Origin of the sequence: Streptomyces sp. L-9-10, assembly GCF_004151105.1 — a bacterium.
Classification (GTDB): domain Bacteria; phylum Actinomycetota; class Actinomycetes; order Streptomycetales; family Streptomycetaceae; genus Streptomyces.
On the sequence record NZ_PHRF01000165.1, the window covers coordinates 1 to 57671 of the forward strand.

Sequence of the window (57671 nt, forward strand, 5' to 3'; positions counted from 1 at the left end):
GATCGGCTCGATGACCGTTTCCGGCTGCTGACCAGCGGGAGCCGGACCGTTCTGCCGCGCCAGCAGACGCTGCGCGCGGTCGTCGACTGGTCCTGGGAGCTGCTCGACGCGTCCGAACGCGCGGTACTGCGCCGGCTGTCGGTCTTCGCGGGCGGCTGTGGACTGACGGCCGCCGAGGCGGTCTGCGCGGACAACCCGAATGACTCGGACAACCCGAACGACTCGGCCGGTACGGCCACCCCTGAAGCCCCGGACACCCCGGATGCCCAGGCCACCCCTGAAGCCCCGGTCGCCGCAGAGGTCACACACGTCGTCGCGTCCCAGGACGTCGCCCGGCTCCTCGGCTCCCTCATCGACAAGTCCCTCGTCGTCGCCGCCCCCGGGCCCGACGGCGACATGCGCTACCGGCTGCTGGAAACGGTCGCCGAGTACACCGCGGAGCGGCTCGACCAGGCAGGTGACCGGGACGCCGCCGAGCGCCGCCACCTCGTGTGCTACCGGGAGCTGGCCCGTACCACCGACCCCGTACTGCGCGGCCCCGGCCAGCACGCCGCGATCGCCCTCTTCCAGCTGGAGTACGAGAATCTGCGCACCGCGCTGCGCCGCGCCGTCGCCGCCCGCGACGAACAGGAGGCGCTCTGTCTCGTCCTCTCCCTCGGCTGGCTCTGGCAGATGCTCGATCTGCGCGCCGACGCCCGTCACTGGGCGGAGGCCGCCTCGGCTCTCGGACCCGACCCGTTCGCCCCGCCCGTGGAGCCGGCCCCCGCCCTCCCGGAGCGGTGCACGGACGCACCACCGCCCATGGCCCCCGAACTGCTCAAGGAGGCCAGGCGCCAGGTGCGGCTGATCGGGATCGTCAGCATGAATCACGACGCGGAGAACTGGGCCACGCCCGAACGGCTCGCGTGGCTGCGCAAGGTCGCCGACGCCTACCGGCCGGGGCTTCCGCAGACCTGCCGGTTCCCCGGCTCGCTGTGGGTCTTCGCGTACATGCTCAGCGGCGATCCGCAGGGGCTGAGACGGGTCGTGGACGAGACCGTACGGGCATGCGAGAGGCTGGGATACGACTGGGAGCTGGCCAGCGCGCTGCACATACGGGCCAATATCTTCTCGAACCGCGGTGACCGGGCCGGGGACGCGACCCGGGACACCGACCGCAGCCTGGAGATCTTCCAGCGGCTCGGCGACGCCTGGGGCATCGCCGAGGCGCTGTCCGCGCGGGGCGAGGCCAGGGAGAGGGCAGGGGAATACCGCCTCGCCGCCGACGACTACCGGGCCGCCATCGGCCACGCCGAAAGGCTCGGCGCGCAGAGCCAGGCCGCGCTGTTGCGTTCCCGGCTGGCGGCGACCATGTTCGAGACCGGCCAGGGCGAGGAGGGCGAGCGCATCCTCCGCGAGGTGCTGGCCGAGGGGCGCGACACCTGGCACGAGGCGCAGCCCGCGGCCCGGCTCTTTCTCGCGCTCTGGCTGGGCCGTACCGGACGCGGGGACGAGGCGCGGGAAGAACTCAACCACCTGCTCGACGTGTTCCGCTCCGAGACGCTGGCCACCTTCGAGGGGTTCGTCCAGGGGGTCTTCGCCTGGCTGGACTGCGCGGACGGCCGCTACGCCACGGCGCTGGAGGCGGCCCGCGCGGCCGTGGAGGCGGCACTCACCCCGCTTTCGCTGATGGTCGCCCCCGAGATGGCCGCGGTCCATCTGGTGACGGTCGCCTGGGCGCTGGGCGGTCTGGCCGCCGAAGCGGGCGACCGGGAGCGCGGCCGGGACGCGGCACGGCTGATCGGCGCGTACGAGGCGCTGTCGCCCGTCGGGCACCACCCCGCGTTCTCGGAGCGGTCCATCAGGAAGGGCGCGCGCGAGACGGTGATGGGTGTGCTCGGTGAGGCCGCGTTCGAGGAGGCACGCGCCGAGGGCGGCGGCCTCACTCTGGAGGAGGCCACCACCCTCGCCGGATGCTGAACCCGTCGTCCGGGACTCGTCGTCGGGGGCCCGTCGTCCGGGATCTGTCCGGTCCCGGACCCGTCGTCGGGGACCCGTCGTCCGGGACCCGTCGTCCGGGATCTGTCCGGTCCCGGACCCGTCGGGGCCCTGACGTCAGGACTTCTTCCGGAACTTGGCCACCGCGAGCGGCGCCGTCACCAGCGTGATCGCCGCCGCCCACCCCAGCGTCATCCACGCCGAGTCCGCGACAGGACCGCCGTTGATCAGGCTCCGCGCCGCGTCCGCGAGATTGGACAGCGGGTTGTAGTCGGTGAACGCCTGGAGCCAGCCGGGCATCGTGGACGGCGGGGCGAAGATCGACGAGCCGAACTGCAAGGGCATCAGAACGAGCATCGCCACGCCCTGGACGGCCTGCGCCGTCTTCATCGTGAGCCCCAGCAATATGAAGATCCACATCAGCGAGGCGCCGAACACCAGGGACAGACCGACCGCTCCGAACAGTTCGAGCACCGACGTCCTGATCTCCATGCCGAGCAGGAAGCCCATGCCGAGCAGGATCGCGGTGGCGACCAGCATCCGGCCGATCTCGACGACGATCTTGGCGATCAGCACCGAGGACCGGGCGATCGGCATCGTACGGAACCGGTCCATGACCCCCTTGCGGAAGTCGTCGTTCACGCCCGTGCCGACGGCCATCGCGATGTTCATGCCCATCATCGCCATCAGGCCGGGGATCACATAGTTCACATACTCCTCGCGGCTGCCGCCGAGGCTCGCGCCCACGGAGCCGCCGAAGACATACACGAACAGCAGCGTGAAGATGATCGGCATCAGCAGGACGTCGAACATCGACTCGGGGTCCTGCTTGATCTGGAGGGCGTTGCGGCGCACCAGCGCGCCGATGTGCCGCAGATTGGCGCGCAGTCCGATCCGGCCCTCGTCGGGGACGGCGGCGGACGACGGCACGGGTGCCTTCTCGGGCGCGGACGTGGGCAGTGTGGTCGTGCTCATGCCGCGACCTCCTCGGGTGTGGTGTCGGACACGGAGGCCGTCTTCTGGCCGGTGATGGCCAGGAACACTTCGTCCAGGCTCGGGAGATGGGTGCCGATATGGGCGATACCGAAGCCGCGTTCGCCCAGCAGGCCGACGACCGCGGTCAGTTGCTCATCGCTCAGGATCGGTACGTACAGCAGGCCCTCGTCCGGGACGGCCTGCGTGCCGGCCAGGCCGTCGAGCCCGGTCTCGGCGATCGCCCGTGCCATCGCGGGGAGCTGCGCCGGGTCCGCGGGCCGGATCTGGAGCGTACGGCCGCCGACCTTCGCCTTCAGTTCGTCCACCTTGCCGTTGGCGATGACCCGGCCGCGGTCGATGACCGTCAGCTCGCTGGCCAGCTGCTCGGCCTCTTCCATGTACTGGGTGGTGAGCAGGACGGTGGACCCCTCCGCGACCATCCGCTGCACCTCGTCCCAGACCTCGTTGCGGGTACGGGGGTCGAGCCCGGTGGTCGGCTCGTCCAGATAGAGCACGGACGGCCGGCCGATCATCGAGGCCGCCAGGTCGAGCCGGCGCCGCATACCGCCGGAGTACTGCATCGCGGCCCGCTTCGCCGCCTCGGTGAGGGAGAAGCGCTCCAGCAGCTCGTCGGCGCGGCGGCGGGCGTCCTTGCGGGACAGATCGAGCAGCCGGCCGATCATGTAGAGGTTCTCCCAGCCGGAGAGCTTCTCGTCGACCGAGGCGTACTGGCCGGTGAGACCGATGGTGCGGCGCAGCTGGCGCGGCTGGCGCAGTACGTCGTACCCGGCGACCCTCGCGGTCCCGGCGTCCGGCTGGACGAGCGTGGAGAGAATACGGACGAGCGTTGTCTTGCCGGCGCCGTTGGGCCCGAGCACACCGAGGACGGTGCCCTCGCGCACATCGAGGTCCACTCCGTCGAGAGCGCGGGTGCCCTGTGGTCCGCCGTAGTGCTTGACCAGCCCCCGTACCTCGACGGCGTTGCCCGTGCGGCTGCCGTTGGGGTTCTTGTCGATTCGAGTCATGACACCAGTGGAGCAGCCGCCACCGACAATCCACCGACAAGCCGCCGACAAGCCGTCGTCGGGAGGCTGTCGGGCCGCCTTCGTGCCGCGCCGCGCGGACAGCCGACAGCCCGCCGACGGGGGAAGATCGGCGGGCTGTCGTCCGTGCGGGCAGTGGCTTCTGGGGCGGTGGGACCCGCCTCCCGGGCCTTGCCTCCCGGGACTCGTCCCCGCCTCTCGTCCCCACGCGGCCCCACCGCGGCCCCGCCTCGCGGAGACGAGCGGAGCCGAGCCGAGCGGAGACGAGCGGAGACGGGACAGGACCTAGTGGAACGTGTGCTCCTCCTGAGGGAACGTTCCTCCGATGACCTCTTCCGCAAACTCCCTCGCCGCGTCCCCGAGCGTCTGCCGGAGATTCGCGTACTGCTTCGTGAAGCGCGGCACCTTCCCTCCGGTGAGCCCGACCATGTCGGTGTGGACGAGTACCTGCGCGTCCGTCTCGGGCCCGGCGCCGATCCCGATGGTCGGGATGTGCAGGATGCGGGTCACCTCGGCGGCCAGCTCGGCGGGGACCAGTTCGAGCACGACCGCGAACGCCCCCGCGTCCTGTACCGCCTTGGCGTCGCGGAGCAGCTGCTGCGCGGCCTCCTCGCCGCGGCCCTGCACCCGGTAGCCGAGGGTGTTGACGGACTGCGGGGTGAGTCCGATGTGTCCCATCACCGGGATGCCGGCCTGTACCAGCAGCTCGATCTGGGTGTGCGAGCGCTCGCCGCCCTCCAGCTTGACCGCGCCCACCCCCGCGTCCTTCACCAGCCGTGTGGCGCTGCGCAGGGCCTGGACCGGCCCTTCCTGGTACGAGCCGAACGGCAGGTCGCCGACGATCAGGGCGCGCTTCGTGCCCCGTACGACGGCCGCGGCGAGCATCGTCATCTCGTCCAGCGTGACGGGCACGGTCGTCTCGTACCCCAGATGGCAGTTCCCCATCGAGTCGCCGACGAGCATGACGGGGATGCCCGCCTCGTCGAACACGGAGGCCGTCATCGCGTCATAGGCGGTGAGCATGGGCCACTTCTCGCCGCGCTCCTTGGCGGCGGTGATGGCATGGACGGTGATGCGCCGGGAACTCGTGCCGCCGTACAGCGCCTTGGGGTCGGCTTCGGGGCGTCCCGCGGGTGACGTCCGCGCAGCCTCGGTCTGAACAGTCATGGCCAAAGGCCCTTTCGTCATCTCGAGGCACCCTGACGGTGTCCCCGGACCGGTTCCATGGTGGCATCCCGGTACCGGTCACGGGAAGAGGGGCCGGGAAGTGGGGGCGTGCGGCGCCTCGTGGGGCCATGCGTCCGTGGCCATGTGTCCCGTGGGCCATGCGTAAAGACTTTCCAATACGAGACGGTCTCGTATCGGAAGTGGTCTAGGGTGTGCGTCATGTCCACACCGTCCGGCGGCGCCGCCGCCGCACCCCGCATACCCGAGTCCCGTGTTCCGGAGGCGGTCCACCGCCGCCGCTGGGCCATCCTCGGCGTTCTGATGTTCAGCCTGCTCATCGTCGTGCTGGACAACTCGATCCTGAACGTGGCGGTCAAGACGATCGCCGCCCCCGAGCCCACCGGTATCGGCGCCACCCAGAGCGAGCTGGAGTGGGCGATCAACTCCTACACGCTCGTCTTCGCAGGGCTGCTCTTCACCTCCGGGCTGCTCGGTGACCGCATCGGCCGCAAGAAGGTGCTCCTCTTCGGCATCGCCGTCTTCGGCCTCGGCTCGGCGCTCGCCGCCCTGTCCGGATCGCCCGCCGAACTCATCGGCTACCGCGCCCTGATGGGCTTCGGCGCCGCCTTCGTGATGCCCGCCACCCTCGCCGTCCTGATGAATGTCTTCGAGCGCGAGGAGCAGCCCAAGGCCATCGGCATCTGGGCGGGCAGCGTGGGCCTCGGCATCGCGATCGGCCCGATCACCGGCGGTCTGCTGCTCGAACACTTCTGGTGGGGCTCCATCTTCCTGGTCAACGTCCCGGTGGCCGTCGTCGCGCTGGTCGCGATGGTGCTGCTGGTCCCGGACTCCAAGGACCCCAGGCCCGGCCGGGTCGACCCGCTGGGCGTCGTCCTCTCCATCGTCGGACTCGTCCTGCTGGTGTACGGCATCATCCGCGGCGGCGAGTTGGCCGACTTCACCGGCGCGAGCGTGCTGGCCCCGCTTCTCGGCGGCGTTGCCGTACTCGCCCTGTTCGTCTGGCACGAGAAGCGCAGCAGCCACCCGTCCATCGACATCTCGTACTTCAGGAAGCCGGCCTTCGCCGCCGCCGTCGCCGCCATCGCGCTGGTCTTCTTCGCGCTGATGGGCGTGACCTTCTTCTCGGCCTTCTACCTCCAGAGCGTGCGCGGCTACAGCGCGCTCCAGTCCGGGCTGCTGATCCTGCCGCTCGCCGCGGCGCAGATGATCTTCGCGCCGCGGGCCCGGCTGGTGGTGGACCGGTTCGGCGCCCGCGCGGTCTGCACGGTCGGCATGCTGCTCGTCGCGGCGGGACTCGCCGCGTTCGCCCTCTTCGGCACGGACACTCCGGTCTGGGTGCTGTGCCTCGTCTTCTTCGTCCAGGGCACCGGAATGGCGCACATCATGCCGCCGGTGACCGTCGCGGTCATGCAGGCGCTGCCCCGGGAGAAGGCCGGCTCCGGCTCGGCCATCAACAACACCTTCCGCCAGGTCGGCGGCGCCCTCGGGATCGCCGTACTGGGCTCGGTGCTCTCCGCGACCTACCGGGGCGGGATCGAGGGACACCTCGGCGCGGTCCCGGCCGCCGCGCGGGACGCGGCGGGGGAGTCGATCGAGGCCACCCTCGGCGTCGCGGAGAAGATGGGTCCTGCGGGCCGGCCGCTGATCAGCTCGGCCTACGACGCGTTCCTCGACGCCATGCATGTCACCGCCCTCGGCTCGGCGGCCGTCGCGCTGATCGGCGCCGTGGTGGTCGCGCTCTTCCTGCCGGGCAGGCCGGAGCCGCGGAAGCTCGCGGGGAGCGAGGAGGCGCCCGAACCCGTGACCGCCGCCCGCGGCTGACGGCGGCGCGGTGCACGCCGTGTCTGTCGTGTACGTCGTGTACGCCATGGGGTGAGACGCCGTGAGGTGAGACGCCGTGTACGAGAATTGGCGCGGCGGAAGCGCGGCGCGGCGTACGCGGCGGCCGAGGGCGGCGAGAGGCGGAGACAGGTGCGGGAGCAGGGCCACGAGAAGGAACACCGGCGCGGCAGGCCACGCAGTGAGGCGGTCGAGCGGGCGATCCTGGAGGCCGTCGTGACCCTGCTGGAGGACGGTGTGCCGCTCGGCACGCTCTCCGTCGAACGTATCGCCCGTACCGCGGGCGTCGGCAAGGCGACCATCTACCGGCGCTGGCACGGCAAGGAGGAGCTCTTCCTCGACGTCCTGCGGGAGATCGAGCCACCGGAACCCGAACTGCCCGGCACATCGGCGCTCGACGATCTCAGGGTCGTGCTGGAGGCGATGCGCCGGCGCGGGCTCGCCCAGCGGTCCTCGGCCATGCTGCACAACGTCGTCGTCGAGATGAAGAGCCAGCCCCAACTCTGGGCGGAGTACCACAGGACGGTCATCGGCCCCCGGCGCGAGATGACGACGGGCCTGATCCGGCGCGGGGTCGCCTCCGGTGAGCTACGGGACGACCTGAGCGTGGAGCTGATGCACGAACTGCTGATCGGCCCGATGCTCATGCGCACCCTGCACCGGCCCGGCGCACCCCTGGAGGAGGACCTCCCCGACCAGATCATCAGCGCCGTGCTCCAGGGGCTGCGCCCGCCCGAATAACGCCGGTGCGCGTCGGGAAACCTTCGGGAGACCGTCGGGAGATGACGCCGCCGCGCGCCGGAAAAGGCCCGGCCCGGCCGTGCGGGATCTGTCACACCCGCCCTGCTTTCGCCCTTGATCGGAACTTCCGGACGCGTACTCTTCGTCTCCGTGCCAGAACGGCTGTCCACGGACGGCGGAGAAAGTGCCCGTACATCGCCTAGGGTCGGGGGCGGGCGTGCACAGCAAGGCAGTGAGGGCAGCGCATATGACGCAGGAGTACACGGCGCATTCGGTGACGGACGGCGGGGAGGAGGACCCTCGCACCGGCTCCCGCGTCAGAACTCTGCTGAACCGATGGCGGGACGACCCGGGAATCTGGCGGCGGGGGATCGTGCTCGCGCTGCTCGCCGTGGTGGTCGCGCTGCTGATGATCTTCCATGCGCAGATGCCCAACAAGATCGGCAACCTGGGCAGTCTCATCGAGACCTTCCTGCCCTGGTTCGGGGTGTTCGTTCCGCTGATCCTCCTGCTGGCGCTGGTACGGCGCTCCGCCACCGCGCTGATCGCCGTGCTGCTGCCCGCCGTGGTGTGGGTCAATCTCTTCGGCGGGCTCCTCACCGACAAGTCGGGCGGCGGCGGTGACCTCATGGTCGCCACCCACAACGTCAACGCGGACAACCCCGATCCGGAGGGCACCGCGCGCAAGCTGGTGGAGTCCGGAGCCGATGTCGTGGCGCTGGAGGAGCTGAAGGCCAGCGCCGTGGAGACCTATGTCAAGGCGCTGGCCGGGACGTACAAGTACCACTCGGTACAGGGCACGGTCGGGCTGTGGAGCAAGCACCCGATGACCGGGGCCGAGCCCGTCGACATCAGGCTGGGCTGGGTCCGGGCCATGCGCGCCACCGTCAACACCCCCGAGGGCCGGGTCGCCGTCTATGTGGCGCATCTCCCCTCCGTACGCGTCAAGCTGAACGCGGGCTTCACCGCCAACCAGCGCGACAAGAGCGCCGACGCGCTGGGCGAGGCCATCGCCCACGAGTCGCTGAGCCGGGTGATCCTGCTCGGCGATCTGAACGGCACGATGAACGACCGGTCGCTCAACGCCGTGACCGCCCAGATGCGCTCGACCCAGGGCGCGGCCGGGCACGGGTACGGCTTCAGCTGGCCGGCGTCGTTCCCGATGGCGCGGATCGACCAGATCATGGTGAAGGGCGTCGAGCCGACCTCGTCCTGGACCCTTCCCGAGACGGACAGCGACCATCTGCCGATCGCGGCGCGGGTGAGACTGCGCTGAGCCCGAGCGCGAGGCCGCGTCGGCCGGAGCCTTGCCGGACGGAGCCTTGCCGGACGGAGCGCTGGGCGCAATCCGGAGTTCATCCGCCGGAATAGAAACCCTGAGAGACTTTGTTCCGTGGGGGTACTTAAGCCCTGCACCCCTGAAGCTCACCACGGAAGGTCTCTTGATGCCCCTCGCCCTGTTCGCCCTGGCCGTCAGCGCTTTCGGCATCGGGACGACAGAGTTCGTGATGATGGGCCTGCTGCCCAATGTCGCGGATGACCTGGGTACGTCCGTGCCGACCGCCGGATATCTGGTCTCGGCCTACGCGATCGGTGTCGTCGTCGGCGCCCCACTGCTCACCGCCCTCGGCTCCCGTATCCCGCGCAAGCGGATGCTGCTCCTGCTCATGGGGCTCTTCGTCCTCGGCAACCTCGGCTCCGCGCTCGCCCCCGGCTTCGGCTGGCTGCTGACGGGCCGCTTCCTCGCCGGGCTGCCGCACGGCGCGTTCTTCGGCGTCGGCGCGGTCGTCGCCGCCCGGCTGGTGCGCGAGGGCCGGCAGGCGCGGGCCGTCGCGACCATGTTCCTGGGCCTGACCGTCGCCAATATCGTCGGCGTCCCCGCGGCCACCCTGCTCGGCCAGAACCTCGGCTGGCGCGCCACCTTCCTGGTGGTGACCGTGATCGGCCTGATCGCGCTCGCGGCGCTCGCCCGGCTCGTCCCGCACATGCCGGTCGAGGCGCACCAGAGCGTGGGCCGGGAGATACGCGCCCTCGGCGACCGCCAGGTGCTGCTCGGCCTCGCGACCGCCGTCTTCGGCTTCGCCGGTGTCTTCGCCGTCTACTCGTACCTGGCCTCGATCACGACCGAGGTGATGGGATTCGGCGAGTCCTCCGTCACGCTGGTCCTCGCGCTCTTCGGCATCGGCATGACGCTGGGCGCGCTGGCGGCCGGGCCGCTGACCGACCGGGCGCTGCGGCCCACCCTGTACGTCTCGCTCGGCACGCTCGCCGTCGTCCTGCTCGCCTTCCGCTTCACGGCGCACATCCAGTGGGCGGCGCTGGTGACGGTCGTGGTGCTGGGCGCGGTCGGGTTCCTGACCACCACCCCGCTCCAGATGCTCGTCATGCAGAAGGCCAGGCACGCCCCCACGATCGCCTCCGCCTCGAACCACTCGGCCTTCAACCTGGCCAACGCTGGGGGCGCCTGGCTCGGCGGCGTGGCGATCGCGGCGGGCTGGGGCTGGCTGTCCCCGACCCTGGTCGGCGCGGTGCTCGCGGTCGTCGGCCTGGCGATCGCGGTGACGGCCGGACTGCTGGACCGGGGCGACAGGAGCGGCCGGGTGCCGGAGGCGTCGCGGGTCGTCGCCTCGGCCACGACGAGGACCGGGGCGACGACGGAACGTGTGGGCTGAGCCCCCGCGGCGCCCGCGTCCGGCGCGCCCCGGATTCCTACGGGCATCGCGTCCGGCGCGCCCCGGGTTCCTACGGGCCCCGCGTCCGATACGACCTGGCTCCCGCTGCTCCCGCCGCTCCCGCGCGCCCGTGTCCGCTACGGCCTGTGCTCGCGCCAGCGGTTCGTGATCGGCAGCCGCCGGTCCTTGCCGAAGCCCTTCGCCGAGATCTTGGTGCCCGGCGGGTACTGGCGCCGCTTGTACTCCGCCGTGTCCACCATCCGCAGCGTCCTGGCGACCAGTTCCGCGTCGAAGCCGGCCGCGATGATCGCGTCCACGCCCTGGTCGCGGTCGACGTACAGCTCCAGGATCCGGTCCAGTACGTCGTAGTCGGGCAGTGAGTCCGTGTCGACCTGGCCGGGGCGCAGCTCGGCGCTCGGCGGCTTGGAGATCGAGGTCTCCGGGATCGGCGGGGTCTGGCCGCGCTCCTCGGCGGCGCGGTTGCGCCAGCGGGCGAGCCGGAAGACGGAGGTCTTGTAGACGTCCTTGATCGGGCCGTACGCGCCGACGGAGTCGCCGTAGAGCGTCGAATAGCCCACGGCCAGCTCGGACTTGTTGCCCGGTGCGAGAACGATGTGCCCCTCCTGGTTGGAGAGGGCCATCAGCATCGTGCCGCGCAGCCGCGACTGGAGGTTCTCCTCCGCGAGCCCGGTCAGCCCCAGCTCGGCCATGTACGCGTCGAACATCGGCTCGATGGGCTGCGTACGGAAGTTGAGCCCGGTACGGCGGGCCAGGTCGGCCGCGTCGTCCCTGGAGTGGCCGGACGAGTACTTCGACGGCATGGAGACGCCGTACACGTTCCGCGCGCCGACCGCGTCACAGGCGATGGCGGCGACGAGCGCGGAGTCGATACCGCCGGAGAGCCCGATCAGTACGGACCGGAAGCCGTTCTTGGCGGCGTACGCGCGCAGGCCCACCACCAGCGCCGAGTACACCTCCTCGTCGTCGTCCAGGCGCTCGGCGTAGCCGCCGGTCAGCTCGGGCTCGTAGGCCGGCAGCGGGTCCTCGGAGAGGATGACCCGGTCGATCCGCAGCCCGTCGTCCACGACCCCGGTGGGTGCGTCCGGCGAGGCGGCCGGCAGATCGAGGTCCAGGACCACGCAGCCCTCGGCGAACTGCGGTGCGCGCGCCACGACTTCGCCGTTCTTGTCCACGACGATCGAGTCACCGTCGAAGACCAGCTCGTCCTGGCCGCCGATCATCGCCAGATACGCGGTGGTGCAGCCGGCCTCCTGGGCGCGCTTGCGCACCAGGTCGAGACGGCTGTCGTCCTTCTCGCGCTCGTACGGCGAGGCGTTGACCGAGAGCAGCAGCCCCGCCTCGGCGGACCGGGCCGCCGGGACCCGGCCGCCGTCCTGCCAGAGGTCCTCGCAGATCGCGAGCGCGATATCGACGCCATGGACCCGGATGACGGGCATGGTGTCGCCCGGCACGAAATACCGGAACTCGTCGAAGACGCCGTAGTTGGGCAGATGGTGCTTGGCGAAGTTGAGGACGACGGCGCCGCGGTGCAGTACGGCGGCGGCGTTGCGCGGGGCGCCCGCGGGCTGGCCGAAGCGCGGCTGGGCCGACTCGGAGCGGTCCAGATAGCCGACGACGACGGGCAGCTCGCCGAAGCCCTCCTCGTCGAGCCGTACCGCGAGCGCGCGCACGGCGGCCCGGGACGCCTCGACGAAGGACGACCGCAGGGCGAGATCCTCGACGGGGTAGCCGGTCAGCGCCATCTCGGGGAACGCGATGACGTGCGCTCCCTGTGCGGCGGCGTGCCGGGTCCAGTGCACGATCGCCTCGGCGTTCGCGGCGAGATCGCCGACGGTCGAGTCGATCTGATTCAGAGCGAGGCGTAGTTGAGGCACGGGACCCAGTGTAATCGTCTGACTGACGCGATGTCCTGGGGTGCGTGTGTGGGGCAGCCCACTCGGCGAGGTCAGCCCACTCGGCGGGGGAGGCCCAGTCGGTGGGGGAGGCGCGCGAGCCGGGGCTCAGCCGTGCGCGTAGACCTGCTCCATCCAGGAGGCGAGCTGTCCGTCGGTGAGGTGCTGGGCCAGGTCGGCCTCGCTGATCATCCCGACGAGACGCTTGTCCTCGATCACCGGCAGCCGGCGTATCTGGTTGCTCTGCATCTCGTACAGCACCTCGTCCACGTCCGCGTCCGCGTCGATCCAGCGCGGGGTGCCGTGCGCCATCTCACCGGCCGTCGTCCGCGCCGGGTCATGGCCCATCGCCACACATCCGACGACGATGTCGCGGTCCGTGAGAATGCCGGTCAGCCGGTCCTCGGCGTCGGCGATGGGGAGCGCGCCCACATCCAGCTCACGCATCAGCTGGGCGGCGCGGTCCAGTGTCTCGTGGGCCGGGATCCACTGGGCCCCGGGGTGCATGATGTCTTTGGCGGTAGTCATGGGTTCCGTCCCTCCTGAGTGCCGTCCACCCCGAGCCAGAACCATCATCGTGCACCCGTTCGAGTGGCGCGACCGCAGAACGCGACCGCGGAAACCGCAGCGACCGCCGCGACCCGCGAGAAGCCGTCGGAACCCGCGAGAGACCGCCACGGCCACGGGAGACCGCTGACGCCGCGCGCTTGACGCCGCGCGGTCCGCGACTGAGCCGGGGCCGCCGGGTCCCGGGGAGCCGGCGGCCCCGCGCGTCAGCCGCCGGTGCGCGGCTTCGCGCCGCGTGCCGCGAGCAGGTCCGCCATCAGCTTCATCTCGGACTGCTGCGCCGCGACCATCCCCTCGGCGAGGTCCTTCTCCGTACCGGGCGCGCACAGCTGTACGCAGCCCTGGGCCATCGCGACCCCGCCCTCGTGGTGGTCGGTCATCAGCTGGAGATAGAGGATCTCGGCGGCCTTGCCACGGGCCTCGCGGAGCCGGTCCAGCTCCGTCTTCGTGGCCATGCCCGGCATCAGCGAGCCGTCGCGCGCCTGATGGCCCGAGGCACCGTGATCCATCGCGCCCATGTCCATGCCGCCGTCACCGTGGTCCATGGCCTTGTCCATGGACATCCAGGCCATCGGCTCACGGCCCGACTCGACCTTCGGCAGCCCCCACATGTCCAGCCAGCCCAGCAGCATCCCGCGCTGGTTCGCCTGGGTGTTGGCGATGTCGTACGCCAGCCGGCGCACCTCCTCGTCGTCCGTGCTGTCCCGCACGATGAACGACATCTCCACCGCCTGCTGGTGGTGGACCGCCATGTCCCGGGCGAAGCCCGCGTCCGCCGAGCCGGTGGCCGGGGTACGGGGCGCGGCGGAGTCGCCGTCGCGCCCGGCCGAGGCCACCGCCGCCGTACCGGCGAAGACCAGCGCCAGGACGACGGCGGTGATCGCCGCCCACTGCGTGCGTGTCACCTTGCGCGCCGGACGGGCCGTGTCGTCGGCCGTGACCGACGGGTCGGGCGCGCTCTCCGCCGTCACTGCGCGCCCATTCCGCCCGTGCAGGCGGCGCCCGGCTCAGGGGTCTGCGTGCCCTGCACGTACTTCGTGAAGAACTGGTCCACGCGCGGGTCCGTGGCGCTGTCCACCGTGACCTGCTTGCCCCACGCGCTCAGCATGAGGGCGCCCGCCTGGTTCTTCACCGGGCTCATCAGCGTGTAAGGGGTGTTCTCCACCTTCTCGCTCAGCGCCTTCACATCGGCTTCGGCGGCCTTGTCGTTGTACGTGACCCAGACCGCGCCGTGCTCCAGCGAGTGCACCGCGTTCACGTCCGGGACCGGCTCCTTGTAGACGTCCCCGTCGCAGTTCACCCAGATCTGGTTGTGGTCACCGCCCACGGGCGGGGTCATCGGGTACGTGACCGCCTCGGCGACATGGTTGCGGCCGAGCTTCTTGGCGTCCCAGGACTTCTCGTCCTTCACGGGCGCCTTGGCCGCAGCCTGTTCCTGCTCCTTCTTGTCCGACTCCTTGTTGAGGAGGTAGGCGCCGCCGGCGATGAGGGAGACCACCACGACGGCGCTCGCCGTGATCGTGATGATGCGGCTGCGCCGCTCGCGGGCCCGCTCGGCGCGGCGCATCTCCTCTATTCGGGCCTTGCGCTCGGCGGACTGGGACTTGGAAGCCATGATGTGTGTCCTTCTGCGATGACTGATGACTGCGGAACGGAACGTGGACGACTGCGTGAGCACGGAACGTGGTTCGGGACATTCGGAACCCGGTGCGGGGGCCGGACCGGCGAGATCCGGACGACAGGCCCTACGTCCGCAGTACTTGAAGGACGTGGAGGTCCGGGGCGCGGGCGAGCGCTCCGGAGCGGGGCACCCGGCCGGTGGGGTACGGCGGTTCGAGGTGCGAGGGCTGGACATCGCCGGCGAGCGGGGTGGCCGGCGGCGGGACGGTGAGCACGGCCGGGCTCTGACGCGGGAAGAGCCCGCAGTCACCCTTGTCGTACGGGCAGGTGTAACGGGCCTCGGCCTCGGCCCGGTCGCGGACCGTGGTCCCGGTGGCCGGGCCGTACGCGGTGCCGCCCGGCACCGCCGCCGGACCGTCCGGGTGGTGGACCCCGGTCCCGTCCGGCTCGGGACCCAGACAGATGAAGAGCGCGGCGAGCAGCGTCGCCACGGCACTCAGCAGCGCCGTGGGACGCGTGACGCGTATGTGGCCCGCCCGCGATCCCCCCATGGGCGCAGATCGTAGTGCGTACACCCCCGCCGGCAGCAGTGAGGAGCCGGTTCCGGTTCTCCTCCGGGACCCCAGACGGTACGAACCGGGCACCGCCGGGGTACAAAGAGGCATGGCCGAGGACCCGCAGCCGCATCGACAACCCCGCCCCCACCCGGAGCCGCCGGCGCGCGACCCCGGGGGCGGGGCCGATGTGGACGCGGTGACGCACGCCGTGCTGACCGCCTCCCGGCTCCTGGTGAAGGTGTCGGCGCGGTCCCTGGCGGCCGTCGCGGAACCGGTCACCCTGCCGCAGTACCGGCTGCTCGCGGTCCTCGCCGCCCACGGCGACGCCAAACTGGTCGATATCGCCGAACGGCTCGGGGTGAACCCGTCGACGGCCATGCGGATGCTCGACCGGCTGATCGTCGCGGGCCTGGCGACCCGGCAGAGCAATCCGTGCAACCGCCGCGAGACGATGCTGCGGCTGACCCCCGAGGGCCGCGCGCTCGTCGACCGGGTCACCGCCGTACGCCACCGGGAGATCTCGGCGATCGTCGAGCGGCTGACCCCCGAGCAGCGTAAGGCCCTGGTCGGCGCACTCGCCGCGTTCACCGCGGCGGGCGGGGAGGCGGCGGTCCCGGGCGAGGACACGGAGCCGTACCCCCTGGGCTGGTCGGACACCCCCGCCCGGCACAGCGGTGGCTGACAGGCGCCAAAGTCGATCTTCCGCACCGATCTCCCGCACAATGGATTGCGGCCGCCTGTTTCATGGGCATCGGACGAGCAGGCACTATGGGCGGCAAGCCCGTACACACGCACGACGCGATGTGTTGGACGGGGGTTCGCAACGCGCCGGAAATCGTGTGGTGGGATGCTCGGGTGCCCCGGCGTGCCCCGCGGCATGGGAGCAGGTGGCCTGACCAGCAAGGATGGGTAGGACGGCTAATATGGACAAGCAGCAGGAATTCGTGCTCCGAACGCTCGAAGAGCGCGACATCCGCTTCGTACGCCTGTGGTTCACCGACGTGCTCGGCTTCCTGAAGTCGGTCGCCGTCGCGCCCGCCGAGCTGGAGCAGGCTTTCGACGAGGGCATGGGCTTCGACGGATCGGCGATCGAGGGCTTCGCCCGCGTGTACGAATCCGACATGATCGCCAAGCCCGACCCGGGCACGTTCCAGATACTGCCCTGGCGCGCGGAGGCTCCCGGCACGGCCCGGATGTTCTGCGACATCCTGATGCCCGACGGCTCGCCGTCCTTCGCGGATCCGCGCTATGTGCTCAAGCGGATCCTCGCCAGGACCTCGGATCTGGGCTTCACCTTCTACACCCACCCCGAGATCGAGTTCTTCCTGCTGAAGGACAAGCCGGTCGACGGCACGCGCCCCACGCCCGCCGACAGCTCCGGCTACTTCGACCACACCCCGCAGAACGTCGGCATGGACTTCCGGCGCCAGGCGATCACGATGCTCGAATCCATGGGCATCTCGGTGGAGTTCAGCCACCACGAGGGCGCCCCCGGCCAGCAGGAGATCGATCTGCGGTACGCGGACGCGCTCTCCACCGCCGACAACATCATGACGTTCCGCCTGGTCATGAAGCAGGTCGCGCTGGAGCAGGGCGTGCAGGCGACCTTCATGCCGAAGCCGTTCTCCGAATACCCGGGCTCGGGCATGCACACCCATCTCTCCCTCTTCGAGGGGGACCGGAACGCCTTCTACGAGTCGGGCGCCGAGTACCAGCTCTCCAAGGTCGGCCGGTCCTTCATCGCCGGGCTGCTGAAGCACGCGGCGGAGATCTCGGCCGTCACCAACCAGTGGGTCAACTCGTACAAGCGCATCTGGGGCGGCTCCAGCCGCACCGCGGGCTCGGGCGGCGAGGCGCCCTCGTACATCTGCTGGGGCCACAACAACCGCTCCGCGCTGATCCGCGTCCCGATGTACAAGCCGGGCAAGACCGGATCGGCACGGGTCGAGGTCCGCTCCATCGACTCGGGAGCCAACCCCTATCTGACGTACGCGGTGCTGCTCGCCGCGGGCCTCAAGGGCATCGAGGAGGGCTACGAACTCCCGGCGGGCGCCGACGACGACGTATGGGCCCTCTCGGACGCGGAGCGCCGCGCGATGGGCATCGAGCCGCTGCCGCAGAACCTGGGCGAGGCGATCTCCCTGATGGAGCGCAGCGAACTGGTCGCGGAGACGCTCGGCGAGCATGTCTTCGACTTCTTCCTGCGCAACAAGAAGCAGGAGTGGGAGGAGTACCGCTCCGAGGTGACGGCCTTCGAGCTGAAGAAGAACCTGCCGGTGCTGTAGTACGTGGTGCGGTAGCGCCTCAGGCGTGATCCGGTCCGGGCCGGCGGGGTTGTCGTACCGCCGGCCCGGACCGGTCCCCGGACCAGTCCCCGGGCCGGGCGGCGGTCAGAACCGCCAGCGCGTCTGGCTGTAGGGGGCCTTCCCGAAGCCGAAGGCCGTGCGGGGCGCGACCTCGAAGACCAGGGCCACATTGCCCTCGCCGCCCGTGAACCCGCCGTCCTGTACGTCGAAGTGCCACTCCGCACCGTATTTCGCCTCCCACAGCGTGGCGAGCACGGTCAGCCGGGACGCGTCGGTCACCCGGACCGCCGTGCCCTCGACCACCAGGTCACAGCCGCCGTGGAGGGCGTTCACACCGGTCGTGAGCACGACCTCCGGGTTCCGGGCGAGGTTCATGGCCTTCCGCTCGGCCGCGCCGGTGCAGAAGTGCAGCGCGCCGTCCGCCCAGACGGCCGGCAGCGGGGTGACATGCGGGCGGCCGTCGGGCCGTACGGTCGACAGCCAGAACAGCTCGGCCCCGGCGAGCAGGCCCTCGGCCTCCGTCCAGGCGATGGCGGCGGCCTCCGGCTCGCCGTAACGGGTGTCCAGCTCCGTGCGGGGTTGTGTGAGCGCCATGGTGCGGTCCTCTCGTGGTGTCGTACGACAGCTGTACAGAGGGACCGGCGGCGCGAGCGGGACTCATCGGTCTTCCACCGGGACCTGGGTCTAGGCTCGTTTCCTGAGCTTTGGTCGGACGGGGTCGTGGACAGGAGACGGCGAACATGGCGCTGCCGGGACGCAGGAGCAGTACTTTCACCCGCCTGCTGCGGCACGGCTTCACCGATCCCTCCGCCGCCGAGCGGCTGCTCGACGCCCCCGCGATGTCACTCGTACGGTCCGATCCGATGCTCCTCGACGCGCTCGGCGCCACCGCGGACCCCGATCTCGCGCTGCGCGGGCTCGTCAGGCTGGCGGAGGCGCAGCGGCCCGGGGAACTGCGGGTGCTGCTGGACACCGTGGTGACGGCGAAGCCGCTGCGGGACCGGCTGCTCGGGGTGCTCGGCTCGTCGGAGGCGCTCGGGGACCATCTGGTCAGGCACCCCGGGGACTGGCACGTGCTGGTCACCTACGAACTGGCCGATCTGCACCCCGGCGTCGAGGAGTTCGAGCGCGGACTCGCCGAGGCGACCGATCCGGTCTCGCTGCGGGTCGCCTACCGCCGCTGTCTGCTGGCCATAGCCGCCAGGGATGTCTGCGGGACGGCGGACTTCGCCCAGACCGCCGCCGAACTGGCCGACCTGGCGACCGCGACCCTGCGCGCCGCCCTCGCGATCGCCAAGGCGGCGGCGCCCGAGGACGCCGCGCTGTGCCGGCTCGCGGTGATCGCGATGGGCAAGTGCGGCGGCCATGAGCTGAACTACGTCTCGGACGTGGACGTGATCTTCGTCGGCGAGCCGGCCGACGGGGTGGGCGGCGCCGCCGAGGGCATCGACGAGGGCAAGGCCATCCAGGCGGCGACCCGGCTGGCGTCCCATCTGATGCGGATCTGCTCCGAGTCGACCGTCGAGGGCTCCATCTGGCCGGTCGACGCGAATCTGCGCCCCGAAGGCCGCAACGGGCCGCTCGTACGGACGCTGAGCAGCCATCTCGCGTACTACCAGCGCTGGGCCAAGACCTGGGAGTTCCAGGCGCTGCTGAAGGCCCGCCCCGTGGCGGGCGACCCGATGCTCGGCGCCCAGTACATCGAGGCGGTCTCCCCGCTGGTGTGGCAGGCGGCCGAGCGCGAGCACTTCGTCTCCGACGTGCAGAAGATGCGCCGCCGGGTTGTCGACAACATCCCGCCGGGCCAGGTGGAGCGGGAGCTGAAGCTCGGTCCCGGCGGGCTGCGGGACGTCGAGTTCGCCGTACAGCTCCTCCAACTGGTCCACGGCCGCAGCGACTCCTCGCTGCACAGCGGCTCGACCCTCGAAGCGCTGGCCGCGCTGGCGGCGGGCGGCTATGTGGGCCGGGCGGACGCGGCGCAGCTGGACGAGGCGTACCGCTTCCTGCGCGCCATGGAGCACCGCATCCAGCTCTACCGGCTGCGCCGTACGCATCTGGTGCCCGAGGACGAGGCGGATCTGCGCCGTCTCGGCCGCTCGCTCGGACTGCGCGGCGATCCCGTCGCCGAGCTGAACCGGACCTGGAGGCGGCACGCCTCGGTCGTGCGGCGGCTGCACGAGAAGCTGTTCTACCGGCCGCTGCTCGACGCGGTCGCCCAGCTCGCGCCCGGCGAGATCCGGCTCAGTCCGCGGGCGGCCCGGCAGCGGCTCGAAGCGCTCGGTTACGCCGATCCGGCCGCCGCGCTGCGGCATCTGGAGGCGCTGTCGTCCGGGGTGAGCCGCAAGGCGGCGATCCAGCGGACGCTGCTGCCGGTGCTGCTCGGCTGGTTCGCGGACTCCGCCGACCCCGACGCCGGGCTGCTCGGCTTCCGCAAGGTGTCGGACGCGCTCGGCAAGACCCCCTGGTATCTGCGGCTGCTGCGCGACGAGGGGGCCGCGGCGGAGAATCTCGCGCGGGTGCTCTCGGCCGGCCGGCTCGCGCCCGATCTGCTGCTCCGCGCGCCCGAGGCGGTGGCCATCCTCGGCGACCCCCACGGGCTCGCCCCGCGCGGCCGTGAACCGCTGGAGCAGGAGGTTCTGGCGGCGGTCGGGCGCGCGGAGACGGCGGAGGGCGCGGTCGCGACGGCCCGTGGGATGCGCAGGCGCGAGCTGTTCCGTACGACCGCGGCGGACATCATCGGCTCGTACGGTACGGAGGAAAGTCCCGCGGAGGAGGACCCGGGGGCGCTGGTCGACCGGGTGGGCAACGCGGTCACCGATCTGAACGCGGCGACCCTCGCGGGCGCCCTGCGCGCCGTCGTACGCGAGCGGTGGGGCGACACCCTGCCCACCCGCTTCGCTGTCATCGGCATGGGACGGTTCGGCGGCCACGAGCTGAGTTACGGCTCCGACGCGGATGTGCTCTTCGTCCATGAGCCGCGCGAGGGCGTCAGCGAGCACGAGGCGGCGCGCGCCGCGAACGAGGTGGTCGCCGAGATGCGGCGGCTGCTCCAAGTCCCCACCTCCGACCCGCCGCTGCTGATCGACGCGGATCTGCGGCCGGAGGGCAAGAGCGGCCCGATGGTCCGTACGCTCGCCTCCTACGCCGCGTACTACCGGCGCTGGGCGCTGGTCTGGGAGAGCCAGGCGCTGCTGCGCGCGGAGCCGATGGCGGGCGACGCCGATCTGGGCCGCCGGTTCATCGAACTCGTCGATCCGCTGCGGTATCCGGCGGAGGGCCTGGGCGAGGACGCGGTACGGGAGATCCGCAAGCTCAAGGCGCGGATGGAGACGGAACGACTGCCGCGCGGCGCCGATCCGACGCTCCACACCAAGCTGGGCCGGGGAGGGCTCTCCGATGTCGAATGGACGGTCCAGCTGCTCCAGATGCGGCACGGCTGGGTGGAGCCCGGTCTGCGCACCACCCGTACCCGGGAGGCCCTGGCGGCGGCCTGCGCGGCGGACCTGCTGCCGGCGGAGGACGCGCGGATCCTGGACGAGGCGTGGGTGCTGGCGACCCGGGTCCGAAACGGCGTGATGCTGGTCAGGGGCAGGCCGGGCGACACGTTCCCGTCGGACGGGCGGGAACTGGGCGCGATGGGCCGCTACCTGGGGTACGGACCGGGGCACGTGGGCGACATGCTGGACGACTACCGCCGTACGACGCGCAGGGCGCGCGCGGTGGTGGAGGAGCTGTTCTACGGGGCGGCCAGCTGAGCCCGTGGGCTCTTCCGGGCCCGTACCGCCGCCTCAGGCGGTACGGGGGCGGCGCTGTCGCCGTGGCCGGTCGTCGCCGACATGGCGGGGCAGCCGGTACGGCGGCGAGCCGTACCAGGCGTACGAGACCGCGATGCCGAACGCCAGGCAGAGCATGCCGCCCACCGCGTCCAGCCAGAAGTGGTTCGCGGTGGCGACGATCACGAGCAGTGTGAGCGTCGGATAGAGCAGCCCGAGGATCTTCGCCCAGGGCGCCGAGGCGAGCGCGAAGATGGTCAGCCCGCACCACAGCGACCAGCCGATATGCATCGACGGCATCGCCGCGTACTGGTTCGACATGTGCTTGAGGTCGCCGGAGGCCATCGAGCCCCAGGTCTCGTGGCGCAGCACGGTGTCGATGAAGTCCTGCCCGTTCATCAGCCGCGGCGGCGCCAGCGGATACAGGTAGTAACCGAGCAACGCGACCGCCGTGGTGGCGAACAGCACCAGCCGGGCGGCGGCGTAGCGGCCCGGATGGCGCCGGAAGAGCCAGACGAGCACCCCGATCGTGACGATGAAGTGCAGCGTCGCGTAGTAGTAGTTCATGCCGACGATCAGCCACGTCACCGAATTCATCGCGTGGTTGATGGTCTGCTCGACCGCGATGCCCAGGGACTTCTCCGTCTCCCAGATCCAGTCGGCGTTCCGCAGGGCCTTGGCCTTCTGCTCCGGGACCGCGTTGCGGATCAGGGAGTACGTCCAGTAACTCACCGCGATCAGCAGGATTTCGAACCAGATGCGCGGACGACGCGGTGCTCTGAGGCGCTGGAGCCAGGTGCGGTCCTCGGCCGTGTCCGTGGCCACCGCCGCCTCGCCGCTCGCGCCCGCGACCGCCTCCTCTTCAGGGATGGGTGACGGGTTCGCCGTACGGCCGCGCAGGCCTTCCTGTGTCTTCACGGTCGATTCACCCATAGCGAGAGAGTCTGCCAGATTCCCGTTCCCGACCGATCATCCCCCGGACGGGTTCGGGCCGCATTCGCTACACCTCAAGGACGACTCCGCGGCACGCCTCAAGCACGACTCCGCGGCCCTGATATTCCCTGAGGTCCGGGGGCCGGACCGGAGGCGGTTGAACCGCGTACCACCAGCTCCGGCATGAAGACGAATTCGCTGTGCGGGGCGGGCGTACCGCCGATCTCCTCCAGGAGCGTACGGACCGCCGCCTGGCCCATCGAGGGCACCGGCTTGCGGATCGTCGTCAGCGGCGGATCCGTGAAGGCTATGAGGGGCGAGTCGTCGAAACCCACCACCGACAGGTCCCGGGGTACGTCGAGACCGAGCCGCCGCGCCGCCCTGATCGCGCCGAGGGCCATCATGTCGCTCGCGCACACCACCGCCGTACAGCCGCGTTCGATCAGCGCGGAGGCCGCCGCCTGGCCGCCCTCCAGAGTGAACAGCGACTGCTGGATCAGTTCGTCCGCCTCTTCGGAGGAGAGCCCCAGCAACTCCTGGACGGTGGCGCGGAAGCCCTCGATCTTGCGGAGGACCGGCACGAAGCGCCGGGGGCCGACGGCGAGCCCGATCCGCTGGTGGCCGAGCGAGACGAGATGGGTGACCGCGAGCCGCATGGCCGCCCGGTCGTCGGGCGAGATGAAGGGCGCCTGGACCTTCGGCGAGAAACCGTCCACGAGGACGAACGGCACGCCCTGGGCGCGCAGCTTCTCGTAGCGCCGCATGTCGGCGGAGGTGTCGGCGTGCAGCCCGGAGACGAAGATGATGCCGGAGACGTCCCGTTCGACGAGCATCTCCGTCAGCTCGTCCTCGGTGGAGCCGCCGGGGGTCTGGGTCGCCAGCACCGGTGTGTAGCCCTGCCGGGTCAGCGCCTGGCCGATGACCTGCGCCAGGGCCGGGAAGATCGGGTTCTCCAGCTCGGGGGTGATCAGTCCGACGAGCCCGGCGCTGCGCCTGCGCAGCCGTACGGGACGTTCGTAACCGAGGACGTCGAGCGCGGCGAGTACGGACTCGCGGGTGGTCGCGGCAACCCCGGGTTTGCCGTTCAGAACACGGCTGACCGTCGCTTCGCTGACCCCCGCCTGAGTTGCGATATCGGCAAGCCGTGCGGTCATGTCAGTGGACTGTACCGGGCGTATGTCGGATTGCCCACCGTGCCCGGGGGCAGGTGGTCGCGGCAAGCCCTTGCAAGATCTTGCGAAGACTTCCCGCCGTGCTGCCAGGGGAGGCGTGCGATCCGGCCGGGACCGGCACTGACCTGCGGAGGCCACCCCTGCCAGCACATGTGGGTTCCCGTCAAGAGGTTGGCCGGCAATCGACAGGACACATGCCGGTAACGATCGGTCGTCCTTGCAGAAATATTCCGCAAGGTCTTTCGGCCATCTTGCAAGGCTGTTACGTTCACGACCGACCCGGCGCCGCGACGGAGCGGTACGGCAGTTGAAGGAGTTCGGATGCGACGTGGCATAACGGCCACCGCCCTGGCCGCGACCCTGGCCCTCGCGGCGACCGCCTGCGGCAGCGACAGTGACGCAGGCAGCGGCAAGAGCTCGGGCGGCGAGCTCTCGGGAACGGTCACCTGGTGGGACACCTCGACCGTGGGCAGCGAGGACAAGGTCTTCAAGCAGCTCGCCGAGGGCTTCGAGAAGAAGCACCCCAAGGTCGACGTCAAATATGTCAACGTGCCCTTCGGCGACGCCCAGAACAAGTTCAAGAACGCCGCGCAGTCCGGCTCCGGGGCGCCCGACGTGATCCGCTCCGAGGTCGCCTGGACCCCCGAGTTCGCCGATCTCGGCTATCTCGCGCCGCTGGACGGCACCCCGGCGCTGAAGGACGAGAAGGACTTCCTCGCGCAGGCCGCCGCCTCCACGCAGTACGACGGCAAGACCTATGCCGCGCCGCAGGTCATCGACTCCATGGGCATCTTCTACAACAAGAAGATCTTCAAGGACGCCGGCGTCGAAGTCCCCAAGACCGTCGACGAGTTGAAGACCGTATCGAAGACGATCAAGGACAAGACCGGTAAGACCGGCCTCTATCTGCGCGGCGACGACGCCTACTGGTTCCTCTCCTTCCTCTACGGCGAGGGCGGCGACATGGTCGACGCCGAGAACAAGACCGTCACCGTCGACAACCCGGCCGGCGTCAAGGCCATGACCGTCGTCAAGGACCTGGTCGACTCCGGCGCCGCCAAGACCGACGCCACCGACGGCTGGGAGAACATGCAGTCGGCCTTCAAGGACGGCGATGTCGCGATGATCATCAACGGTCCCTGGGCCGTCGCCGACACCTACGGCGGCGCGCAGTTCAAGGACAAGGCCAACCTGGGCATCGCCCCCGTACCGGCCGGCTCCGTCGCGCAGGGCTCGCCGCAGGGCGGCCACAACCTCGCCGTCTACGCGGGCTCCAAGAACCTGGACGCCTCCTACGCGTTCACCGAGTACATGACCTCCGCCGAGAGCCAGACCAAGGTCGCCGAGGAACTGAGCCTGCTCCCGACCCGTACGTCCGTCTACGCGCGGCCGGGCGTCGCGGACAACGAGATCGTCGGCTTCTTCAAGCCCGTCGTGGACAAGGCCGTCGAGCGCCCCTGGATCCCGGAGACCGGCAGCCTCTTCGCGCCGCTGGTGACCGAGTACACCAAGGTCCTCACCGGCCAGAGCGCCCCCGCCAAGGGCGCCAAGGACACCGGCGACGCCTACCGCAAGCTGCTCAAGGGCTGGAAGTAACGGGTAACGGGAAGGAAGGCGGGCCGGCTGATGGCTGTCCACACCAGCCAGTCGGTGGCGTCGGCCGCGGGCGATGACCTCGCTCGCGGCCGCGGCCGCGGCACTGGCAAGGCACCCGGCGAGGCCGGGGTGCCGACGAGACTCCGGCGCGGTGTCTCGACCCACTGGTACGCCTGGGCCATGGTCGCCCCGGTGGTGGCCGTGATCGGCGTGATCATCGGATATCCGCTGGTCCGGGGTATCTATCTGTCGCTCACCGACGCCAACGAGCGCAACGTCGAGCGCAGCATCGGCGTCAACCACCTGCCCGCCACCTACGAGTTCGTCGGCCTCGACAACTACGCCGACGCGCTGACGGGCGATCAGTTCCTGGGCACCCTCGGCTGGACCCTGGTGTGGACGGTCTCCTGCGTCAGCGTCACCTTCGCGCTCGGCCTCGGCCTCGCCAACATCCTCAACCGCCGGATCGCGGGCCGCTCCTTCTACCGGATGCTGCTGATCCTGCCCTGGGCCGTCCCCGGCTTCGTCTCCGTCTTCGCCTGGCGCTTCCTCTACAACGAGGACCGCGGCTTCCTCAACAAGCTGCTCGCGGGCGGCGGCATCGACGCCGTGCCCTGGCTCAACGACCCGACCTGGGCGAAGTTCTCGGTCATCGCCGTGAACATCTGGCTCGGCGTGCCCTTCATGATGGTCGCGCTCCTCGGCGGACTCCAGTCCATCCCGGGGGAGATGTACGAGGCGGCCGAGATGGACGGGGCCAACGCCTGGCAGCGGTTCCGCCACATCACGCTGCCGGGGCTGCGCTCGGTCAGTACGACCGTGATCCTGCTCTCCACCATCTGGACCTTCAACATGTTCCCGGTGATCTTCCTGCTGACCCGCGGCGGACCCGGTGAGGCCACCCAGATCCTGGTCACGCAGGCGTACAAGTTCTCCTTCGAGATCAGCCCCCGCGACTTCGCGCAGTCCTCCACCTGGGGCGTCCTGATCCTCGTCCTCCTGATGCTCTTCGCCGCCGTCTACCGGCGCGTCCTCCGTAAGCAGGGAGACACGTGGTGACCACCGCCGCCCCCGCCCCCGAGCGGACCGCCCCCGCCGCCGAGCGGACCGCCAACGTCCCGCGCCGCGGCCACCGCTCACCGCTGGCCTCGGTCGCGCTGCACGCGACCCTGATCGTCGCGTCCGTGATCGCCGTCTTCCCGGTGCTGTGGGTCTTCCTGACCTCGCTCAAGCCCGCGAGCTACGCCACGACCACGGACTTCTTCAAAGAGACGACGTTCGAGAACTACACCAACCTGCTGCGGGACACCCCGTTCCTCACCTGGTTCGGCAACTCGCTGCTCATCGCCGGACTCACCACCCTGCTCGGGGTGTTCGTCGCCGCCACCACCGGCTATGCCGTCAGCCGCTTCCGCTTCCCCGGCAAGCGCGGACTGATGTGGACACTGCTGGTGACCCAGATGTTCCCGGTCGCCGTCCTGATCGTGCCGATCTACAACATCATGGCGGGCCTCGGGCTGCTCAATCAGTCCGCCGGCCTGGTGATCACGTATCTCACCATCGCCGTCCCCTTCTGCGCCTGGATGATGAAGGGGTTCTTCGACACCATCCCCCGGGAGATCGACGAGTCCGGCATGGTGGACGGGCTGACCCCGTTCGGCACCTTCTACCGGCTGATCCTGCCGCTCGCCAAGCCGGGGCTCGCGGTCACCGCGTTCTACTCGTTCATCACCGCCTGGGGCGAAGTGGCCTACGCCTCCGCCTTCATGGTCGGCGACGAGAACCTCACGCTCGCGGGCGGCCTCCAGAAGTTCGTCAACCAGTACGGCGCCCAGTGGGGCCCGATGACCGCCGCGTCCGTCCTCATCGCCATCCCCGCCGCGCTGGTCTTCCTCTTCGCACAGCGCCATCTCGTCACCGGCATGTCCGCCGGCGCCGTCAAGGGCTGAGCGGCCTTGCCCTTACCACCGAGTCCGTACGACGACGGCGGCGCGCGGAACCTACCGGGCCGCGCGCCGCTCCCCACCCCCAGACACCACAGGGACGACATGACCCAGCACCTCGCTGCCCCTCTGACCGGCACGTCCGACGACGCCCCGGGCCACCCCCACGGCTGGTGGCGGGACGCGGTGATCTACCAGGTCTATCCACGCAGTTTCGCCGACGGCAACGGCGACGGAATGGGCGATCTCGACGGGGTACGCCGCCGGCTGCCGTACCTCAGGGACCTGGGCGTCGACGCCGTCTGGCTCAGCCCCTTCTACGCGTCCCCGCAGGCCGACGCGGGCTACGACGTCGCCGACTACCGGGCCATCGACCCGATGTTCGGCACCCTGCTGGACGCCGACGCGCTGATCCGTGACGCCCACGAGCTGGATCTGCGCGTCATCGTCGACCTCGTCCCCAACCACTCCTCCGACGCGCACGAGTGGTTCAAGCGCGCCCTGCGCGAGGGCCCGGGCTCCGCGCTGCGTGAGCGCTACCACTTCCGTCCCGGAAAGGGCGCGGACGGCGAACTCCCGCCCAACGACTGGGAGTCCATCTTCGGCGGCCCCGCCTGGACCAGGACCACCGACCCGGACGGCACCCCCGGCGACTGGTACCTGCATCTCTTCGCCCCCGAGCAGCCCGACTTCAACTGGGACCACCCCGCCGTCGCCGACGAGTTCCGCTCGATCCTGCGCTTCTGGCTGGACATGGGCGTCGACGGCTTCCGCGTCGACGTCGCCCACGGTCTGGTGAAGGCGGCGGGCCTGCCCGACATCGGCGACACCGGCCAGCTCAGGCTGCTCGGCAGCGCCGACGGCGGCACACCGTTCTTCGACCAGGACGGCGTGCACGAGATCTACCGGCAGTGGCGCAGGATCCTCGACGAGTACCCCGGCGACCGGATCGCCGTCGCCGAGGCATGGACCCCGACCGTCGAGCGCACCGCGAACTACGTACGCCCCGACGAACTGCACCAGGCGTTCAACTTCCAGTACCTGAGCACCTCATGGGTGGGCGCCGAGCTGCGCGAGGTCATCGACGTCTCGCTCGCCGCGATGCGCCCCGTCGGCGCCCCCGCCACCTGGGTGCTCTCCAACCACGACGTCACCCGGCACGCCACCCGCTTCGCGAGCCCGCCCGGCGGCGCCACCCAGACCCGCGAGGCCGGCGACCGTACGCTCGGACTGCGCCGGGCGCGCGCGGCGACCCTGCTGATGCTGGCCCTGCCCGGCTCCGCCTACGTCTACCAGGGCGAGGAACTCGGGCTGCCCGATGTCACCGACCTGCCCGACGACGCCCGGCAGGACCCGTCGTACTTCCGCGCGGACGGCCAGGACGGCTTCCGCGACGGCTGCCGCGTGCCCATCCCCTGGACGCGCGAGGGCAGTTCGTACGGCTTCGGCGGCGGGGACAGCTGGCTGCCGCAGCCGGAGGGCTGGGGCGCGCTCAGCGTCGAGGCGCAGACCGGCGACCCCGGCTCCACCCTGGAGCTGTACCGGGCGGCGCTGGCCGCGCGCAAGGAGCACCCGGGGCTGGGCGCGGGCGACTCGGTGGAGTGGCTGGACGCGCCCGAAGGCGTGCTGGCCTTCGCCAGGCCCGGCTTCGTCTGCACGGTCAACACCACGGACACGGCGGTACGGATCCCCGCGCAGGGCCGGGTGCTGGTGGCCAGCGGCCCGGTGGCCGTGAACGGCGCCGAGGCCGAACTGCCCGCCGACACCACGGTGTGGTGGACGGTGTGAACGACCTCCTGCCGCCGGGTGGCGACGGACGCCTCACCGCCGGTACGCCGCGGCTCGCCGACATAGCGGGCCGGGCGTCGGTGAGCGAGGCGACCGTCAGCCGGGTCCTGAACGGCAGGCCGGGCGTCGCGGCGACGACGCGTCAGCGGGTGCTCGCGGCGCTCGACACCCTCGGGCACGAGCGGGACGAGCGCTCCCGGCACGGGGAGCGCTCCGCGCGCGGCCCGAAGCAGCGCGGCGCCGGGCTGATCGGGCTGGTGACCCCCGAACTCACCAACCCGGTCTTCCCGGCCTTCGCCCAGGCCGTCGAGCAGGTCCTGGCCGGGCACGGACACACCCCGGTGCTCTGCACCCAGCTGCCCGGCGGCGCCACCGAGGACGAGCTGGTCGAACAGCTCGTGGAGCGGGGCGTCGGCGGCATCGTCTTCCTCTCCGGGCTGCACGCCGACACCTCGGCGGACCCGGCGCGCTACGCCGCGCTCGCCGCGCGCGGTGTGCCGTACGTGCTGATCAACGGCTACAACGAGCGGGTCAGCGCGCCCTTCGTCTCGGCGGACGACCACGCGGCCGTACGGATGGCCGTCGGCCACCTCGCCGAGCTGGGACACCGCAGGATCGGGCTCGCGACAGGACCGCAGCGGTACGTGCCGTCCCGGCGCAAGCGCGAGGGCTTCCTCGACGCGTCCGTCGGGCTGCTGGGCCTGGCCTGGAGCGAGGCCGAGGAACTGGTGTGCTCCACGCTGTTCGGTGTCGAGGGCGGGCAGGTCGCGGCGGGCGCGCTGCTCGGCCTCGGCTGCACCGGCATCGTCTGCGGCAGCGACCTGATGGCGCTCGGTGTGGTGCGGGCGGCGAGGGAGCGCGGGCTGGGAGTGCCGTACGACGTCTCGGTCGTGGGGTACGACGACTCGCAGCTGATCGCCTTCACCGACCCGCCGCTGACCACGGTCAGGCAGCCGGTACGGGCGATGGCCGCGGCGGCCGTCGCCGCGCTGCTGGAGGAGATGGCGGGCAGCCCCGTGCAGCGCACCGAGTACGTGTTCCAGCCCGAGCTGGTGGTACGCGGCTCCACCGCGGGAGCGCGCCCACCCCGGCACCACTGACCCTTTCCGCACCACCGCACCACCGCACCACCGCACCACCGCACCGCAGCACCACCGCACGTGCACGGAGCCGCACCACAGGTGTCACCGAGAGCCGCACCACGGGCATGACCCAGAGCCGCACCACCCGCACCACGCGCACCACCGTCACCCGCACCTCCCCCCACCAGTGTTGTTGGAGGAACCGAATGGCTCGCAGAACCCTGGCCGCCGCGCTCGCCCTCGTGGCGGGCGCCGCCGCCGCGCTCACGGTCCCCGCCGGGACCGCCCAGGCGGCGCCGCCCGGTGGCAAGGACGTCACCGCCGTACTGTTTGAGTGGCGCTTCGACTCCATAGCCAAGGCGTGCACGGACACCCTCGGCCCGGCCGGCTACGGCTACGTACAGGTCTCGCCGCCCCAGGAGCACATCCAGGGCGGCCAGTGGTGGACCTCGTACCAGCCCGTCAGCTACAAGATCGCCGGGCGGCTCGGTGACCGCGCCGCCTTCTCGAACATGGTCAACACCTGCCACGCGGCGGGCGTCAAGGTCGTCGCCGACTCCGTCATCAACCACATGTCCGCCGGTGACGGCACCGGCACCGGCGGCTCCTCGTACACCAAGTACAACTACCCCGGCATCTACTCGGGCGCCGACATGGACGACTGCCGGTCGCAGATCAACAACTACGGCGACCGCGGCAACGTACAGAACTGCGAACTGGTCGGGCTCGCCGATCTGGACACCGGCGAGGAGTACGTACGCGGCCGGATCGCGGCGTACCTCAACGACCTGCTCTCGCTCGGCGTCGACGGCTTCCGGATCGACGGCGCCAAGCACATGCCGGCCGGTGACCTCGCCAACATCAAGAGCAGGCTGAGCAATCCGGGTGCCTACTGGAAGCAGGAGGTCATCTACGGCGCGGGCGAGGCCGTCTCGCCGACCGAGTACCTCGGAAACGGCGACGTCCAGGAGTTCCGGTACGCCCGCGACCTGAAGCGGGTCTTCAACAACGAGAACCTCGCCTATCTGAAGAACTACGGCGAGGGCTGGGGCTACATGGAGTCGGGCAGGTCCGCCGTCTTCGTCGACAACCACGACACCGAGCGCGGCGGCGACACCCTCAGCTACAAGGACGGCGCGAACTACACGCTCGCCAATGTTTTCATGCTGGCCTGGCCGTACGGCTCGCCCGATGTGCACTCCGGATACGAGTGGAGCGACAAGGACGCCGGTCCGCCCAACGGCGGCACGGTCAACGCCTGCTACAGCAACGGCTGGAAGTGCCAGCACGCCTGGCGCGAGATCTCCTCGATGGTCGCCTTCCGCAACACCACACGCGGCCAGGCCGTCACCAACTGGTGGGACAACGGCGGCGACCAGATCGCCTTCGGCCGGGGCTCCGCGGGCTATGTGGCCATCAACCACGAGGGCTCCTCGCTCACCCGTACGTTCCAGACCTCGCTGCCGGGCGGTACGTACTGCGATGTGCAGAACGGCAGGACGGTGACGGTGAACGGATCGGGACAGTTCACCGCGACGCTCGGCTCGAACACCGCCGTCGCGCTGCACACCGGTGCCCGCACCTGCTGACCACCGGTCCTGAGTCCCCTGCGCCGAGCGGCTGACACCGCCGCCGACGCACAGGAAACGGCCGTCCGGCGACCGCCTCCCCGCCTTCCGTCGCCGGACGGCCCCTTCCCGTACCCCGGTCACTCCCCGATCTCTTGAGCTTCCCGATGCCTTGAGCTTCCCGATGCCTTGAGCCTCCCGATGCCTTGAGCCTCCCCATTCCTTGAGCCACCCCCCGATCCCTTGATCCCGCACATCCGAGGAGATCCCGCGTGAAACGCCCGCCCCTGCGGAGAACGGCCACCGCCGTCCTCGCCGCCGCCCTGTGCGCGGCACTGGTACCCGCCCTGCCCGCCGCCGCCACGTCGGCGGCCGGCCGGCCCGCCGCCTCCGCGCCGCCCGCCCCGCCGTCGGACGCCCGGCTCGCCGCCGAGCCCGCGCGCCACGATCTGACCCGTGAGCAGTTCTACTTCGTCCTGCCCGACCGGTTCGCCAACGGCGACGCGGCCAACGACCGCGGCGGGCTGACCGGTTCGCGGACATCCACCGGATACGACCCCGCCGACAAGGGCTTCTACCAGGGCGGTGACCTCAAGGGCCTGACCGACAGGCTCGACTACATCAAGGGGCTCGGCACCACCGCGATCTGGCTCGCGCCGATCTTCAAGAACAAGCCGGTGCAGGGGGAGGGCAAGGACGCCTCGGCCGGCTACCACGGCTACTGGATCACGGACTTCACGCAGGTCGACCCGCACTTCGGCACCAACGCCGAGCTGACGAAGCTGATCGCCAAGGCCCATGACAAGGGCATGAAGGTCTTCTTCGACGTCATCACCAACCACACCGCCGACACGGTCGACTACGCGGAGAAGGAGTACGGCTACCGGCCCAAGGGGGCCTATCCGTACCTTGACCGGGACGGCCGCCCCTTCGACGACCGCGGGACCGGCGCGGCGAAGGACATCGCAAGGGCCGACGCGGACTCCTTCCCGTACACCCCCGTCGTGCGTACGGGCGAGAAGAAGGTCCCGGCCTGGCTCAACGACCCGATGATGTACCACAACCGCGGCGACTCGACCTTCGCGGGCGAGAGCGGTGAGTACGGCGACTTCTCCGGGCTGGACGATCTGTGGACCGAGCGTCCCGAGGTCGTCTCGGGGATGGAGAAGATCTACGAGAAGTGGGTCCGCGACTTCGACATCGACGGCTTCCGTATCGACACCGTCAAACACGTCGACCTGGACTTCTGGACCCAGTGGGCGACGGCGCTCGACGCGTACGCGGCCAAGCGCGGCCGGGACGACTTCTTCATGTTCGGCGAGGTCTACTCGTCGGACACCGCGGTCACCTCGCCGTATGTGACCCGCGGACGGCTGGACGCCACGCTCGACTTCCCCTTCCAGGACGCGGCCCGCGCCTACGCCTCGCAGGGCGCGCCGGCCGAGCGGCTCGCGAAGGTCTTCGCCGACGACTACCGCTACACCACCGACAAGGCCAACGCCTATGAGCAGGTGACCTTCCTCGGCAACCACGACATGGGCAGGATCGGCACCTTCCTCGCCCAGGACAACCCGGAGGCCGGGGACGCCGAACTGGTCGGACGGGGCCGGCTCGCCAACGAGCTGATGTTCCTGTCCCGGGGCAACCCGGTGATCTACTACGGCGACGAGCAGGGCTTCACGGGCGCGGGCGGCGACAAGGACGCCCGCCAGACGCTCTTCGCCTCGAAGACCGCCGACTATCTGGACGACGACCAGCTGGGCACGGACCGTACCCACGCCTCGGACGCCTACGACCCGGCGCATCCGTTGTACCGGTCGATCGCCGCGCTCTCGAAGCTCACCAAGGCCCACCCCGCGCTGCGGGACGGTGTCCAGACGGAGCGGTACGCGAAGGACTCGGTCTACGCCTTCTCGCGTACCGATGCGCGTACCGATGCCCGTACGGACGCGACGGACGCGAAGGCGCGTACCGAGTACGTCGTCGCCGTGAACAACGCCGAGCAGGCCAAGACCGTCGAGATCCCGGTCGGCTCGGCCGCGGGCACCGACTTCCGTACGCTGTACGGCGGTCCGGGCGCCGGTACGGTACGCGCCGGAGACGGCTCCACCCTCAAGGTGACCGTACCCGCGCTCTCCTCGCTCGTCCTGAGGGCGGCGAAGCCGCTGCCCGCCCCCGCGGCCAAGCCCGCGATCACCCTCAAGGCCCCGGCGCCCGGCGCCACCGGCACCGTGGAGCTGACCGCGGAGGTCACCGGCGGACAGCTCAACCGGGTCGTCTTCGCCGCCCAGACCGGCAACGGCGCGTGGCGGACCCTCGGCACCGCGGACCACGCCCCGTACCGGGTCACCGACCACGTGGCCACCGCCGCCGGAACGCCCCTGCGCTACAAGGCCGTTGTCGTCGACAGCACGGGGCGTACCGCGAGCGCGACCGCCGCATCGACGGCCGGACAGACGCCCGCGCCGGAGAAGCCGAGCGCGGTCGAGCGGGACTACGCGGTCGTCCACTACCAGCGGCCCGACGGCGACTACGAGGGCTGGCGGCTGACGTCCGGCTCCACGACCGCCGCGTTCACCGGCCGCGACGCCTATGGCGCCTTCGCCTGGATCAAGGTCCCCGAGGGCGCGTCGGGCATCCCGTACACCGTGGAGAAGCCCGGCGCCCCGGACGACGGGCCCCAGCGGACCGTCGATCTCGCGCGCACCGGCCAGGTATGGATCACGCAGGGCGCGGACGGCCAGTCCGAGCAGGCCCCCGACGGCGCCTACCCGCCACAGGACACCACGAAGGCGACCGTCCACTACCGGCGCGCGGACGGCGACTACGACGGCTGGGGGCTGCACACCTGGACGGGCGCGGCCTCGCCCACCGACTGGTCGAAGCCGCTCCAGCCGGTGCGGGAGGACGCGTACGGCGTGACCTTCGAGGTCCCGCTCGCGGCCGGTGCCACCTCGCTCAGCTACATCCTCCACAAGGGTGACGAGAAGGACCTCCCCACCGACCAGTCCCTGGACCTCGCGACCCACGGCAACGAGGTGTGGCTGCTCGCCGGGCAGCCGAAGTACCTGCTGCCGCAGGCCGGTTCGTCCCCGAGCCTCGACCTCACCAAGGCCGAGGCCCAGTGGATCGACACCGACACCGTCGTCTGGAAGGTGAAGGCGACCGCCGCGACCAGCCAGCAGCTGGTGTACGCGCGCGACGGCGGCATCACCGTCGAGGACGGCGCACTGTCCGACGAGGGGAGGTGGCTGCGGCTCTCGCCGGCCGCCCTCACCGACGCCCAGAAGACCGCGTACCCGCACCTCAAGGACTATCCGGCCTTCACCGTGGACGCACGCGACCGGGACAGGGTCCGCGAGTCGCTCTCCGGACAGCTGATCGCCACCCAGCGGGCCGCCAACGGCGCGCTGCTCGCGGCCACCGGCGTACAGACGCAGGGCATCCTCGACGACCTCTACGGCGACCGGGCGGTCAAGGCGTCGCTCGGTCCCGTCTTCACCGGCGGGCGGCCCGTCCTCTCCCTCTGGGCACCGACCGCGCAGCGCGTCGCCCTCGAACTCGACGGCCGTACGGTCCCGATGAGGCGTGACGCCGCGACCGGCGTCTGGTCGGTGAAGGGCGAGCGGAGCTGGGCGGGCAGACCGTACCGGTACGCCGTCACGGTCTGGGCGCCGAGCGTCCAGAAGGTCGTCACCAACAAGGTGACCGATCCCTACTCCACCGCGCTCACCACGGACTCGGCCCGCAGCCTCGTGGTGGATCTGGCCGATCCGAAACTGGCCCCCCAGGGCTGGTCCACGCTGAAGAAGCCCGCCGCCGTCCCGCTGCGCGACGCGCAGATCCAGGAGCTGCACATCCGTGACTTCTCGGTCGCGGACCGCACCTCGGACCACCCGGGCCGGTATCTCGCCTTCACGGACCGTGACTCCGACGGGATGAAGCGGCTGGCACGGCTGGCGGACTCCGGCACGTCGTACGTCCATCTCCTGCCGGCCTTCGACATCGGCACGATCCCGGAGCGCGCCTCCGACCAGGCCACGCCCGGCTGCGACCTGAAGGTGTACGCGCCCGACTCGCCCGAACAGCAGGCGTGCGTGGCGCGGACCGCCGCGAAGGACGCGTACAACTGGGGCTACGACCCGCTGCACTACACCGTGCCGGAGGGCTCGTACGCCTCGGACCCGGAGGGCACCCGCCGTACCGTCGAGTTCCGGCGGATGGTGCAGTCGCTGAACGGCACCGGGCTGCGCACGGTCATGGACGTCGTCTACAACCACACCGTCGCGAGCGGACAGGCCGACAAGTCCGTCCTCGACAAGATCGTGCCCGGCTACTACCAGCGGCTGCTGCCGGACGGCTCCGTCGCCACCTCCACCTGCTGCGCCAACACGGCGCCCGAGAACGCCATGATGGGCAAGCTCGTCGTGGACTCGGTCGTCACCTGGGCCCGGGAGTACAAGGTCGACGGCTTCCGCTTCGACCTGATGGGCCACCACCCGAAGGCCAACATCCTCGCCGTACGGAAGGCGCTGGACGCGCTGACCATCGCGAAGGACGGAGTCGACGGCAAGAAGATCATCCTCTACGGCGAGGGATGGAACTTCGGCGAGATCGCCGACGACGCCCGCTTCGTCCAGGCCACCCAGAAGAACATGGCCGGGACCGGGATCGCGACCTTCTCCGACCGGGCCCGGGACGCGGTGCGCGGCGGCAGCCCCTTCGACGAGGACCCGGGCGTCCAGGGCTTCGCCTCCGGTCTCCACACCGACCCCAACTCCTCCCCGGCCAACGGCACCCCCGCCGAGCAGAAGGCCCGGCTGCTGCACTACCAGGACCTGATCAAGGTGGGGCTGACCGGCAGCCTCGCCGACTACACGTTCACCGACACCTCGGGCCGTACGGTCCGCGGCTCCGAGGTCGACTACAACGGCGCGCCGGCCGGCTACGCGGCCGTCCCCGGCGACGCGCTGGCCTACGCGGACGCCCACGACAACGAATCCCTCTACGACACGCTCGCCTTCAAGCTGCCGCCGTCGGTCCCGGCCGCCGGCCGGGCGAGGGCGCAGGTCCTCGCGATGGCGACCGCCACGCTCTCCCAGGGCCCGGCACTCTCCCAGGCGGGCACGGATCTGCTGCGCTCCAAGTCACTGGACCGCAACTCGTACGACAGCGGTGACTGGTTCAACGCGATCCACTGGGACTGCCGCGACGGCAACGGCTTCGGCCGGGGACTGCCGCCCGCCGCCGACAACGAGGACAAGTGGTCCTATGCCGAGCCCCTGCTGACGGCTCCGGCGCTCACGCCCGGCTGCGCGGAGATCGACGGCGCCTCGGCCGCGTACCGGGATCTGCTGCGGATCCGCGCCACGGAGCCGGCGTTCAGCCTCACCTCCACGGACGCGGTCCGGTCCGCGCTGACCTTCCCGCTGTCCGGGCCGGACGAGACCCCGGGGGTGATCACCATGCGGCTCGGTGATCTGGTCGTGGTCTTCAACGCGGCCCCGACGGCACGGGACCAGCGGGTGACGGAGCTGGCGGGGCGGCCGTACGCGCTGCACCGGATCCAGGCCGGGGGAGCGGACCGTACGGTCAAGGAGGCCCGTTACGAGCGGGGGTCGGGGACGTTCACCGTGCCCGCGCGGACCGTGGCGGTCTTCGTGGCACAGGGGGCGTGAGCGGCGTGTGAGGGTCTCGGCCGTGTGCTCCGGGCTGTCCGCCGGAGCACACGGCCGGGAGCGCCGGTTCACGAGGGTCGCCCGGATGACGGTGTCAGACCGACGGTGTGCGAGCCCGCCGGTGTGTCAGCCGGCCGGTGTGAACCTGGCCGTACGGGCAACCCGTTAGGTATGACGTCCACCGAAGCGCATCCGGAGAAGCCTCGGAGCCGTACACGGCTGCCCCGGTGGGGCAGGCTGCCGCTCGCACTCGTCGTCGTCGCCGCGCTGCTCTTCGCGGGCAGCCGGCTCGATCTGCTGCCCGGGTTCGGTGATCTCTTCGGCGAGGAGACCAACGACCGCACGGGACCGACCCTGCTCGAATCCATCCAGGACCTGGACCGTTACGAGGCGGCCTCCGGCAACTTCCAGGTCGTCGTCGATCTGGAGAAGGACGCCAAGTTCCTGCCGGACGCGATCCGCGGCACCCGCACCCTCTACGTGGGCGCGGGCACCGTCTCCTCCTATGTCGACTTCAGCGGCATCGGCGAGCAGAGCGTCCAGGTCAACGAGGAGCGCACCGCCGCCACGATCCGGCTGCCCCACGCCCGGCTCGGCGAGCCCGCGCTCGATCCGGAGCGCTCGTACGCCGTGTCCAAGGAACGGGGGCTGCTCGACCGGCTCGGGGACCTCTTCTCCGACAACCCGGCCGACGAACACGCCGTGAACAAGCTCGCCGCCCGCCACATCGGGGACGCGGCCAAGGAGAGCGAACTCACTGTACGCGCCGAGAAGAACACCACCGGCATGCTCCAGGGCCTGCTGCGTTCCCTCGGCTTCACGGAGGTGAAGGTGGTCTACGCGTGAGCCGGCAGGCGGGTCACGCCCGGGGAGGACGGCGGGTCAGGCCCGCGCCCGCTGGGCGGGCAGAGCCGTACCCAGCGTGGTGAGCCGGCCGAGGAGATCGCCGAACGGGCCGTCGGCCGGTTCGTCGGCGATGATCCGCAGCAGGATCGTCGCCATCTCCTCGTCGTACGCGGCGCTCACGGCGGCCAGCGCCGCGAAGTCGTGCACCAGCTGCAACTCCAGCTCACCGCGCGGGACGCGCCGCCCGTCCAGCCAGATCAGCGCCGTCGTCTCGGCCAGCGACACCCAGGACCGTACGACCAGCTCCAGCCGCGCGGGCGGGTCCGCCACCCCGAGATGGGCCAGGATCTGTTCGTACGCGGCCTGCCGTACCTCGTCGATCATCGCGTTGGCCGTCGAGGAACCCACCGCAGGGCCGCTGCGCATCAGGGCGAAGAAACCGGCTCCGTGCTCGTCGACGAAGTCGAAGAAGCGCCCCATGACCCGGAGCAGCCGCGCGCCGAGCGGCCCTTCGCGCGGCTCCAGGAACCGGGTCGCCAGATCGTCGGCGGCCCGCCGCACGGCGGCCTCGTACAGGCTCTGCTTGCCGGGGAAGTAGTGGTAGACGAGCGGCCGGGAGATACCGGCCGCCGCCGCGATCTCGTCGATCGAGACGTCCTCGGGGGAGCGGCGGCTGAACAGTTCCAGCGCTACGCCGATCAACTGCTGCTTCCGCTCTTCCACGCCCATCCTGCGGCGCACCCCGGTCGTCATACGAACAGCCTAACGGGCAGGCCCCGGCGGGTGTCCGTTACGCTCCGCTCCATGAGCGCATCTGACCAGGACGAGGCCATGGACACGCCGGTACCGGAGCCCTACGACGGCGGACTGACGCCTCGTCAGGCGCGCGCGGTGCGGATCGCGTTGGCGTCGGTGCTGCTGGTCGGTCTCGCCGCGCTGCTCGCGGTGCGGCTCGCGGAACGGACCTCGGTCCTGGTGGTCGGGGTGTACGGGCTCGCGATGATCCTGTGCGGGGTGGTGATCGAACTGAGCCGGCACGGCCGTACGCGGCTGGGCACATGGCTGCTGGGCGCCGGTCTGGTGGCGGCGCTGGGAGCGGACTGGCTGCTGCTGCCCTGAGGGGCCGCGCTCATGAGCGTGCGGCCCGGTCAGCGCAGGGCGTCCACCCGCGTCCCGTCGGGAGTCTCGCCGTACAGCTCCGCCTGTACGCCCTCGCGCGCCCGTACCGCCAGCAGACTCCCGGGCGTACTGCCCCGTACCCCGCCCGACACCTCGACCGAGCCCAACCGCCCGCTCCCGGCGGCCAGTACGTACCACGTGCCGCCCCGCGACTTCCACAGCACGCCCGCCAGCACCCGTGACTCCCGTGCCCCACAGGCCGGTGTGTCCTCCGCGCGCGCGGCGACGGCCCCGGGCGCCGTGGTCCGGGCCGGCGCCTGGAACTGCGCGAGCACCCGGCTCCCCGTGCCCCGCCAGGTGTCCGCGCGGGTGCAGAGCCAGGTCGCGGTGCCGTTGGACTCCGGCAGCGGCTGCCGCGCGTACGGCCAGGAGTTCACGGACCGTACGCCGTGGGACCGCATCGCGGGCAGCAGACAGGCGGTCCTGGCCCAGGCGGCGCGGTCGGCCGGGGACGTCACGTCGCCGGGGGCCGACGGCGGCCCCGACGTCAGCCGGGCGGGCGTCAGTTCGCCGAGATCGGTGAGCAGCCGTTCCGTGGCGCTGCCGCTGCCGCTGCCGTCGCGTACGGAAAGCGTGTCCCAGGAGCGGCAGTCCTGGGACATCGCCGGGCTCGCCAGCGGATCGGTCACACCGTCCGCGTCCCGCCGCAGGGGCCGCGCGGGCTCCGCCGGGTCGAGCAGATCGCGGACCGACGTACTCCGTACCCATGGCGCGGTCAGATAGCGCACCTCGCCGTCCGAGCGGCCGACGACCAGCGCCCCCGCGGCGGCGGCGCCCGCGCCGTCGACCCGCGCGAAGTCGAGGGCGGCCACCTCCTCGCCGCCGGTCGCGGGCTCCGCGTACCGCACCACCCGCAGGCCGTCGTGGAAGAGCACCACCCGCGCCGCGTCGACCGTCCCCCCGTACAGCAGCTGCGGCGATCCCATCGGCGGCCCCGAAGGCGTGGCGGGCGTCGCCGAGATGTGGACGGACGCGTCGGGCGCGGCCCAGGCCGTCAGCGCCCGGCGCAGCAGCGCGTGGTCCTCGGCCAGCGGCCCGCGCGCGGGCCAGACGGAGAAGTCCGTACGGGCGGAGGTCTGCCACGCGGCGGGCGCGATCCGCCGCACCCTGGCCGGGTCGAGGGCCGCCGCGACCGCGGCGTTGTGGCCGTACGGGGAGTCCGCGTCGTCGTCCGGGCCCCGGCCGCCCGGCAGACCGAGGAGCGTCCCGCAGACCAGCAGGGCCGCGGCGGCGGCGAGCGCGGCCCTGCCGTACTGGCGGCGGCGCATCAGATCGGTGGGCCTGGCCTGGAGCGAGCAGGGATCGAACTCGGCTGAGCGCAACAGCTCGACGGGGTCCGCCGTGCCGATCCGCCGTTCCGCTGCGTCCGCCGCCTCGGCGAGCGCGGTCTCCGTGTCCACGGCCCCGGCCGCGTGGAGCAGCCGGCGCACCTCCTCGTCGGTCAGCAGCTCCAGACCGCGCAGCGCGAACGCCGCGCGAGCCGGTCCCGACAGGCCGGAGAGCCGCTGGTCCAGGGCGAGTTCATCGGCGCCGCCCGAGCGCGGGAACAGCCGCAGCCCCCAGACGCGCGGCAGCGGCGGAGGCAGTTGGGCGAGCCGGGGACGCGCGAGCCGGCGCATCGGCCGCCCGGCGTCGAGCGCCTGGCGCAGCACGCGCTCGCGTACGTACGCGTACCCGGGGTTCCGTCCCGCCCCGGTCGCGGTCCCGCCGTCGGTTGCGGCGCCTCCGGCCCCCTCTGCGCCCCTGGTCCCCTTGGCGCCCCTGGTCCCTCCGGCCGCTTCGGCGCGGCTCTGCGCCGGGATCGCGGACCGCGCCGCCGCGCGCCCGCGCGGCAGCGAGCGCTGCACGAGCGCGTGCGCGGTCAGTACGCGCCGGTTGCGGCCGAGCGACGGCGGCAGCACGAGATACGCGAGGCGTACGAGACGGGTGTAGTGCTCGACGAGTGCCGCCTCGGCCTGCTCGACACCGAGGGCGGCGAGGGGAGCCGCGCCGGGTACGTACGTCTCCGCGGGAACGGCTGCGGAGGCGGTGGTCGAGGTGGTGGTCGAGGCGGTGACGGCGCTGTCTGGGGGCACGTTGAGCAGAACGAGCGATTGGTCCGATGGTCACCCCGGAATCCGGCCGTTCCGCCGCGCGGCGACCGGGTCCCGGGAGACGATGGCCGCATGCGTACAGAACGATCCCTGGTGGTGCTCGCGGCCCTGGCCCTGGCCCTGGCGCTGACGGCGGGCTGCGGCGGCAACGAAGGCAACGGCGGCAACGGCGGCAACGGCGAAAAGGCTCCCACGACACCGGAGACGGTGACGGGGAGCCTCGAACAGATCGCCTCCAAGGCGGAGTGCGAGCCGAACATCCAGACCGACGCCGACGAGTTGCGGCAGGGCAACTGCACGACGGACGACGGGAAGTACGTGCTGGTCACCTTCGCCACCGACCGCGGTCTGCGCGAGTGGATCAACGAGGCCAAGGACTACGGCGGTTCGTATCTCGTCGGCAGGAAGTGGGTCGCGGCCGGTGACGACAAGGTGGTGACGGCGCTGCGCGGCCGGCTCGGCGGGACCGTGGAGGCCGGCTCGTCGCACCACTCGGGGGGAAGTGGTGGCGGTGGGGGAGACGAGGGGCACTCCGGTCACCACACGGGCTGACCGCGCAGCGCGGATATGGGGGGCGGGAAGGGTACGGAAGGCGGAAGGCGGAAGGCGGGGGCCCCGGACAGGGACGGAGCCGGGGCCCCCGGGTCTGGGTCAGCGGCCCGCGGGCCGCCGGCTCACCGGCACTGCCTTTGGCTCACCTGCACTTGCGTCCGCCGTTGATGCAGTTCACGACCTTCTTCATCAGGTTGTCGTCGAAGACGTTGATGAAGTCGCCGTGGTCGGTGACGGGCTTGTGCAGCTGCTCCGGGAAGGAGTCCACGGCGAAGCCGGGCCCCGGCGGTACGTCGTACACCACACGCTGCTGGAGCTGCGGGATCGCCTTGAAGCCGTTCTGGCAGCGGCCGTTCTGATCGGCGAAGGCCACATGGGTGCGGTGGTTGGCGCTGTCGGCGTTCTGGCCGTCCCAGCAGCTCTGGAACTTGAAGCTGCGGACCACCTGGCTGCCCTCGGGGCAGATCGGGTACTTGTCCTTGAGCTGGCGGTCCTCGAATCCGGTGCAGCTCCATGAGGCATTCGCGTTGGCATCACCGTTGGTGAACGCCTTGGCGTCACCTGTGATGATCCGCAGGAACCGCGGCATGGCGGTGACCTTGGACTTCGGGCTGCCGGCGAAGGTCAGGGTCACCTGGGAAGGCGTCTGGATCTCGCCGACATTTCCTTCCTTGCCGCCGCCGTCCGCATTGGCGTCGGCTTCGTCCTGACCATTCTGGAGACGCAGCACCGGCCAGTAATAGGTGGACTTGTCGCCCTGATTACGGCAGCTGGTCTCACCGGCCGCGAGAGAGTCGTCGGTCGCGAACGCGTCATTGGCCTGGTTGCCGACATAGTCGTGCATGTGGTGAGCACCATTGCTCACACCTGGGGCGACGATGACATTGTCCGAATTGAACTTTCCGGCCTCGTTGACCCCGCAATTGGTGCTGAAGGTGCCCTTCGAGCCGCCGCGCGCGGTTCTGGCCTTTTTGACATTCGGCTGGACGGTGGTGATGTCGACGAAGTCGGAGGCCTCGGGGCCGTTGCCGGCCTGGCCGCCACCGTTCTGACCGCCGCCGTCCTGGCCGCCGTCCTGGCCGCCGTCCTGGCCACCGTTCTGCCCGTCGCCCTGACCATCGCCTTGGCCGCCGTCCTGGCCGCCGTTCTGCCCTTGGTCCTGGCCGTCGCCCTGGCCGCCGTTCTGGCCCTGCTGACCGCCGTTCTGGCCCTGGCCGTCCTGAGCGCGCAGGGTGCAGGGCGCGAGACCCTCCAGTCCCTGAGGCCGTTCCGCCACCCTGCCGATCGAGAGGGCGATCCGCTCAAGGGTGGCCGCCCGCTTGTCCTTCAGCGGATTGAGAATGGCATTGTCGGCGAATCCCGGATCGCGCTGGATCTGGGCCTTCTCATCGGCGAACCGTTTGTACGCCTCGGTGATCTGGCTGTCGATGAGGGCAAGATTCCGGTCGACCTCGGGACGCGCCGCATCCGGCACATTCGTCAGCTGATCCTGGGTCGCCACATCAGGGCAGTCGATGGTGGACATCCACTGTCCGGCGTTCTGGGTCCGTGGGGCGGACCGGTGGGAATCGCCCTCACCCGCGGATGCGTAGACATTGACCGCTACCAGCCCACCCCCGCCCAGGAGCAAGGCGGCCGAGGCGACGATCGCCCGGTTCGCCAGTGTGGAGCGTTTTCTCGATGTGCGTGGCATGGAACTCCTCAAGCTTCGTCGCCGGTTACGGGAAAGCGCGGCAGGGGAGAATCGAAGCGCTCCGTTCCATACGGACCTCGCTCAAGGGGTGTTCAGCCGCCGGGGGAATTCATAGAAATCTCCAGCGCCAAACCGGGCGGATGCCCTCCAATCACCTGCCGTGGTCCAGATAGGCGAGAACCGCCAGTACCCGGCGGTTGTCGTCGTCCGACACCGGCAGATCCAGCTTGGCGAAGATGTTCGAGGTGTGCTTGGCCACCGCCCGCTCCGTGACGACGAGTTGGGCGGCGATGGCGGCGTTCGACCGGCCCTGCGCCACCAGCTCCATCACCTCGCGCTCGCGCGGAGTCAGCCCGCCGATCGGCTTGTCCCGCGCCCGCCGGGAGAGCAGCTGCGAGATCACCTGGGGATCCATCGCCGTACCCCCCGCCGCGACCCGGCGTACCGCGTCGATGAACTGGTCCGCGTCGAAGACCCGGTCCTTCAGGAGATAGCCGATGCCGCCGTTGCCGTCCGCCAGCAGCTCGCGCGCGTACAACTGCTCGACGTGCTGGGACAGTACGAGGACCGGCAGACCGGGCCTGGCGCGCCGCGCCGCGAGCGCGCACTGCAGCCCCTCGTCCGTGTGGGACGGCGGAAGCCGGACGTCGACCACGGCGACATCCGGCTCCAGCTCCGCCAGGGCCCTGGTCAGTTCGGGCCCGCTCTCCACCGCCGCCAGGATCTCGAAGCCGAATGCCTCCAGCATCCGTACCAGACCGTCGCGCAGCAGGAAGAGGTCTTCGGCTAGGACAACTCGCAAGGGATCTCCATGGTGACCATGGTGGGACCGCCCGCTGGGCTGCTGACGGCCAGGACGCCGTCGAATGTACCGAGTCGGCGTTCGAGCCCGCTCAGCCCCGAGCCGGTTCCGATCACCGCGCCCCCGCCGCCGTTGTCCGTGACGGCGACCTTCAGCATCCCCCTGGCGTGCGAGACGTCGACCCACACCCGGTCGGCGCCCGCGTGCTTGATCACATTGGTCAGTGCCTCGCTCACCGCGAAGTACGCGGCCGACTCGACCGGGGCGGCGACCCGGCCCGTCAGCTCCACCCGCACCTCGGTCTCCACCGGCAGCCGCAGCGCCAGCGCCTTCACCGCGTCCCCGAGACCGCGCTCGGCCAGTACGGGCGGATGGATGCCCCGTACGAGATCGCGCAGTTCGGTGAGCGCCTCGGCGGAGGACTGCCGGGCCTGGCCGAGCAGCACCTTGGCCCTGGCCGGGTCCTTCTCGATGAGCGCCTCGACGGTGCCCAGATCCATGCCCATGGCGACCAGCCTGGCCTGCGCGCCGTCGTGCAGATCGCGCTCGATACGGCGGAGTTCGGCGGCGGAGGTGTCCACCGCGTCGTGCCGGGACTCGGTGAGCCGCTCGATCCGCAGCGCCATCTCCTGGTCCGCCGTGGGCGCGAGGAGCGTCTTGGCCAGCAGGAAGTGGCCGCGCAGCAGATCCGCGTTGTAGCGCAGCCCGAGTCCGAACAGGACCGCGCCGAGGGCCGCCGCGGCGAGACCGGTCGCCTGGCTGCTGACCGGGACGAACGCGTACCAGTACCGGTCGTTCTCGAACACCCGCCACAGGCCCGCGGCGAGTACGAACCCCTCCACCGCGTAGAGGAGCAGGGCGCAGGACAGCAGGGCGGTGAAGAAGCCCGCCGTCATGTCGACCATCAGCCACTGGAGATCGCGCCAGGTGGCCGGGTCCTTCAGCATCAGGGAGCAGCGCTCCACCCGGCCGGTGACGCCGGTGCGCGCATCCGCGGGGAAGGGCCGGTACGGGACGGGGACACGTACGCCCGACCACCGCGCGGCCAGCAGCCGGCGCTGATTGGCATGCGCCCTGACCAGCGTCAGTACCCAGGGGGTGGTGAAGACCCCGAAGCCCAGCAGGATGAAGGCGAGGGAGAGCACCGTCAGCACGAAGAGTGTGATCGATCCGGCCAGCGAGACGACCGACAGCATCAGTCCCCGCCCGGCCGACACCAGCGGGCCCGGCCTCTTCGTCATGCTGTCCATGGCGTTCTTCTCCCCTTCGCGGCCCGGACGGCCCGACGGCCCTCCGGCGGCCCGACCCCCGGACCTGGCATCAGTCTGACCGGCGCGGTCAGGTGGCGGCAGCCGGTCGGCCCCCTGTCCGGGGTGGTGCTGGATACACCCCGGGCCGGCCCGCGCGGGCATTGCGGCATTGTCAGTGGCACCTGGCACGATCGGTGCGACGGGGTGTGCGGAATGTGGATCGACCGATGTGGAACGACCGCGGTGGAACGACCGAAATTGAACAGCCAGGGGGCAGACCATGGGCACGTGGGACACCGGCCATTTTGACAACGACGCAGCGGTGGACTTCTCGGCCGACCTGGACGAAGTGACCGTCGAGCAGCGGACGGAGATCGTGCGGGCGGCGCTGCTGCGCGCGATCGGTACGGGTGAGGGGGACGGAGCAGCGGGACCGTCGGACAGTGGGGACGGCGGGGACGGCGGCGATGGCGCGGGCGGTCCGCTGGACGGCGATGTGGGGGCGGCGGCCGTCGCCGCGGCGGCGCTGGTCGCGGCGCAGTGCCCCGGCGGGCCGCCCGCGGAGTCGGTGTACGGCCCCGAGGAGCCGTTGCCCCGGCTTCCCGGGGAACTGAGAGCGCTGGCGCTCCTGGCCCTGGACCGGGTGGGCGTGGCCGGGTCCGAGGTGCGCGATCGCTGGGTCAGGGCGGACGGCGAGGACGGCGCGTGGCACCACGGGATAGCCGAGCTGCGGCGGGCGCTGACCGCGGCGACAGAGGGGCGGGCGGGGGCGGTCCAGGGCGTGCCGCGACAGTAGCGCCGCCCGCCCGCGGGGCGTCGCGGGCCGGGCGGGTCTTCCCGTAACACGCCCTGCGGGACAGCCCTTAGCTGTCGCCCTGCGGGGAGAGGACCGTGGCCTCCAGCTCCGGTGCCAGCCCGACCTGCGGGCGGTCCGGGCGCTGGGGGGCCCGGCCGCCGATCGAGCCGAGCCAGGACCAGGTGTCCGCGACCGTCTCGGCCACCGGGCGGCAGCGCAGGCCCGTGGCAAGCGCCTTGGAGACGTCACTGCCGTGCATGGTGTCGTGCATCTCGCCCGGCGGGATCCAGACCGGCAGATCGGTCCAGGGCTCGATCCCCGCCGCGAGGATCGTCCCGGGGTCCGTCCAGCGCAGTTCGGCGTCGGATCCGGTGACGCGCAGACAGGCGTCGAGCAACTCGCCCATGCTCGCGTGCCCGGCGGGACTCACCAGGTTGAACGGGCCGCCCAGGCCGTCCCGTACGGCGTCCAGGGTCCATTCGGCGAGGTCACGCGCGTCGATGTACTGCAAGGGGTTGTCGCGCGGCCCCGGCGCGAGTACGGGGCCGCCCCGGGCGATCCGCCCCAGCCACCACGGGAGCCGGCCGATGTTCTCCCCGGGCCCGAGGATCAGCCCGGCACGGACCAGCAGGGCGCGGTCGCCGAAGACCGCCTCGGCGGCCAGCTCGCCGCCCCGCTTGTCCTGCGGGTACGCGGTCCGCCCGGCCGCCGCGGAGGCGCCCTCCACCAGGGGACCGTCCTCCGTGAGTCCGGCCGGGGCGGGGCTCGCGTACACAGACCGGCTGGAGACGTACGCGTACCGCCCGACGCGGTCCGCCAGCAGCCGGGCCGAGGAGAGCACCGCCGACGGCGCGGCCGACCAGGTGTCGACGACCGCGTCCCAGGTGCCGGCTCCGTCCGAGAGGGCCGCGAGACCGCCGGGCGCGGTGCGATCGCCGCGCAGGGTGGTCACACCGGCGGGCGCCTCGTGATGGCCGCGGTGGAAGACGGTCACCCGCCAATCACGGGCGAGCGCCGCCTCCGTGACCGCGCGGCCGACGAATTCCGTACCACCCAGGATCAGGAGTCTCATGGCACCGACTGTGCCCGCGCGCCCGCTTCCGGGCCAGCGGAATTCGCTGCCAGAAGAATCGTGGAGCCCCTGGACCTGCCGTACACACCCGTGAGGATGGCAGCATGTGCGCACCATGACAGACGCCGGATCACCGATACGCGCCCTGAGGGCCGCCGCGTTCGCCGCGGTATGCGTGACTCTGGCGGCGGTGGGGCATTCGTTCACATCCGGGCATGAGATCCCGCTCGGCGCGCTGTGGACGGCGTTCGGGGTGACCGCGGGCGCGGCCTGGCTCGCGGGCGGCCGGCGGCGCGGGTTCCGCTCGATCGGGGCCGGGCTGCTCACCGTCCAGGGCGGACTGCATCTGATCTTCGCCGGAGCGCTGCCGTTCGGCGGGTACGGGTCCGGGGCCGGTTCCGGGTCACCGGGGCACACCCCTCATGGCACCGGCGGCACCACCGGTACGGGCATGGGCACCGGCACAAGCAGCGGCATGGGTATGGGCGTCGGCTCGGGCGCGGGAACGGGCGCGAGCATGGGGGAGGACTCCGGGACGGGCGTCCTCCCCCTCGACACCGCCGTCCCCTTCGGCCTGGACGGTCCAGTGGGAATGCTCGCCGCCCATCTCCTCGCCGCGGCCGTCTGCGCGCTCTGGCTGGCCCGGGGCGAAGCCGCGCTCTTCCGGCTCGCGACCGCCCTCGGCGCCCTGGGCTTCTCCCCGCTCCGGCTGCTGCTGACCGCGGCCCGGCCGCCCGTCGCGCCCCGGCGATCGGGGGCGGTACGACCCGCCGCCGACGCTCCCGCGGCGCACCGCTTCCGGGGCGTCGTTCTCGCGCACACCCTGTCGCGGCGGGGACCGCCCGCGCCCCGTGGCTCTCGCGCCACGGCCCCGGCTACGGCCCTCGTCATCACTGTCCGACCTTAGGCAGGCAGGGCGGGCCCGGGGTCCGCTTCCCCATGCCCACGCCAACACCTAGGACAGTCATGGCCATTGACGACCCCGTACAGGGGCCCGAGACCGACGACAGACCGACCACCCCCGCCGGTGAAGCGCCGGAGATCGCGACAAGCACGGACACCAGCACCGGCACCAGCAGCGGCACCAGCAGCGGCACCAGCAGCGGCGCCACCACCAGCAGCGGCGCCTCCTCCGTCTGGAGTGCCCTGCGCCCCCTCGTCCTGCGGCTCCACTTCTACGCGGGCCTGCTCATCGCCCCACTGCTGCTGATCGCCGCCACCACCGGCTTCCTCTACGCGCTCTCCTACCAGGCGGAGAAGGTCGTCTACCGGCACGAGCTGCGGGTGCCGGTCGGCGACCGCACCCTCCCGCTCTCCGAACAGCTCGAAGCCGCCCGCGCCGCCCGCCCGGACGGCACGGTCACCTCCGTACGCCTGCCGTCCGAGGACGGCGCGACCACCCGCGTCCTGATGAGCACGCCCGACGCCGAGGAGAGCAAGTCCCTCGCCGTCTTCGTCGATCCGTACACCGCGGAGGTACGGGGAGAGCTGACCAGCTACGGCAGTTCGGGCGCTCTTCCGCTGCGCACCTGGATATCCGAGCTGCACCGCCATCTGCTGCTCGGCGAGCCGGGTCGCGTCTACAGCGAACTCGCCGCCAGCTGGCTGTGGGTGGTCGCCCTCGGCGGCGTACTGCTCTGGCTCGCCCGCACACGCACCTCGAAGCGCGCGCTGCTCACCCCCGAGCGCGGGGCCACCGGCCGGCGCAGAACGCTCTCCCTGCACGGTTCCCTCGGGCTGTGGGCCGCGACCGGGCTGGTGCTGCTCTCCGCCACCGGGCTGACCTGGTCGGCGTACGCGGGCGAGAACATCGGCTCGGTCAAGGACCAGCTGGGCGGTGGCACTCCCGTCGTCTCCGCCGCGCTCGAAGGGGGCACCGGCGGCGCGGGCGGCGGCCACGAGGGGCACGAGTCCATGCCGGGGATGGAGAACATGCCCGGTATGGAGGGCATGGCCGGCGGGGACATCGGTGTCGATCTGGTGGTCGTCGCCGCCCGTCAGGCCGGGCTCGACGGACCGGTCTCGGTGACCCTGCCGACGGAGGGCACCGGCTATGTGGTCGCGCAGACCGACACCCAGTTCCCCGTGCGGCTCGACTCGGTCGCCATCGATCCCGCCACCGGCGTCCTCATGGACGAACTGCGCTTCGCCGACTATCCGTTGCTCGCCCAGCTCACCCGCTTCGGTATCGACGCCCACATGGGCCTCTTCCTCGGTGTCACCAACCAGCTGGCCCTCGCGGCGCTCGCCCTCTCGCTGATCCTCATCATCTGCTGGGGCTACCGGATGTGGTGGCTGCGCAGACCCACCAAGGAGCGGAAGCTGAGCGCGGGCAGGGCGATACCGCGCGGTGCCTGGCGCAAGGTGCCGATGACCGTGCTGCTGCCGCTCGCGGCGGCCGTGGCACTGGTCGGCTGGTTCCTGCCGCTGCTGGGCATCAGCCTGCTGGCCTTCCTCGTCCTGGACGCCCTGCTCGCCGTGCGGGCCCGCGTCCGCGCCCGTACGGCTCGTACGGCCGGTACGGCTCGTACCTGACGGGATCGCGGGGGAGCCCTGCCGACCCGGCCAGGGTTCCCCCGCGACCCGCCCGGCCCTTGTCAGGGCGTGTACTTGTACCCGACGCGCCGTACCGTCTGGATGCTGTGGCGGTGGGCCGCCCCCAGCTTGCGGCGCAGCCGCGCCACATGGACGTCGACGGTGCGTCCGTCGCCCACATGCCCGTAGCCCCAGACCGTGGTCACCAACTGGTCGCGGGTGTGCACCCGGTGGGGATGGGCCACCAGATGCGCGAGCAGCTCGAATTCGAGATAGGTGAGGTCCATCTGCTCGCCGTCCACGACGGCGGTCCGCCGGACGCTGTCGATCGAGACGGGGCCGCCGCCGGCGGCCCGGGACCCGGGCCCGGTGCCGTCGGTGCCCGCGCCGGGGCCGCCGGCGCCGACTCCGGCGGTCTCCGTGGTGGCGAGGTAGGGCGCCGAGGCCGCCGCCAGCACCGCCGCGTGCTGATCGGCCGGTACGAGGACGAGATAGCCGACCATCGGCGGCTGTCCCGGCAGCGAGGGCAGGGTGTGCTGCGGCGCGGGCAGCCAGGTCGCGCCGGGCGGCAGGAAGTCCACGACCTGTCCGGCCGTGACGCCTGCCGGGAGGGCCGGGTGCGCCGGGAGAGCGGGCCGGGTCACCGGCGCGGTCTCGTCGCGGTCGACGGCTCGGAGCCGGTGCCGGCCCGGCGCGGCCTGCTTCTGGTTCAGTGCGGCCGCGGTCGCGGTGGCAGTCGCCGACGCGGACGCGGAGGAGAAGGGGCGGGGATTCGCCATGGGAGGTCAGCTCTTTCGCGCGGAGGATTCGTCGAATCGACAGGACGGACGGGATGTACGTCATGCGCGGCAGCCGAAGGCCGGAAAGAAGGCTTTAGAGGGCCGACGCGTTCCTCGCGCGGCAACACACCCGGTCGAAGTCGTGATGCTGCCGGGACGGCCAGAACGGCTCAAGGTCGGAGCGACCTGTCGCGGGGTGCTGGAAGCTGGCCATGTCCCCATTGAAGCAGAAAGCGGACGGGCGCAGCAGGTCCCTTTCGGCTGTCGATACGGCGCGGGCCCGTGACAGCCGACACAGTGGCGGGTCGCGGGCGCGCGACGGCCGGCTCACGGACAGGGCAGGGGCGCGTGCGTCACAGCGCGGGCGACAGGGCGCAGGCGCGGGTGACACGGCGCGGGCGCGGGCGACAGGGCGCAGGCGCGGGTGACACGGCGCGGGCGTGGGTGACAGGGCGCGTGTATGGGCGACACGGCGCGGGCGTGGGTGACAGGGCGCGTGTATGGGCGACACGGCGCAGGCGCGTGGCCGGGGGCGCGTGACCGGTCGACACCGTGCGCCGTGGCCGGGCGGACGCGACGAGGGGGCGACCGCCGGGTGGCGGCCGCCCCCTCGCGGAGTGCGGTGAGCTGAGTACGTACGGGCCGACGGGTCAGACCTGGCCGGCCTTCTCCAGCGCGGAGCAGCAGGTGTCGACGATCAGCCGCGTCACCACGTACGGGTCGACGTTGGCGTTCGGGCGGCGGTCCTCGATGTACCCCTTGCCCTCCTGCTCGACCTGCCACGGGATACGGACCGAGGCGCCGCGGTCGGAGACGCCGTAGCTGTACTCGTTCCAGGGGGCGGTCTCGTGCAGACCGGTCAGCCGGTCGTCGATGCCCGCGCCGTAGTTCTTGACGTGGTCGAGCGGCTTCGAGCCCTCGCCGAGCGACTCGCACGCGGTGATGATCGCGTCGTACCCCTCGCGCATCGCCTTGGTCGAGAAGTTGGTGTGCGCGCCCGCGCCGTTCCAGTCGCCCTTCACCGGCTTCGGGTCGAGCGTCGCGGACACGTCGAAGTCCTCGGCGGTGCGGTAGAGCAGCCAGCGGGCGATCCACAGCTGGTCCGCCACCTCCAGCGGCGCCAGCGGGCCGACCTGGAACTCCCACTGTCCGGGCATGACCTCGGCGTTGATGCCGGAGATGCCCAGACCCGCCTTGAGGCAGTTGTCGAGGTGCGCCTCGACGATGTCACGGCCGAAGATCTCGTCCGAGCCGACACCGCAGTAGTAGCCGCCCTGAGCGGCCGGGAAGCCGCCCTCGGGGAAGCCCAGCGGACGGGCGCCCTTGAAGAAGGTGTACTCCTGCTCGATGCCGAAGATCGGCTCCTGGCCCGCGAACCGCTCCGCGACCTCGGTCAGCGCCGCACGGGTGTTGGACTCGTGCGGCGTCATGTCGATGTTCAGGACCTCGCACATGACGAGGACGTCGTCGCCGCCCCGGATCGGGTCGGGGCAGGAGAAGACCGGCTTGAGCACCCGGTCGGAGGCGTGACCCTCGGCCTGGTTGGTGCTCGACCCGTCGAAGCCCCAGACGGGCAGCTCCGCGCCATCGTTGAGGATCTTCGTCTTCGAGCGCAGCTTGGCGGTCGGCTCGGTGCCGTCGATCCAGATGTACTCAGCCTTGAAGGTCACGGGCCTCATCCTTTGCGGGTGCAGCAGGTATGCCCCGAAGCTTCGCAATCCGCGATTTCCCGGCTGTTGCCCTTCTGTGAACCACGCGTTACTCAGGTTTCCTGTGTTTCATCTCCGCTGTTTCAGTTCCTTCGTTTCAGCAGCGCGCCGAATCCGGCGGCGTGAATCCTGCGCACCAGTTCGGCGGAGGTGGTGCCCAGCACCTCGGCGGTTCGGTCCAGTCGCCAGTCGTGGGCCGCCAGCCGGCTCAGCAGATGCCCGCGTCTGATCTGCGCGTCCGACAGCCGGAACGTCTTGAGATACGCCGTACGGCCCTTGTGGTCACTGATGAGTTCACCGATGTGCTGCTCCGTCTCCGGCTGCCCGGCGCCGGGCCGGTGGAACGGCGGCAGGAAGCGGTGCAGTTCGTACGGGCCCATGCGGTACACCCGCTCGAAGGAGTAGGACGTGGTGAGGAGTTCACGGGCGAGCAGCGTCTCGTGCGCCTCGCTCCACGCCCGCTCCTGCGCCCGCGCCGCCGCCCGCAGATCGGCGAGCGTCTCCAGCCACCTGCCGTCGCGGACGCGCGCCTCGAACTCCGGCACCGGGCCGCCGAAGAACGCGTACTGGTGCACCAGTTCCCCGTACATGTCCTGCAAGAGGGTCGGGTGCAGAAGGCGGTAGTCCTCGGGGTGCGGTACGACGAAGGCGGCGGCGAGCGAATCCGCCGTGTACACCATCACCCCGCACTGCCCGGGATGGATCTCGAAGACGCGCAGCGCGTCCGCGAGCCCCCGGACGGTCAGGCCGAGATAGGCGTCCTCGGCGCGTGGCGACAGCCCCTGCCGTACCGCCTGCCGGGACCACTCGTCCCAGGCGATGGACGGCCCGCCGAAGTGCAGCGCGAGATAGCCCTCCATCGCCAGATGGAGCGGGAGGAACCGGCAGCGGGTGGCCGAGGCGCTCTTCCCGGCGCCGCTCTTCCGGCCCTTCGCGCGTTTCACCATCCGGTGGTGACGGTGTACGGGCACGGTCTCGGGGCGGAAGTCTTCCCGGATGCCGCCGTTCTCCCCTGCCCCGCCGTTCCGGGGGTCGAGCTGGGTGCCGTACGCGGCTTCCCGGCCGCCGTCGCCCGACCAGTCGGCGACGATTCCGTGCGGGATGTACGAGACATAACGGGTGCGCGGATCCACCTGGACCTCGCCGAAGGCGCCGTAGATCTCGGGGTGCAGCCGCAGACCGGGCATCGGCTCCTCGCGCACCAGGGGTACGAGACGGATGCCGCCCCAGACCTGGGCGGGGCGCGTGGTCAGGCCGGTGAGATCGAGCCGGGTCATCGTGATCGCCCCTCCGGCGCGGTCTCGTCCATCTTGTCCACCTCGTCCGTCGGCCCCGCTCCGGTCGCCCCCGTCGCGACCGTCTCACTCATCTCACTCGTCTCACTCATCTCACCGGGGAAGCGGCAGAACAGATCGTCGTCCACGAACCGCCGTACGCGCCCGTCCAGATACGCCCGCAGCTCGGCCAGTCCGGTGCGGCCCTCCGCGAACTGCGCGATCTCCACCAGCGCCGGCAGATCCTCGGCGTCCCGTATCCCCGCCGTCGGGACGCTCGCGGCCAGCCGGCGTACGTCAAATCCGTCCGCGTCGTATACAGGGTTCAGATGAACCACACTCGTCCTCCCCTCCAGGTCGAGCCGGGTACGCCAGACCCGGAGCACCTCGCCCGCCAGACCCGGAGGCGCGTTGTCCCAGCCGTCCGAGACGATGACGAGCCGGTCGGGCGCATGATCGAGCGCGTCGATGATCCGGGTGCCGAGCGGCGTCGGTCCGTAGGGGCGCACCAGAAGCGGATCGGTGCCTCCCGAGGTCCAGAGCGCGGCGTACGCCCCCGGCGCAGCCAGCGCCTCCAGCAGAAAGTGGCAGGCCAGAGCCGTCCCGAGCGGACGGCGGCGCTTCTCGCCCGAGCCGGAGGAGGAGTAGCTGTCGTCCAGTACGGCGGCGACGCGCCCCCAGGTATGGCGGTGCGGCCCGGCCACGCGCAGCGCCGCCGTACGCAGTGCGCGCGTCAGCTCGGCCCGGCGGGCGACCCGCTCGTCCCGCGTCAGTGACAGGACGTAGAGCGCGAGCCGGGTCAGCGGCATGACGGTCAGATCGGTCCGGCGTACGGTCTTCGCGGCGCGCTCCGTCCGCAGCCGCTCCAGCCGGGTCATCCGGTGCCGGATCCGTTCCAGGAACGCGTCGCGGGCGATGCCGTGCTTCGCCGCGAACCCCTCGGCCACGGTGAACGGCAGCTCGTAGAGCGCGCCCTGCTCGAAGTGGGCGCGGCGGTACGCGTCGAGAAGAGGGTGGTCGTACCGGTCGCGGCGGCCGGGTGAGAAGAGGAAGTCACCTATCTCGTCCGAAGGACGCCCGGGTGCCCGAAGCCCGGGTGCCGGGCGGCCGGGTGCCGGGCGGCCGAGTGCAGGGCGGCCGAGCGGCAGCCGGCCGAGCGGCAGATGGAAGTGGCGCGCCACCGAGGTGAGAGCGCCCCGGTACTTCACCGCGTCGTGTCCCAGATCCGGCCGGGCCGTCAGCCAGTCACGCAGGATCGCGCGCGTACGGCGGTTGCCGACTCCGGCGGCCCGCAGGCCGCGGAACAGCCGGTACACGCGCTGCGGCGTCAGCCGCGTCAGCCGCGCGGCGATCAGCCGCCCCTCCGCACGCTTCTCCTCCGCGCTCGCCTCGCCCGGTGTCCGCAGCAGCTGCTCGATGATCAGGGCGGCGTTGTGGTCGTTGATGTCGAGCGCGAGCGCGGCGGCGTACACCGGGCGGTAGTTGACGCGTACGTACTCGTGCAGAAAACCGAGCGAGAGCCGTTGCGTGTGAGCGTCGGAACGGAACTCACGCTGTCCGGTCGCCGTGACGGCCGCGTTCACGAAGAGCAGTACGTCCTCGGCCGCGATCAGATCGGCGAAGGTCTCCGCCATGGTTGTCCCCCCGGGGATGGATGCCGGCCGGGGAATGGAGGCGCGAACAGCGAAATCACTGCTTCAGAGGCATGTCCCGGAAGTCGCACCGGAGGCCCGCGGCCGGCCTGTGCAACGTAACACCGGCCCCTGCCCGCCCGGCCACCGGTTTTCGACACCGCCCGCGAAGAACCGGCCGCGACAACCGCCGTCGACGAACCACCCTCGACGAACCACCCTCGACCAACCGGCCTGGACGAACCGGCGACCCGCCTTCGACGAAACGGGGCCCGGCTCGCGCGTACCGACACGGCACACTGGCCGTCATGAGCAAGCTACGCATCGGACTCCTCGGCACCGGCCCCTGGGCGGAGCGCACCCACGCCCCCGCACTCGCCGCCCATCCCGGACTCGAACTCAGCGGCGTCTGGGGGCGGCGCCCCGAGGCCGCCGCGGCTCTCGCCGCCGCCCACGACACCACGGCCCACTCGGGCGAGGTCGGCCTCGACGCGCTCTTCGCCGAGAGCGACGCCGTCGCGTTCGCCCTGCCGCCCGACATCCAGGCACCGCTCGCGGCGCGCGCCGCCGCGGCGGGCTGCCATCTCCTTCTGGACAAACCGGTCGCGACGACCGTGGCGGGCGCCCGCGAGGTGGCGGACGCGGTGGCGGCCACCGGGGTCGCGTCCGTCGTCTTCTGCACGCTGCGTTTCGCGGCGGGCACCGTGGGCTGGCTCGGCGAACAGAGCGCGAAGGGCGGCTGGTTCACCGCCCACGCGTACTGGCTCGGCGCCCTCTACTCGTCGGGCGAGACCAGCCCGTACGCCGCCTCCCCCTGGCGCCGCGAGAAGGGCGGCCTCTGGGACGTCGGGCCGCACGCGCTGTCCGTGCTGATCCCGGTGCTCGGCGAGGTGACCGAGGTGACGGCGGTACGCACCGAGCCGGACCTCACCCACCTGGTGCTGCGGCATGTGTCCGGGGCGGCCAGCTCGGTGGCGGTGAGCCTGAGCGCGCCGAAGGCGGGCGCGGGTACGGGGATCGAGCTCCGGGGCCGGCACGGCACGGCGACGCTGCCGGAGAAGTGGGGTGACCCGGTCACCTCGTTCGGGGCGGCGGCCGACGCACTGCTGGAGTCGGTCCGTACGGGCCGGCCGCACGCCTGCGACGTACGGTTCGGGCTCCGGCTGACGGAGATCCTGGCGGAGGCGGAGCGGCAGCTGAACGTCTAGGGCTTGTCCTCGCGGCCCCGCCGTGGCCCCGGCGGGCCGGTGCGGACCGGCCGGCCGATTCCCCGCTCAAATAGCCTCTGGCCAGGGGCGATTGTCAGTGGGGGGCGGTAAAATGGAGGTAGTTCGTGAGGGAACAACCACCGCGCCGGGAGGTCGCCGATGGCCGTTGCCACCATGCCGACGAAATCCTTCGAGAGTCAGCCAGCCCTCAAGCGCAAGCCACTGCCCGCGGGTCAGCCCCGTGAGTGGTACGAGACCCATAACCGCCGGCTCAAGGCCATGCGCCTCGCCATCGCCCTGCTCGACTCGGGCGTGTACCACCCGGCGAACGCGAACAACGGCAGGATACGGAGGACGGCGGCCCGGATCGGGATCCACCCGCCGTCGGACACCACCTGCCGCATGGTGCGAGCCCTGATCGATTAGAGCCTGTCCGGCCGGGTTCGGAGCGGGTTCCCATCCGAACCCGAACCCGAACCCGAACCCGAATCCGAGTCCAGGGCCGCGTCCGGGTTCCGGGCCCGAGACCGGCGTTGTGCCCCGCCCGGCTTCCCTCCCCGCCTCCGGGGGAGGAGCCGAGCGGGGCATTGCCGGTCGTCAGCCGTCAGCCGTCAGCCGTCAGCTCCAGCCCCGTCCGCCGCATGCTGCTCGCCGGTCCACCGCCGACGCCACCGCACCTCGCCGTCGTGCCGTTCACCGGTCGGCGCCAGCCCAACGGCCGTGGCGACGGCGGCAGATGCTCCATGGTCCGGATGGACATGGGCGACAAGGCTCCGGACGCCCTGCCCCTTCAGCCACCGTACGAGCCCCCGCGCCGCTTCGGTGGCGATACCGCGCCCCTGCCGGGCCGTCCCCACGACCCACGCGATCTCGGCGGAACGACCGTCACCGTCCGGGCCGATGGTGGCCTGTACATAACCGGCCGGCACATGACCGGCCAGCACATGACCGGCCGGCGAGCCCGCGAACGACTCCGCCGAGTGCTGACCTTCCTCCTGTGCCTCCGCCCGGACGCCGATCATCCAGGTGCCCCAGACGACCTCCGGGTCGGGTGAGCCCGCCAGCTGACGGGCGTAACGCGTGCGCAGCTCCTCGACCGTCGGGGGTGTTCCGCCGGTATAGGCGTACAGCGCCGGGTCGGCGAGGACGGCGGCCATCTTCTCGGCGTACGCGACACGGAGCGGCAGCAGCGTCAGCTGCTCCGTGTCGATGACCGCGGCTCTGACGACTGCCGTACTGATGCCCGCCGTACTGATCGAGGTCATGACTGCGCGACCGCGTGCAGCCGCCCGTGGCGGATCGCGAAGCGCGGCAGGGAGAC

At 71.3% G+C, this 57671-nt stretch carries 44 protein-coding genes and 2 pseudogenes (1 of these 46 running past the window's edge); 23 read left to right on the forward strand and 23 right to left on the reverse strand.

All coding sequences use genetic code 11. From position 1 onward, the window contains the following. A pseudogene (locus tag CU044_RS39915) lies at nucleotides 1–1959 on the forward strand (AfsR family transcriptional regulator); the annotation flags it as partial. Between the two features lie 135 nt (nucleotides 1960–2094). On the opposite strand, the gene CU044_RS36030 reads toward CU044_RS39915, so the two are convergent. The 3 genes from CU044_RS36030 to panB all read right to left on the reverse strand — a co-directional run bounded on the left by CU044_RS36030 (nucleotide 2095) and on the right by panB (nucleotide 5162). Further along, nucleotides 2095–2952, reverse strand: a complete 858-nt coding sequence (locus tag CU044_RS36030) for an ABC transporter permease (protein WP_129772992.1) — start codon at nucleotides 2950–2952, stop codon at nucleotides 2095–2097. Next, the gene (locus tag CU044_RS36035) at nucleotides 2949–3977 is read right to left on the reverse strand and encodes an ATP-binding cassette domain-containing protein (protein WP_129772994.1); all 1029 of its coding nucleotides are present in this window, start codon (nucleotides 3975–3977) and stop codon (nucleotides 2949–2951) included. The genes CU044_RS36030 and CU044_RS36035 overlap by 4 nt, the downstream gene beginning before the upstream one ends. 303 nt (nucleotides 3978–4280) lie before the next feature. Then, complete coding sequence (panB, locus tag CU044_RS36040) at nucleotides 4281–5162, reverse strand: 3-methyl-2-oxobutanoate hydroxymethyltransferase (protein ID WP_129772996.1); 882 nt, start codon at nucleotides 5160–5162, stop codon at nucleotides 4281–4283. Between the two features lie 219 nt (nucleotides 5163–5381). Between panB and CU044_RS36045 the strand changes: the two genes are divergently transcribed. The 4 genes from CU044_RS36045 to CU044_RS36060 all read left to right on the forward strand — a co-directional run bounded on the left by CU044_RS36045 (nucleotide 5382) and on the right by CU044_RS36060 (nucleotide 10435). Then, the gene (locus CU044_RS36045; protein ID WP_129772997.1) at nucleotides 5382–7004 is read left to right on the forward strand and encodes an MFS transporter; all 1623 of its coding nucleotides are present in this window, start codon (nucleotides 5382–5384) and stop codon (nucleotides 7002–7004) included. 150 nt (nucleotides 7005–7154) lie between these two features. Next, nucleotides 7155–7763 (forward strand): TetR/AcrR family transcriptional regulator, encoded by a 609-nt coding sequence (locus CU044_RS36050; RefSeq protein WP_129772999.1) that lies wholly within the window; start codon nucleotides 7155–7157, stop codon nucleotides 7761–7763. A 247-nt stretch (nucleotides 7764–8010) separates the two neighbouring features. Then, entirely contained in the window at nucleotides 8011–9039 is a 1029-nt protein-coding gene (locus tag CU044_RS36055; protein WP_129773001.1) for an endonuclease/exonuclease/phosphatase family protein, read from the forward strand. Between the two features lie 169 nt (nucleotides 9040–9208). After that, entirely contained in the window at nucleotides 9209–10435 is a 1227-nt protein-coding gene (locus tag CU044_RS36060) for an MFS transporter (protein ID WP_129773002.1), read from the forward strand. 137 nt (nucleotides 10436–10572) lie between these two features. Here CU044_RS36060 and CU044_RS36065 read toward each other — a convergent pair whose 3' ends face one another. From CU044_RS36065 to CU044_RS36085, 5 genes are all read right to left on the reverse strand, one after another. Next, complete coding sequence (locus tag CU044_RS36065; RefSeq protein WP_193564158.1) at nucleotides 10573–12330, reverse strand: NAD+ synthase; 1758 nt, start codon at nucleotides 12328–12330, stop codon at nucleotides 10573–10575. 126 nt (nucleotides 12331–12456) lie between these two features. Continuing rightward, nucleotides 12457–12876 carry a CBS domain-containing protein gene (locus CU044_RS36070; RefSeq protein WP_129773005.1) on the reverse strand — a complete coding sequence of 140 codons (420 nt, stop codon included), beginning with the start codon at nucleotides 12874–12876 and terminating at the stop codon, nucleotides 12457–12459. 245 nt (nucleotides 12877–13121) lie between these two features. Then, nucleotides 13122–13820, reverse strand: coding sequence for a DUF305 domain-containing protein (locus CU044_RS36075; protein WP_129773085.1), 699 nt, complete (start codon nucleotides 13818–13820; stop codon nucleotides 13122–13124). Between the two features lie 62 nt (nucleotides 13821–13882). After that, nucleotides 13883–14530 (reverse strand): DUF3105 domain-containing protein, encoded by a 648-nt coding sequence (locus CU044_RS36080; RefSeq protein ID WP_193564159.1) that lies wholly within the window; start codon nucleotides 14528–14530, stop codon nucleotides 13883–13885. A 130-nt stretch (nucleotides 14531–14660) separates the two neighbouring features. After that, nucleotides 14661–15086: a hypothetical protein gene (locus tag CU044_RS36085; protein ID WP_129773007.1), complete on the reverse strand. Its 426-nt coding sequence runs from the start codon at nucleotides 15084–15086 to the stop codon at nucleotides 14661–14663. A 112-nt stretch (nucleotides 15087–15198) separates the two neighbouring features. On the opposite strand from CU044_RS36085, the gene CU044_RS36090 reads away from it, so the two are divergent. Together CU044_RS36090 and glnA are read left to right on the forward strand one after the other, a co-directional pair. After that, entirely contained in the window at nucleotides 15199–15774 is a 576-nt protein-coding gene (locus CU044_RS36090) for a MarR family transcriptional regulator (RefSeq protein WP_129773009.1), read from the forward strand. A 241-nt stretch (nucleotides 15775–16015) separates the two neighbouring features. Further along, nucleotides 16016–17377, forward strand: coding sequence for a type I glutamate--ammonia ligase (gene glnA, locus CU044_RS36095; RefSeq protein ID WP_129773011.1), 1362 nt, complete (start codon nucleotides 16016–16018; stop codon nucleotides 17375–17377). A 105-nt stretch (nucleotides 17378–17482) separates the two neighbouring features. On the opposite strand, the gene CU044_RS36100 is transcribed toward glnA, so the two are convergent. Further along, complete coding sequence (locus CU044_RS36100) at nucleotides 17483–17992, reverse strand: pyridoxamine 5'-phosphate oxidase family protein (protein WP_129773013.1); 510 nt, start codon at nucleotides 17990–17992, stop codon at nucleotides 17483–17485. Nucleotides 17993–18138: 146 nt separating this feature from the next. Between CU044_RS36100 and CU044_RS36105 the strand changes: the two genes are divergently transcribed. Beyond that, nucleotides 18139–21153 (forward strand): bifunctional [glutamine synthetase] adenylyltransferase/[glutamine synthetase]-adenylyl-L-tyrosine phosphorylase, encoded by a 3015-nt coding sequence (locus CU044_RS36105; RefSeq protein ID WP_129773015.1) that lies wholly within the window; start codon nucleotides 18139–18141, stop codon nucleotides 21151–21153. A 33-nt stretch (nucleotides 21154–21186) separates the two neighbouring features. Here the strand turns inward: CU044_RS36105 and CU044_RS36110 are convergent, their stop codons facing one another. Next, on the reverse strand, nucleotides 21187–22104 hold the full coding sequence (locus tag CU044_RS36110) for a phosphatase PAP2 family protein (RefSeq protein ID WP_129773017.1): 918 nt from the start codon (nucleotides 22102–22104) through the stop codon (nucleotides 21187–21189). A gap of 98 nt (nucleotides 22105–22202) precedes the next feature. Beyond that, on the reverse strand, nucleotides 22203–23258 hold the full coding sequence (locus tag CU044_RS36115) for a LacI family DNA-binding transcriptional regulator (protein WP_129773019.1): 1056 nt from the start codon (nucleotides 23256–23258) through the stop codon (nucleotides 22203–22205). Nucleotides 23259–23597: 339 nt separating this feature from the next. Here CU044_RS36115 and CU044_RS36120 point away from each other — a divergent pair, with 339 nt between their 5' ends. The 8 genes and pseudogenes from CU044_RS36120 (at nucleotide 23598) to CU044_RS36155 (ending at nucleotide 37777) form a co-directional block, all read left to right on the forward strand. Next, on the forward strand, nucleotides 23598–24872 hold the full coding sequence (locus CU044_RS36120; protein ID WP_129773021.1) for an extracellular solute-binding protein: 1275 nt from the start codon (nucleotides 23598–23600) through the stop codon (nucleotides 24870–24872). Between the two features lie 30 nt (nucleotides 24873–24902). Continuing rightward, nucleotides 24903–25931 carry a sugar ABC transporter permease gene (locus tag CU044_RS36125; RefSeq protein ID WP_129773023.1) on the forward strand — a complete coding sequence of 343 codons (1029 nt, stop codon included), beginning with the start codon at nucleotides 24903–24905 and terminating at the stop codon, nucleotides 25929–25931. After that, nucleotides 25928–26821, forward strand: a complete 894-nt coding sequence (locus CU044_RS36130; RefSeq protein ID WP_129773025.1) for a carbohydrate ABC transporter permease — start codon at nucleotides 25928–25930, stop codon at nucleotides 26819–26821. Before CU044_RS36125 ends, CU044_RS36130 begins: the two co-directional genes overlap by 4 nt. A 99-nt stretch (nucleotides 26822–26920) precedes the next feature. After that, nucleotides 26921–28603 carry a glycoside hydrolase family 13 protein gene (locus CU044_RS36135; protein WP_129773027.1) on the forward strand — a complete coding sequence of 561 codons (1683 nt, stop codon included), beginning with the start codon at nucleotides 26921–26923 and terminating at the stop codon, nucleotides 28601–28603. Further along, on the forward strand, nucleotides 28600–29703 hold the full coding sequence (locus CU044_RS36140; protein ID WP_240046043.1) for a LacI family DNA-binding transcriptional regulator: 1104 nt from the start codon (nucleotides 28600–28602) through the stop codon (nucleotides 29701–29703). The genes CU044_RS36135 and CU044_RS36140 overlap by 4 nt, the downstream gene beginning before the upstream one ends. Nucleotides 29704–29891: 188 nt before the next feature. Next, nucleotides 29892–31271 (forward strand): annotated as a pseudogene (locus tag CU044_RS36145) (alpha-amylase family protein); the annotation flags it as partial. 254 nt (nucleotides 31272–31525) lie between these two features. Continuing rightward, the gene (gene pulA, locus CU044_RS36150) at nucleotides 31526–36931 is read left to right on the forward strand and encodes a pullulanase-type alpha-1,6-glucosidase (protein ID WP_129773031.1); all 5406 of its coding nucleotides are present in this window, start codon (nucleotides 31526–31528) and stop codon (nucleotides 36929–36931) included. Between the two features lie 171 nt (nucleotides 36932–37102). Continuing rightward, a complete protein-coding gene (locus tag CU044_RS36155) occupies nucleotides 37103–37777 on the forward strand; it encodes a DUF4230 domain-containing protein (protein ID WP_129773033.1) in 675 nt (224 codons plus the stop codon). 36 nt (nucleotides 37778–37813) lie between these two features. Here CU044_RS36155 and CU044_RS36160 read toward each other — a convergent pair whose 3' ends face one another. Beyond that, nucleotides 37814–38530, reverse strand: coding sequence for a TetR/AcrR family transcriptional regulator (locus tag CU044_RS36160; RefSeq protein ID WP_129773035.1), 717 nt, complete (start codon nucleotides 38528–38530; stop codon nucleotides 37814–37816). A gap of 51 nt (nucleotides 38531–38581) precedes the next feature. Between CU044_RS36160 and CU044_RS36165 the strand changes: the two genes are divergently transcribed. Next, entirely contained in the window at nucleotides 38582–38896 is a 315-nt protein-coding gene (locus CU044_RS36165; RefSeq protein ID WP_129773037.1) for a hypothetical protein, read from the forward strand. Between the two features lie 29 nt (nucleotides 38897–38925). On the opposite strand, the gene CU044_RS36170 is transcribed toward CU044_RS36165, so the two are convergent. Beyond that, nucleotides 38926–41031, reverse strand: a complete 2106-nt coding sequence (locus tag CU044_RS36170; RefSeq protein ID WP_240046044.1) for a hypothetical protein — start codon at nucleotides 41029–41031, stop codon at nucleotides 38926–38928. Between the two features lie 90 nt (nucleotides 41032–41121). On the opposite strand from CU044_RS36170, the gene CU044_RS36175 reads away from it, so the two are divergent. Further along, nucleotides 41122–41601: a hypothetical protein gene (locus tag CU044_RS36175; protein WP_193564160.1), complete on the forward strand. Its 480-nt coding sequence runs from the start codon at nucleotides 41122–41124 to the stop codon at nucleotides 41599–41601. 142 nt (nucleotides 41602–41743) lie between these two features. On the opposite strand, the gene CU044_RS36180 is transcribed toward CU044_RS36175, so the two are convergent. The 3 genes from CU044_RS36180 to CU044_RS36190 form a co-directional block, all read right to left on the reverse strand. Beyond that, nucleotides 41744–43294, reverse strand: a complete 1551-nt coding sequence (locus CU044_RS36180; RefSeq protein ID WP_129773038.1) for a DUF1996 domain-containing protein — start codon at nucleotides 43292–43294, stop codon at nucleotides 41744–41746. 151 nt (nucleotides 43295–43445) lie between these two features. Then, nucleotides 43446–44096, reverse strand: a complete 651-nt coding sequence (locus CU044_RS36185; protein ID WP_129773040.1) for a response regulator transcription factor — start codon at nucleotides 44094–44096, stop codon at nucleotides 43446–43448. Further along, a complete protein-coding gene (locus CU044_RS36190; RefSeq protein WP_129773042.1) occupies nucleotides 44081–45346 on the reverse strand; it encodes a sensor histidine kinase in 1266 nt (421 codons plus the stop codon). Before CU044_RS36190 ends, CU044_RS36185 begins: the two co-directional genes overlap by 16 nt. A 280-nt stretch (nucleotides 45347–45626) precedes the next feature. Between CU044_RS36190 and CU044_RS36195 the strand changes: the two genes are divergently transcribed. Beyond that, nucleotides 45627–46142, forward strand: coding sequence for a DUF4259 domain-containing protein (locus CU044_RS36195; RefSeq protein WP_129773044.1), 516 nt, complete (start codon nucleotides 45627–45629; stop codon nucleotides 46140–46142). A 67-nt stretch (nucleotides 46143–46209) separates the two neighbouring features. Here CU044_RS36195 and CU044_RS36200 read toward each other — a convergent pair whose 3' ends face one another. Beyond that, complete coding sequence (locus tag CU044_RS36200; protein ID WP_129773046.1) at nucleotides 46210–47214, reverse strand: NAD-dependent epimerase/dehydratase family protein; 1005 nt, start codon at nucleotides 47212–47214, stop codon at nucleotides 46210–46212. Nucleotides 47215–47329: 115 nt separating this feature from the next. Here CU044_RS36200 and CU044_RS36205 point away from each other — a divergent pair, with 115 nt between their 5' ends. Then, nucleotides 47330–48121 (forward strand): hypothetical protein, encoded by a 792-nt coding sequence (locus tag CU044_RS36205; protein WP_240046048.1) that lies wholly within the window; start codon nucleotides 47330–47332, stop codon nucleotides 48119–48121. 59 nt (nucleotides 48122–48180) lie between these two features. Next, nucleotides 48181–49749: a PepSY domain-containing protein gene (locus tag CU044_RS36210; protein WP_129773048.1), complete on the forward strand. Its 1569-nt coding sequence runs from the start codon at nucleotides 48181–48183 to the stop codon at nucleotides 49747–49749. Between the two features lie 62 nt (nucleotides 49750–49811). On the opposite strand, the gene CU044_RS36215 is transcribed toward CU044_RS36210, so the two are convergent. The 4 genes from CU044_RS36215 to CU044_RS36230 all read right to left on the reverse strand — a co-directional run bounded on the left by CU044_RS36215 (nucleotide 49812) and on the right by CU044_RS36230 (nucleotide 55145). Continuing rightward, the gene (locus tag CU044_RS36215) at nucleotides 49812–50528 is read right to left on the reverse strand and encodes a winged helix-turn-helix domain-containing protein (RefSeq protein WP_129773050.1); all 717 of its coding nucleotides are present in this window, start codon (nucleotides 50526–50528) and stop codon (nucleotides 49812–49814) included. 650 nt (nucleotides 50529–51178) lie between these two features. Next, on the reverse strand, nucleotides 51179–52198 hold the full coding sequence (gene glnII, locus CU044_RS36220; protein ID WP_129773052.1) for a glutamine synthetase: 1020 nt from the start codon (nucleotides 52196–52198) through the stop codon (nucleotides 51179–51181). A gap of 122 nt (nucleotides 52199–52320) precedes the next feature. After that, nucleotides 52321–53514, reverse strand: coding sequence for a hypothetical protein (locus CU044_RS36225; protein WP_129773054.1), 1194 nt, complete (start codon nucleotides 53512–53514; stop codon nucleotides 52321–52323). Next, nucleotides 53511–55145: a hypothetical protein gene (locus tag CU044_RS36230; RefSeq protein WP_240046045.1), complete on the reverse strand. Its 1635-nt coding sequence runs from the start codon at nucleotides 55143–55145 to the stop codon at nucleotides 53511–53513. Before CU044_RS36230 ends, CU044_RS36225 begins: the two co-directional genes overlap by 4 nt. Before the next feature lie 305 nt (nucleotides 55146–55450). Between CU044_RS36230 and CU044_RS36235 the strand changes: the two genes are divergently transcribed. Both CU044_RS36235 and CU044_RS36240 read left to right on the forward strand, forming a co-directional pair. After that, a complete protein-coding gene (locus CU044_RS36235) occupies nucleotides 55451–56350 on the forward strand; it encodes a Gfo/Idh/MocA family oxidoreductase (RefSeq protein WP_129773056.1) in 900 nt (299 codons plus the stop codon). A 159-nt stretch (nucleotides 56351–56509) separates the two neighbouring features. Beyond that, on the forward strand, nucleotides 56510–56776 hold the full coding sequence (locus CU044_RS36240; protein WP_129773057.1) for a hypothetical protein: 267 nt from the start codon (nucleotides 56510–56512) through the stop codon (nucleotides 56774–56776). Nucleotides 56777–56961: 185 nt separating this feature from the next. On the opposite strand, the gene CU044_RS36245 is transcribed toward CU044_RS36240, so the two are convergent. Both CU044_RS36245 and CU044_RS36250 read right to left on the reverse strand, forming a co-directional pair. Further along, on the reverse strand, nucleotides 56962–57615 hold the full coding sequence (locus CU044_RS36245) for a GNAT family N-acetyltransferase (RefSeq protein ID WP_129773058.1): 654 nt from the start codon (nucleotides 57613–57615) through the stop codon (nucleotides 56962–56964). After that, nucleotides 57612–57671 carry the end of an SMI1/KNR4 family protein gene (locus CU044_RS36250; protein ID WP_129773059.1) on the reverse strand. The gene runs 1974 nt beyond the window's last position, so the window shows 60 of its 2034 coding nt (coding positions 1975–2034); its start codon lies beyond the right edge, outside the window — the gene reads right to left on this strand; it ends in the stop codon at nucleotides 57612–57614. Before CU044_RS36250 ends, CU044_RS36245 begins: the two co-directional genes overlap by 4 nt.

What these genes read in the sequence shown, in the direction of transcription:
- CU044_RS36105 (WP_129773015.1), top strand. Translation starts at nt 18,139, where the DNA reads ATGGCGCTGCCGGGACGCAGGAGCAGTACTTTCACCCGCCTGCTGCGG.
- CU044_RS36155 (WP_129773033.1), top strand. Translation starts at nt 37,103, where the DNA reads ATGACGTCCACCGAAGCGCATCCGGAGAAGCCTCGGAGCCGTACACGG.
- CU044_RS36115 (WP_129773019.1), bottom strand. Translation starts at nt 23,258, where the DNA reads ATGACCGCACGGCTTGCCGATATCGCAACTCAGGCGGGGGTCAGCGAA.
- glnA (WP_129773011.1), top strand. Translation starts at nt 16,016, where the DNA reads ATGGACAAGCAGCAGGAATTCGTGCTCCGAACGCTCGAAGAGCGCGAC.
- CU044_RS36200 (WP_129773046.1), bottom strand. Translation starts at nt 47,214, where the DNA reads ATGAGACTCCTGATCCTGGGTGGTACGGAATTCGTCGGCCGCGCGGTC.
- CU044_RS36120 (WP_129773021.1), top strand. Translation starts at nt 23,598, where the DNA reads ATGCGACGTGGCATAACGGCCACCGCCCTGGCCGCGACCCTGGCCCTC.
- CU044_RS36190 (WP_129773042.1), bottom strand. Translation starts at nt 45,346, where the DNA reads ATGGACAGCATGACGAAGAGGCCGGGCCCGCTGGTGTCGGCCGGGCGG.
- CU044_RS36175 (WP_193564160.1), top strand. Translation starts at nt 41,122, where the DNA reads ATGCGTACAGAACGATCCCTGGTGGTGCTCGCGGCCCTGGCCCTGGCC.
- CU044_RS36100 (WP_129773013.1), bottom strand. Translation starts at nt 17,992, where the DNA reads ATGGCGCTCACACAACCCCGCACGGAGCTGGACACCCGTTACGGCGAG.
- CU044_RS36180 (WP_129773038.1), bottom strand. Translation starts at nt 43,294, where the DNA reads ATGCCACGCACATCGAGAAAACGCTCCACACTGGCGAACCGGGCGATC.
- CU044_RS36080 (WP_193564159.1), bottom strand. Translation starts at nt 14,530, where the DNA reads ATGGCTTCCAAGTCCCAGTCCGCCGAGCGCAAGGCCCGAATAGAGGAG.
- CU044_RS36030 (WP_129772992.1), bottom strand. Translation starts at nt 2,952, where the DNA reads ATGAGCACGACCACACTGCCCACGTCCGCGCCCGAGAAGGCACCCGTG.
- CU044_RS36060 (WP_129773002.1), top strand. Translation starts at nt 9,209, where the DNA reads ATGCCCCTCGCCCTGTTCGCCCTGGCCGTCAGCGCTTTCGGCATCGGG.
- CU044_RS36240 (WP_129773057.1), top strand. Translation starts at nt 56,510, where the DNA reads ATGGCCGTTGCCACCATGCCGACGAAATCCTTCGAGAGTCAGCCAGCC.
- panB (WP_129772996.1), bottom strand. Translation starts at nt 5,162, where the DNA reads ATGACTGTTCAGACCGAGGCTGCGCGGACGTCACCCGCGGGACGCCCC.
- CU044_RS36215 (WP_129773050.1), bottom strand. Translation starts at nt 50,528, where the DNA reads ATGGCGAATCCCCGCCCCTTCTCCTCCGCGTCCGCGTCGGCGACTGCC.
- CU044_RS36135 (WP_129773027.1), top strand. Translation starts at nt 26,921, where the DNA reads ATGACCCAGCACCTCGCTGCCCCTCTGACCGGCACGTCCGACGACGCC.
- CU044_RS36195 (WP_129773044.1), top strand. Translation starts at nt 45,627, where the DNA reads ATGGGCACGTGGGACACCGGCCATTTTGACAACGACGCAGCGGTGGAC.
- CU044_RS36165 (WP_129773037.1), top strand. Translation starts at nt 38,582, where the DNA reads ATGAGCGCATCTGACCAGGACGAGGCCATGGACACGCCGGTACCGGAG.
- CU044_RS36205 (WP_240046048.1), top strand. Translation starts at nt 47,330, where the DNA reads ATGACAGACGCCGGATCACCGATACGCGCCCTGAGGGCCGCCGCGTTC.
- CU044_RS36160 (WP_129773035.1), bottom strand. Translation starts at nt 38,530, where the DNA reads ATGACGACCGGGGTGCGCCGCAGGATGGGCGTGGAAGAGCGGAAGCAG.
- CU044_RS36090 (WP_129773009.1), top strand. Translation starts at nt 15,199, where the DNA reads ATGGCCGAGGACCCGCAGCCGCATCGACAACCCCGCCCCCACCCGGAG.
- CU044_RS36235 (WP_129773056.1), top strand. Translation starts at nt 55,451, where the DNA reads ATGAGCAAGCTACGCATCGGACTCCTCGGCACCGGCCCCTGGGCGGAG.
- CU044_RS36230 (WP_240046045.1), bottom strand. Translation starts at nt 55,145, where the DNA reads ATGGCGGAGACCTTCGCCGATCTGATCGCGGCCGAGGACGTACTGCTC.
- CU044_RS36245 (WP_129773058.1), bottom strand. Translation starts at nt 57,615, where the DNA reads ATGACCTCGATCAGTACGGCGGGCATCAGTACGGCAGTCGTCAGAGCC.
- CU044_RS36035 (WP_129772994.1), bottom strand. Translation starts at nt 3,977, where the DNA reads ATGACTCGAATCGACAAGAACCCCAACGGCAGCCGCACGGGCAACGCC.
- CU044_RS36085 (WP_129773007.1), bottom strand. Translation starts at nt 15,086, where the DNA reads ATGGGGGGATCGCGGGCGGGCCACATACGCGTCACGCGTCCCACGGCG.
- CU044_RS36125 (WP_129773023.1), top strand. Translation starts at nt 24,903, where the DNA reads ATGGCTGTCCACACCAGCCAGTCGGTGGCGTCGGCCGCGGGCGATGAC.
- CU044_RS36045 (WP_129772997.1), top strand. Translation starts at nt 5,382, where the DNA reads ATGTCCACACCGTCCGGCGGCGCCGCCGCCGCACCCCGCATACCCGAG.
- CU044_RS36225 (WP_129773054.1), bottom strand. Translation starts at nt 53,514, where the DNA reads ATGACCCGGCTCGATCTCACCGGCCTGACCACGCGCCCCGCCCAGGTC.
- CU044_RS36070 (WP_129773005.1), bottom strand. Translation starts at nt 12,876, where the DNA reads ATGACTACCGCCAAAGACATCATGCACCCCGGGGCCCAGTGGATCCCG.
- CU044_RS36055 (WP_129773001.1), top strand. Translation starts at nt 8,011, where the DNA reads ATGACGCAGGAGTACACGGCGCATTCGGTGACGGACGGCGGGGAGGAG.
- CU044_RS36110 (WP_129773017.1), bottom strand. Translation starts at nt 22,104, where the DNA reads ATGGGTGAATCGACCGTGAAGACACAGGAAGGCCTGCGCGGCCGTACG.
- CU044_RS36210 (WP_129773048.1), top strand. Translation starts at nt 48,181, where the DNA reads ATGGCCATTGACGACCCCGTACAGGGGCCCGAGACCGACGACAGACCG.